This window comes from Streptomyces sp. NPDC001443, assembly GCF_053597355.1.
The window spans coordinates 97,206-153,868 of record NZ_JBSFIA010000013.1; the positions used below are offsets into that span (position 1 = coordinate 97,206).

The window sequence follows — 56,663 nt, forward strand, 5'->3', positions numbered from 1 at the left end:
CGTGCCCGGGCCGGGATGGTGGATGCCGCGGCGCGCGAGGGGCACGGCGTGCCCGGGCCGGGCGGCGGGTTCACCGGGTTCCGTACACCGCGCCCGGCGGCCGCGCCTCCTTCATCAGCCGTCGTACGGCCTCCCCCGCCTCCCCGGGCCGCCAGCGCTGCTCCCCGGCCGCCGTGGGGCCGGGCCGCCATCCCTCCATGAGGGTGATCCGGGCTCCTTCGGCCTCGAAGACCCGGCCGGTGACACCGGCGCTGGCGGCCGAGCCCAGCCATACGACCAGCGGTGAGACGTTCTCGGGGGCCATGGCGTCGAAGCCCGTTTCGGGTGCCGCCATGGCCCGCGCGAACGTGTCCTCGGTCATCCTCGTGCGGGCCGCGGGCGCGATCGCGTTGACCTGGACGCCGTAGCGGCTCAGTTCGGCCGCGGCGACCAGCGTCAGGGCGACGATGCCGGCTTTCGCCGCGCTGTAGTTGCCCTGTCCGACCGATCCCAGCAGCCCGGCCCCGCTGCCGGTGTTGACGATCCGGGCCTCGGGGGTGCGCCCGGCCCGGGTCTCCTGGCGCCAGTGCGCGGCCGCGTGCCGCAGCGGCAGGAAGTGTCCCTTGAGATGGACGCGGACGACCGCGTCCCAGTCGTCCTCGTCGAGGTTGACCAGCATCCGGTCCCGCAGGAACCCGGCGTTGTTGACGAGGGTGTCGAGCCTGCCGTACGTCTCCAGCGCGACCCGGACCAGTGACGCGGCGCCCTCGGTGGTGGCGATGTCGCCGGCGTGCGCGACGGCGTGTCCGCCGGCCGCCCGGATCTCGTCGACGACTCCGGCCGCGGGGCTGCCGGAGCCCGGTGTGCCGTCCAGGCCGACCCCCAGGTCGTTGACGACGACGCGGGCCCCTTCGGCGGCGAACGCGAGCGCGTGCGCCCGCCCGAGGCCTCGCCCGGCACCGGTGACGACGACGACCCGTCCCGCGCAGATTCCGCTCATCCCTCTCCCTTTCCTCGGCTGTCCCGGTCGGCTGTGGCGGCGTCCAGGAAGGCGGGCCGCTCCCCGCCCCCGTGCACGAGCAGGCTCGCCCCGCTGATGTACGCGGCGGCGTCGGAGGCGAGGAAGACGGCGGCCGCGCCGATGTCGTCGGGCACGGCCAGCCGTCCGAGCGGGACGGTGCGCGCGACCGCCTCGACGCCTTCCTCCCCGCCGTAGTGGAGGTGGGACAGCTCGGTGCGGACCATGCCGACGACGAGGGTGTTGACGCGCACGTGCGGCGCCCATTCCACCGCCATGGACCGGGCGAGGTGTTCCAGTCCCGCCTTGGCCGCCCCGTAGGCCGCCGTGCCCGGCGAGGGGCGGCTGCCGCTGACGCTGCCGACCATCACGACGGTGCCCCGGGCCCGTCTGAGGTGGTCGTGCGCGGCGAGCGACGTGGTCAGCGGGGCGAGGAGGTTCAGTTCGACGACCCGCGCGTGGCGCTCGGCGTCCGCGTCGGCGAGCAGCCGGTAGGGTGCCCCGCCCGCGTTGTTGACGAGGACGTCGAGCCGGGGCAGCGCGTCGAAGAAGGCCTGTACGGCGGGCGGGTCGCGCAGGTCGAGCGGGACGAACTCGACGCCCGCCGCGAGCTCTTCGGGTGGTGGTCTGCGGGCGCAGGCCACCACCCGTGCCCCGGCCGCCGCGAACGCCCGGACGATGCCCGCTCCCACGCCCCGGGTGCCGCCGGTCACCACGACCGTGCGGCCGTCCAGCCGCGCAGAGTGCCAGGAATGGGAGGGGTGCGCGGGGTGCGCGGGGTGCGGAGAGTGCGGAGAGTGCGAGGAGCGTGCAGGGTGCGAGTTGTCCACAGGGCCTCCCGCCGCGATCCGTCGGCTGCTAGCTTCGAAGCCTCACACCTAACAAATGTTTGGTGGAATAGCGGCTGGGTGGAAAGGTAGCTGATGCGCCGATGGGTGTCTCCACCTCGTCCCCGGAAAAGGGGATTTCCGTGGTCACGGTCGACTTCCCGCCGGTGAACGCCATACCGGTGGCCGGCTGGTTCGCGCTGGCCGACGCGGTGCGCGCGGCCGGTCACGACCCGGAGGTCCGGTGCGTGGTGCTGGGCGCGCGGGGGCGCGGCTTCAACGCGGGCGTGGACATCAAGGAGATACAGGCGCAGGGGCGCACCGCACTCGTCGGCGCCAATCGCGGCTGTTTCGAGGCCTTCGCCGCGGTGTACGAGTGCGAGGTCCCGGTGGTGGCGGCGGTGCAGGGCTTCTGTCTGGGCGGCGGCATAGGCCTGGCGGGGAACGCGGACGTGATCGTGGCCGGTGACGACGCCGTCTTCGGGCTGCCCGAACTCGACCGGGGGGCCCTCGGCGCGGCCACGCACCTGTCCCGGCTGGTCCCCCCGCATCTGATGCGCGCGCTGTACTACACCTCGCGCACGGCGACCGCGGCCGAGCTGCACGCCCACGGCTCGGTGTGGCGGGTGGTGCCGAGACGGGGGCTGGACGCCGCGGCCCTGGAACTGGCCCGGGAGATCGCCGCCAAGGACGGTGAGCTGCTGCGGCTGGCCAAGGCCGCCATCAACGGCATCGATCCGGTCGACGTGCGCCGCAGCTACCGCTTCGAGCAGGGTTTCACCTTCGAGGCGGACGTCAGCGGGGTGGCGGACCGGATCCGGGACACCTTCGGGAGGGAGGGGACGTCGGGTGGGTGACAAGACGATGACCGCCGACGAGGCGGTCTCGGGGCTGGCGAGCGGCATGACCGTCGGCATCGGCGGCTGGGGCTCCCGGCGCAAGCCGATGGCGCTGGTGAGAGCGGTGCTCCGGGCCGGCATCGGCGATCTCACGGTGGTCTCGTACGGCGGCCCGGACGTGGGGATGCTGGCCGCCGCCGGGCGGATCCGGAAGCTGGTCGCCGCGTTCACCACCCTGGACTCGATCCCGCTCGAACCGCACTACCGCGCGGCCCGTGAGCGGGGGGACTTCGAGCTGGTGGAGGTCGACGAGGCGATGTTCATGTGGGGGCTGCGGGCGGCCGCGAACCGGCTGCCGTTCCTGCCGGTCAGGTCGGGGATCGGCTCGGACGTGATGCGGGTCAACCCGGGCCTGCGGACCGTGGTCTCCCCCTACGAGGACGGGGAGACGTTCGTGGCGATGCCCGCCCTGCGGCTGGACGCGGCGCTGGTCCACGTCAACCGCGCGGACCGGCGGGGCAACGGCACCTGCCTGGGCCCGGACCCGTACTTCGACGACCTGTTCTGCGCGGCGGCGGACCGGGCCTATGTCTCGTGCGAGCGGATCGTGGAGACCGCGGAACTGACGAAGGGGGCCGACGCCGGTCCGCAGTCGCTGCTGATCAAGCGGCACACGGTGACGGGTGTGGTCGAGGCCCCGAACGGCGCGCACTTCACGTCCTGCGCCCCCGACCACGGCCGCGACGAGGCCTTTCAGCGGCTGTACGCGGGCACGCCCTGGCCGGAGTTCGCGGACCGGTTCCTGGGCGGGGACGAGCACGCCTACCGGTCCGCCGTGCGGGCCTGGCAGAAGGAACAGGAACCGGGGCGGGGCGAGGAGGGGAAGCCGTGAGCGCCCCGGGCGGTCCGGGCGCCGCGCCCACCCGTGCCGAGTACTGCGTGATCGCCTGCGCCGAGGCCTGGCGGGACGCGGGCGAGGTGCTGGCGAGCCCGATGGGCGGGGTGATCCCGTCCGTGGGCGCACGGCTCGCCCGGCTCACCTTCGCGCCGGATCTGCTGCTGACCGACGGCGAGGCGCTCCTCGTGGACGCCGACGGCACGGTCGAGGGCCGGCTGCCCTACCGTCAGCATCTGGAGCTGGTCAGCGGCGGACGACGGCACGTGATGATGGGCGCGAGCCAGATCGACCGGTTCGGCAACCAGAACATCTCCTGCATCGGCGACTGGGCCGCACCCCGGCGGCAGTTGCTCGGCGTCCGGGGCGCTCCGGTCAACACATTGAACAACCCGACGAGTTACTGGATCCCCAGGCACTCCCGGCGGGTGTTCGTGGAGCGGGTCGACATGGTGTGCGGGGTGGGGTACGACCGGGCGGCCCGGCACCCCGGCACGGCGCGCTTCCACCGGATCCCGCGGGTCGTCTCCGATCTCGGTGTCTTCGACTTCGCCACGCCCGACCACGCCATGCGGCTGGCGTCACTGCATCCGGGGGTGAGTGTCGAGCAGGTGCGGGAGGCGACCGGGTTCGCGCTCGTGGTCCCGCCGGAGGTGCCCCGGACCCGTGAGCCGACCGGCGGGGAACTGCGGCTGATCCGGGAGGTGATCGACCCGGCGGACACCCGCGCCCGGGAGGTCCCGGACCGGACGGGGGTCTGATGGAGACGGCGTTCACCCGGCTGGTCGGGGTCCGGCACCCGGTCATGCAGACGGGGATGGGGTGGGTGGCGGGTCCGCGGCTGGTGTCGGCGGCGGCGAACGCGGGCGCGCTGGGCGTCCTGGCCTCGGCGACGATGACCCTCGACCAGTTGCGGACGGCGATACGGGAGGTCGCCTCGCGTACGGACGCGCCGTTCGGGGTGAACCTGCGCGCGGACGCGGCCGACGCGGGCGACCGGGTGCGGATCATCGTCGAGGAGGGGGTGCGGGTCGCGTCGTTCGCCCTGGCCCCGTCCCGTGAGCTGATCGCCGAGCTGAAGGAGGCGGGCGTGGTGGTCATCCCCTCGGTGGGCGCGCGCCGCCATGCCGAGAAGGTGGCGGCGTGGGGCGCGGACGCGGTGGTGGTGCAGGGCGGGGAGGGCGGCGGGCACACCGGCGAGGTGGCGACGTCGGTGCTGCTGCCGCAGGTCGTGGACGCGGTGGACCTGCCGGTGGTGGCGGCGGGCGGGTTCTTCGACGGGCGGGGGCTGGTCGCGGCGCTGGCGTACGGGGCGGCGGGCATCGCCATGGGCACCCGGTTCCTGCTGACCTCGGACTCGCCGGTGCCGGACGCGGTGAAGGCGCGGTATCTGGCGGCGACGGTGCGGGACGTGACGGTGACGCGCGCGGTGGACGGGCTGCCGCACCGCATGCTGCGTACGGAGCTGGTCGGGTCGCTGGAGGACGCGGGCCGGGGCCGGGCGCTGTTCGAGGCCCTGCGCCGGGCGGCGGCGTTCCGGAGGCTGTCCGGGCTGACCTGGCGGCGCATGGTCCGCGACGGTCTCGCGCTCAGACGTGGTCATGATCTGGCCTGGAGTCAGGTCCTGCTCGCGGCGAACACGCCGATGCTGCTGAGGGCCGCGATGGTGGACGGCAGGACCGATCTGGGGGTGATGGCGTCCGGGCAGGTCGCCGGGGTGATCGACGACCTGCCGTCGTGCGCGGAGCTGGTGGGGCGGATCATGCGGGAGGCGGAGGAGGCGCGGGAGCGGCTCGCCGGCACCCGCTGACCGGCACGGCCGGGGTGCGGGAGCGGCTCGGAGCCTCTCGTCGAGCCGCACGGCCTGCCCGCGCGGGCGGCTCAGAGCCTCTCGATGATCGTCACGTTGGCCTGGCCCCCGCCCTCGCACATGGTCTGCAGGCCGTAGCGGGTGCCGGTGCGTTCCAGTTCGTGCAGCAGCGTGGTCATCAGTTTGGCGCCGGTGGCGCCCAGCGGGTGTCCCAGGGCTATCGCGCCGCCGTTGACGTTGACCTTCGCCGGGTCGGCGCCGGTCTCCTTCAGCCAGGCCAGGACGACCGGGGCGAAGGCCTCGTTGATCTCGACGAGGTCGATGTCGTGGATGGACAGGCCGGTTTTCTTCAGGGCGTGGTCGGTGGCCGGGATGGGCGCGGTCAGCATGCGGATCGGGTCCTCGCCGCGCACGGAGAGGTGGTGCACCCGCGCCCGGGGCCGCAGTCCGTGTTCGCGCACCGCCCGCTCCGAGGCCAGCAGCAGGGCCGCGGCGCCGTCGGAGACCTGGGAGGAGCAGGCCGCGGTGACGGTGCCGCCGTCGATGACCGGCTTCAGCGCGGCCATCTTCTCCGCCGAGGTGTCCCGGCGCGGTCCCTCGTCGACGGCGACGTGACCGTGGGGGGCGATCTCCCGTTCGAAGCGGCCCTCGTCGATGGCACGCAGGGCGCGCCGGTGGGAGCGCAGCGCGAACTCCTCCTGTTCCTCCCGGTCGATCCCCCACTTCGCGGCGATCATCTCGGCGCCGGCGAACTGGTTCACGGGCCGGTCGCCGTAGCGGGCCCGCCAGCCCTCGCTGCCGGCGAAGGGGCCCTGGGTGAAGCCGAGCGGTTCGGCGGCCTGCCGGATGGCGAAGGCGATGGGGATCTGGGACATGTTCTGCACGCCGCCGGCCACCACCAGGTCCTGGGTGCCGGAGAGCACGGCCTGGGCCGCGAAGTGCACGGCCTGCTGCGAGGAGCCGCACTGCCGGTCCACGGTCACGCCGGGCACTTCCTGGGGCAGTCCGGCCGCGAGCCAGGCGGTGCGGGCGATGTCCCCGGCCTGCGGGCCCACCGCGTCCAGGCAGCCGAAGACGACGTCGTCGACGGCGGCCGGGTCGAGCGCGGCGCGGGCGACGAGCTCCTTCAGCACATGGGCGCCCAGATCGGCCGGGTGCACGCCGCTGAGCCCTCCCCCACGCCGTCCTACGGGTGTACGGACCGCTTCGACGATGTAGGCCTCGGCCATGGCGACTCCCCAGTGGTTCGCGTTGAGTGACGACGGATCACTTGCTGAGGTGCGTGCTGGGTCAGGGTGCTGCGGCTCCGCGCCGGGCGCCCGGCTTCCGGCTTCCGGCTTCCGGCTTCCGGCTATGCCCGTACGGCGATCCCGTCGAGCACCATCGACAGGTACTGCCGGGCGATCTCCTCCGGGCTGTGCTGTCCGCCCGGCCGGTACCAGGACGCGGCGACCCAGACCGTGTCGCGGACGAACCGGTAGGTGAGGCGGACGTCCAGGTCGGCGCGGAAGGCCCGGTCGGCGACCCCGCGCTCCAGCGTGGACAGCCACGCCTTCTCGAACTTGCGCTGCGACTCGGCGAGGAACGCGAACCGTTCCTGCGCCACGAGCTGCCGGGACTCCTTCTGGTAGATCGCGACGGCGGCGCGGTGCCGGTCGATCTCCCGGAACGACTCGGTGACCAGGGCCTCCAGGGTCTCGCGGGGGCCCAGTCCGGCGGCCAGGACCGTGTCGTAGCCGCCCCAGAGCTCGTCGAGGAAGGTGCGCAGGATCTCCTCCAGCATCGACTCCTTGGAGTCGAAGTGGTAGTAGAGGCTGCCCGCGAGCATGCCCGCGTGGTCGGCGATCTTGCGCACGGTGGTGGCGTTGTAGCCCTGTTCGGCGAAGACCTCGGCGGCGGTGCTGAGGAGTTCGCCGCGGCGGGCGGGGGCTGCGGTCACCTGGGGCTTCTTCTTGGTCGGCACGGGTCCATTGTGATCGCTGCTCCTAGGGGTGCTGACTGCTGACGGAGACGACCTCTCCGGTGAGGTACGAGGAGTAGCCGGAGGCCAGGAACACGATCACGTTGGCCACTTCCCAGGGCTCGGCGTACCGGCCGAAGGCCTCGCGGGCGGTGAGCTGCGCGAGCAGTTCGGGGGTCGTCACCTTGGCCAGGTGCGGGTGCATGGCGAGGCTCGGTGCGACGGCGTTGACCCTGACGCCGTACTCCGCCGCCTCGACGGCCGCGCACCGGGTGAGGGCCATGACGCCGGCCTTCGCGGCGGCGTAGTGCGCCTGTCCGGCCTGGGCGCGCCAGCCGACGACGGAGGCGTTGTTGACGATCACCCCGCCGCGGCCGGTGTCCCGCATCGCGCGCAGGGCCGCCCGGGTGCAGCGGAACGTGCCGTTCAGTGTCACGTCCAGGACGCGGGACCACTGGGTGTCGGTCATGTCGACGAGGGTGGCGGTGCCGCCGAGTCCGGCGTTGTTGACGACGATGTCCAGGTGTCCGTGCCGGGCCGCGGCGGTGTCGAACAGGGCACGCACCTGGGCCTCGTCGGTGACGTCGCAGGGCAGTGCGGTGACCGCTTGGGGGCCGAACTCCGCGGCGAGCGCGGCCTCGTGCTCCTTCAGCCGCCGGGCGTGGGCGTCGGAGATGACGACGTGCGCGCCCTCCTCCAGGAAGCGGCGTGCGGTCGCGCCGCCGATGCCGGTGCCGGCCGCCGCGGTGATGACGGCGCCGCGTCCGCGCAGCAGTCCGTGTCCGGGTTCGTATGCCGGACGGTCACCTGCCGGACGATCGACTGCCGGACCCTCGACGTCTGTCATGGGCCCACGCTAACCTACCAAACACTTGTTAGGGAAGAACGACGGGAGGGACGGCGACCCGTGGACCTCACCCACTCTCCGGCCGACGAGGCCTTCCGCGCCGAGGTCCGCGCCTGGCTCGGCGCGCATGTGCCGCGCACCCCGCTGCCGTCCCTGGAGACCGCGGAGGGCTTCGCGGCGCATCGCGCCTGGGAGGCCGAACTGGCCGCGGACCGCTGGTCGGTGGTCGACTGGCCCGCCCGGTACGGCGGCCGGGACGCGGGGCTGATCCGCTGGCTGGTGTTCGAGGAGGAGTACTACGCGGCGGGCGCGCCGGGCCGCGTCGGCCAGAACGGCATCGGGCTGCTCGCCCCGACCCTCTTCGAGCACGGCACCGAGGAGCAGCGCGCCCGGGTGCTGCCGCCCATGGCCCGCGGCGAGGTGGTCTGGGCGCAGGCGTGGTCGGAGCCGGAGGCCGGCTCGGACCTGGCGTCGCTGCGCTCGAAGGCCGTACGGGCGGACGGCGGCTGGCTGTTGAGCGGGCAGAAGACGTGGTCGTCGCGGGCGGCGTTCGCGGACCGGGCGTTCGGCCTGTTCCGCAGCGAGCCGGATCTGCCGAGACCTCATCAGGGCCTGACGTGCCTGATGTTCGATCTGCGCGCGCCCGGTGTCACGGTGCGCCCCATCGGGCGGCTGGACGGCAGACCGGCGTTCGCGGAGGTGTTCCTGGACGAGGTGTTCGTCCCGGACGAGGACGTCGTCGGGGAGGCGGGGCAGGGCTGGCGGGTCGCGATGTCGACGGCCGCCGACGAGCGCGGCCTCACCCTGCGCTCCCCGGGCCGTTTCCTCGCCTCCGCCGACCGGCTGCTGCGGCTGTGGCGGGAGCGGGGCTGCCCGGCGCACGCGCGGGCCCGGGTCGCCGACGCGCTGATCGGCGCCCGCGCCCACCAGTTGTACACCTACGCGGCCGCGGCCCGGTTCCTGGACGGCGACCGGATCGGCCCGGAGGCCAGCGCGAACAAGGTCTTCTGGTCGGAGTACGACATCGCGCTGCACGAGACGGCCCTGGATCTGCTGGGTCCCGAGGGCGAGGCGGCGGACTCCGACTGGTGCGAGCGCTATGTCTTCTCCCTCGCGGGTCCGATCTACGCGGGCACCAACGAGATCCAGCGCGACATCGTCGCCGAGCGGCTGCTCGGCCTGCCGAAGGGACGCCGTTGATGCGTTTCCTCCTCGACGCCGAGCAGCGGGAGTTCACGCGCTCGCTCGACGCGATGCTGACGGCCGCCGGGCCGCCCGAGGTCGCCCGGGCCTGGGGGCGCGGCGAGAGCGCGCGCGGCCGGGCGCTGTGGTCCCGGATCGCGCAGGCGGGGGTGTTCGCGCTGGCGGTGCCCGAGGAGTACGCGGGGCTGGGCCCGCGACCGGTGGAACTCGCGCTCGCCTTCGTGGAGTTGGGCAGGCACGCGGCGCCGGGCCCGCTGGTGGAGACGGTCGCGGCCGCGGTGCTGCTGGGCGGGTCGGAGCGGCCGGGCCCGGCGAAGCGCTTCCTGCCGTCGCTGGCCGACGGCACCCTGACGGCGACGCTGTCGGCCGGGCCGGACGGCTGTGCGCTGGACGGCGACACGGCGGACCTGCTGCTCGCGCTCGGCCCCGACGGCCTGCGTCTGGCCCCCGGTCACGGTCCGGTGCGCCCGTCCCTGGACCCGGTCCGCCGGCTCACTCCCCTGCTGCCGGGCGGGGAACTGCTCGACCCGGAGCCGCCGTGGGCGCGGGCCCTGCTGTGGGCCAGGCTGGCCACCGCCGCGCAGGCCCTCGGCGTCGGCCTGGCGCTGCTGGAGCGGACGGTGGCCCATGTGGGGCGGCGCGTGCAGTTCGGTGTGCCGGTGGGCTCGTTCCAGGCGGTCAAGCACCGGCTGGCCGACGCCAGGATCGCCCTGGAGTTCGCGCGCCCCCTGGTGCTGGGCGCGGCGGTGACGATGGACCCGGCGGACGTGGCCGCGGCGAAGGTGAGCGCCTGCGAGGCGGCGTACGCCACGGCCCGTACGGCGTTGCAGCTGCACGGCGCGATCGGCTACACGGCGGAGTTCGACCTGTCCCTGTGGCTGGCCAGGGCCCGGGTCCTGCTCGCCGCCTGGGGCGGCCCGCAGGAGTGCCGGGACGTGGTGCTCAGTGGTGGTGGTCGCCCGCGGTGAGTTCCCGGTGCTCCTCGGGGGTGGGCTTCGGTATGTGTGTCCCGGGCCCGAACATCGCGCGGGCCAGCCGTTCCCGTACCCGTTGGGAGACCGTGACGGGCCGGCGCACCCCGCCCGCGTCGACGCGCGGCCCGATCTCGTACGGCGGGTTCTGCTCGTGCTGGGTGAGGGTGAACAGCCGTCCCTGCGGGAGGGGTTCGTGGACCTCGACGTACTCGCCGTGCGGCAGCATCTTGATCGTGCCGGTCTCCCTGCCGTGCAGCACGCTGTCCCGGTCGCGGCGCTGGAGGCCGAGGCAGATCCGCTTGGTGACGGTGAAGGTGAGCACCGGCAGGACGAAGACGCCGATCCGTACGGACCAGGTGATCGCGTTGATGGACAGGTGCAGATGGGTGGCGACGATGTCGTTGCCGCCGCCGATCAGCAGCACGCCGTACAGGCTGAGCCAGGCCGCGCCCAGGCCGGTGCGCACGGGCATGTTGCGCGGCCGGTCCAGGATGTGGTGCTCGCGCCGGTCGCCGGTGATCCACGCCTCGACGAAGGGGTAGACGCCGAGGGCGAGCAGGATCAGCGGGAAGAGCGAGAACGGGATGAGGACGCCCGGCACCAGGGTGTGTCCCCAGACGTTGATCTCCCAGCCCGGCATCACCCGGATCAGTCCCTCGGAGAAGCCGAGGTACCAGTCGGGCTGGGCGCCGGTGGTGACCAGGTCGGGCCGGTAGGGGCCGAAGGCCCAGACGGGGTTGATGCTGGCGATGCCGCCCATGACGACCAGCACGCCGAAGGTGAGGAAGAAGAAGCCGCCCGCCTTGGCCATGTAGACCGGCAGGAAGGGCATCCCGACGACCGACTTCTGGTCGCGGCCGGGGCCCGGGTACTGCGTGTGCTTGTGGTAGAAGACCAGGATCAGATGGGCCACCACCAGGCCGAGCATGATCCCGGGCAGCAGCAGGACATGGACCGGGAACAGCCGGGAGATGATGTCGTGCCCGGGGAACTCGCCGCCGAAGAGGAAGAACGAGATGTACGTCCCCACGACCGGGATGGACAGGATCGCGCCGTCGGCGAAGCGGATGCCGGTGCCGGAGAGCAGGTCGTCGGGGAGCGAGTAGCCGGTCAGGCCGGTGAGGATGCCGAGCATCAGCAGGGTCCAGCCGAACAGCCAGTTGATCTCGCGCGGCTTGCGGAAGGCGCCGGTGAAGAACACCCGCATCATGTGCACGAGCATGCCGGTGACGAAGACCAGCGCCGCCCAGTGGTGGATCTGGCGGATCAGCAGCCCGCCGCGCACCTCGAAGCTGATGTGGAGCGTGGACTCGTAGGCCTTGGTCATCAGGACGCCGTTGAGCGGGGCGTACGGACCGTGGTAGGCGACCTCGGCGCTGCTCGGTTCGAAGAACAGGGTGAGGTAGACGCCGGTGAGGATCAGGATCAGGAAGCTGTAGAGGCAGACCTCGCCCAGCATGAAGGACCAGTGGTCCGGGAACACCTTGCGCATGTTGGCCTTGGCCAGCGCGTAGAGGCCGAGCCGTCCGTCGGCCCAGTCGGCGAGCTTCTCGCCCTTGCCGGGGTCGCCCCGGCGGGCCGAACTCGCTTTCCCCGTCGCTTCGTTCACCGATCGTGCGCCGTCCATGCGCGGCCTCCCCCTCGGATCAACCTCAGGGTGGCACGGCGGTGCGCCCAAGCCAACAGGCGGGCCGTCGCCGTCGGCCGGTCACGGTGTGAGACCGAACACGGCCGCGGCCGTACGGGCGGCCGGCCGCCCGACGGTCAGGCGACGATCCCCGCGGCCCGGGCCGCCACGAGCCACTTGGGGAAGTCGCCCAGCAGCCGGTCGTACAGCTCCGCGTCCGAGACCTTCCGGGGGTCCGTGCCCGCGTGGAAGAAGCCGGCGTTGTCGACCACCCGCTTGTCCGGCACGGCGAGTTCGTCGAGCCTGCGCAGATAGTCGAACTGGCGGCTGTCCGGGTCGCCGAAGCCGACGAACTGCCAGAACAGCGGCAGCTTCGCCGCCTTGCACAGATAGCGTTCCGCGGCGAGCTTGTTGATCGGGCCGCCGTCGGTCTGGAAGACCACGAGGGCGGGTGCGGTGGAGCCGCTGTCGAGGTAGTGGTCGATCACGGCGTCCATCGCCAGGTGGTAACTGGTCCTGCCCATGTGGCCGAGTCCGGCCACGATCCGCTCGATACGCCCCTGGTGGTCGTCGAGCGCGATGTCGGTGACGGCGTCGATGTCGGTGGAGAAGAAGACCACCGGGACCCGGCCGTCGTCGTCGAGGTGCGCGGACAGTCCCAGCACCCGGTCGGCGAGCGCCTGCACGCTGCCGTCCTCGTAGTACGGCTTCATCGAGCCGGAGTAATCGACGACGAGGTAGACCGCGGCCCGCAGGCCGCCCAGTCCCTGCCGTTCGAGGGACGTCCCGGCCCGTTTGTACAGGTCGACCAGCGCGGGAGCGCTCTGCTCCACCTTGCCGAGACTGATCGCCGACATACGGACTCCCCCTCCGTTCGAACCGCTTCGTGCGAGGTTACGGCACCGCCGCCCCGGCTCCGTTTCGGCCCACAGTCGTTCGATAGTTTGTTCCCCGCCGTCCCCACCGGCTCGCCGACCTGCCCACCCTTTTCCCGAGGAGCCGACGTGGAGTCCGAGTCCACCGTCACCACCTGCTACCGCCATCCCAAGGTGGAGTCCCACGTCCGCTGCACCCGCTGCGACCGCTACATCTGCCCGAACTGCATGCGGGAGGCCGCCGTCGGCCATCAGTGCGTGGAGTGCGTGAAGGAGGGCGCGCGTTCGGTGCGCCAGGCCCGCACGGCCTTCGGCGGCCGGATCACGGCCGTGCCGCTGGTGACGTACGTCCTGATCGGGCTCAACGTGCTGGCCTACCTGGCCGAGTTGATACGTCCCGAGATCGTGGACCGGTTCGGGATGCTGGGCTCGGGGCTGGTGGACGCGGACGGCGGGCACTGGCTGTGGGAGTACCCGTACTCCTCGGACCTCACCGCGGAGGGTCTCGCGAACGGGGAGTGGTACCGGCTGCTGACCGGAGCCTTCCTCCATATGCCGGTCGGCGAAGGCTCGTTCGGCATCCTGCACATCGTGATGAACATGGCGTGCCTGTGGAACCTGGGCCGGATGGTGGAGGGTCAGCTCGGCCGCGTCCGCTATCTCGCCCTGTACCTGCTGTCGGCGCTGGGCGGTTCGGTCCTGGTGCTGCTGATCGCGCCGGACGAGCTCACCGTCGGCGCGTCGGGTGCGATCTTCGGCCTGGGCGCCGCCTACTACGTCATGGCCCGCCGGCTGGGCGCCGACATGGAGTCCGTCAACCGGTTCATGATCGGCCTGGTGCTGTGGATGGTCCTCTCCGCCTCACTCACCTCCTGGCAGGGTCACCTCGGCGGTCTGCTGACGGGCGCGGTGGTGACCCTGGCCTACGCGTACGCGCCCCGCGACGGGCGGCGCGCGCTGGTGCAGGCCGTGGCGTGCGGGGCGCTGCTGCTCCTGCTGGTGGTGTGCGCCGCCGCGAAGGTCGCGCAGTTCACCGCGATCTGAGCGCGGACATGCGACGGCGCCTGCCCAGTTCCGGTCGGGGAGGCGGGCAGGCGCCGTCTGTGTTCCGTACGCCTTTGTACGGGACGTCTTTTACGGGTTTTACGGGTTTTACGGGATCCGTCGGATCCGTCAGACCATGAGCGAGCGGTCCGTCGGACGGATCGGGGCCGGCAGGTCGCTGGCGCCCGTCAGGAAGCGGTCGACGCCCCTGGCCGCCGAACGGCCCTCGGCGATCGCCCACACGATGAGGGACTGGCCGCGGCCGGCGTCACCGGCGACGAACACGCCCGGCACGTTGGTCTGGAAGTCGGCGTCGCGGGCGACGTTGCCGCGCTCGTCGAGCTCCAGGCCGAACTGCTCCACCAGGCCGTTCTCCCGGTCGGTGCCCGTGAAGCCCATCGCCAGCGTCACCAGCTGGGCGGGGATCTTGCGCTCCGTGCCCGGCTTGGCGGTCAGCTTGCCGTCGACGAACTCCACCTCGGTCAGGTGCAGCCACTGGACGTTGCCGTCCTCGTCGCCCTCGAAGTGAGTGGTCGAGACGGAGTAGACGCGCTCGCCGCCCTCCTCGTGCGCGGAGGTGACCTTGTACAGCATGGGGAAGGTCGGCCACGGCTGGGCGAGCGGGTGCCGCTCGTCGTTCGGCCGGGGCATGATCTCCAGCTGGGTGACGGAGGCCGCGCCCTGGCGGTGGGCGGTGCCCACGCAGTCGGCGCCGGTGTCGCCACCGCCGATGACCACGACGTGCTTGCCCTCGGCCGAGATCGGCGGCGCCACGAAGTCGCCCTCCTGGACCTTGTTGGCCAGGGGCAGGTACTCCATCGCCTGGTGGACGCCCTTGAGCTCCCGGCCCGGGACGGGCAGGTCGCGGGCGGTGGTGGCGCCGGCGGCGATGACGACCGCGTCGTACCGCTTCTTCAGGTCGGTCGCCTTGAGGTCGACGCCGATCTCGACACCGGTACGGAAGCGGGTGCCCTCCGCGCGCATCTGCTCGATACGGCGGTTGATGTGCCGCTTCTCCATCTTGAACTCGGGGATGCCGTAGCGCAGCAGGCCGCCGACGCGGTCGGCGCGCTCGTACACCGCGACGGTGTGGCCGGCCCGGGTGAGCTGCTGGGCGGCGGCCAGGCCCGCCGGGCCCGAGCCGATGACCGCGACGGTCTTGCCGGACAGGCGCTCAGGGGCCCGCGCGGCGACGTCACCGGTCTCCCACGCCTTGTCGATGATCGAGACCTCGACGTTCTTGATGGTGACGGCCGGCTGGTTGATGCCGAGCACACACGCCGACTCGCACGGAGCGGGGCACAGACGGCCCGTGAACTCCGGGAAGTTGTTGGTGGCGTGCAGGCGCTCGGAGGCGGCGGCCCAGTCCTCGCGGTAGGCGTAGTCGTTCCACTCGGGGATCAGGTTCCCCAGCGGACAGCCGTTGTGACAGAACGGGATGCCGCAGTCCATGCAGCGGCCGGCCTGCTTGCTGATGATCGGCAGCAGGGAGCCGGGGACGTAGACCTCGTTCCAGTCCTTCAGGCGCACCTCGACGGGACGGGACTTGGCGACCTCGCGGCCGTGGTTGAGAAAGCCCTTCGGATCAGCCATTGATCGCCGCCTCCATCATCTTCTCGGTGATCTCGGTCTCGGACAGACCGTCTCGCTCGGCGGCGTCCTTGGCGGCGAGCACTGCCTTGTAGGTGCTGGGGATGATCTTGCTGAAGCGGTTCACCGCGGTGTCCCACTCGGCGAGCAGCTTCTCGGCGACCGTGGAGCCGGTCTCCTCCTGGTGGCGGCGCACGACGTCGTGCAGCCACTGCCGGTCGGTGTCGTCGAGCGCCTCGACGGCGCTCACGCTGGCGACGTTGACGTTGTCGCGGTCGAGGTCGATCACGTAGGCGATGCCGCCGGACATGCCGGCCGCGAAGTTGCGGCCCGTCTCGCCGAGGACCACCGCGTGACCACCGGTCATGTACTCGCAGCCGTGGTCGCCCACGCCCTCGGAGACCACCAGCGCGCCGGAGTTGCGGACACAGAACCGCTCGCCCGTGCGACCGCGCAGGAACAGTTCGCCGCCGGTGGCGCCGTAGGCGATGGTGTTGCCCGCGATCGTCGAGTACTCGGCGAGGTGGTCGGCGCCCCGGTCCGGGCGGACGACCACGCGGCCGCCGGACAGGCCCTTGCCGACGTAGTCGTTGGCGTCGCCCTCCAGGCGCAGCGTGACGCCGCGCGGCAGGAAGGCGCCGAAGGACTGGCCCGCCGAGCCGGTGAAGGTGATGTCGATGGTGTCGTCGGGCAGGCCCGCGCCACCGAACTTCTTCGTCACCTCGTGGCCGAGCATGGTGCCGACCGTGCGGTTGATGTTGCGGATCGCGACCTGGGCGCGGACCGGCTGGGCGTCGGTCGCGGAGTTCGCGGCCAGCGCGTCGGCGGCCAGCTTGACCAGCTCGTTGTCGAGCGCCTTCGCCAGACCGTGGTCCTGCTCGACGACCTGGTGGCGCACCGCGCCCTCGGGCAGCTCGGGCACGTGGAAGAGCGGGGCCAGGTCCAGGCCCTGGGCCTTCCAGTGGTCGACGGCACGGGTGACGTCGAGCGCCTCGGCGTGGCCGACGGCCTCCTGGATGGAGCGGAAGCCCAGCTCGGCGAGGATCTCGCGGACCTCCTCGGCGATGAACTTGAAGAAGTTCACGACGTACTCGGCCTTGCCGGCGAACCGCTCGCGCAGCAGCGGGTTCTGGGTGGCGATGCCGACCGGGCAGGTGTCCAGGTGGCAGACGCGCATCATGACGCAGCCGGAGACGACGAGCGGCGCGGTCGCGAAACCGAACTCCTCGGCGCCCAGCAGCGCGGCGATGACGACGTCGCGGCCGGTCTTGAGCTGGCCGTCGGTCTGCACGACGATCCGGTCGCGCAGGCCGTTGAGCAGCAGGGTCTGCTGGGTCTCGGCGAGGCCGAGCTCCCAGGGGCCGCCCGCGTGCTTGAGCGAGGTCAGCGGGGAGGCACCGGTGCCGCCGTCGTGACCGGAGATGAGGACCACGTCCGCGTGCGCCTTGGAGACACCCGCGGCAACCGTGCCGACGCCGACCTCGGAGACCAGCTTCACGTGGATGCGGGCCTGCGGGTTGGCGTTCTTGAGGTCGTGGATCAGCTGAGCCAGGTCCTCGATGGAGTAGATGTCGTGGTGCGGCGGCGGGGAGATCAAGCCGACACCGGGGGTGCTGTGCCGGGTCTTGGCCACCCACGGGTAGACCTTGTGGCCGGGCAGCTGGCCGCCCTCGCCGGGCTTGGCGCCCTGGGCCATCTTGATCTGGATGTCGTCGGCGTTGACGAGGTACTCGGAGGTGACGCCGAAGCGGCCGGAGGCGACCTGCTTGATCGACGAGCGGCGCGCCGGGTCGTACAGGCGCTCCGGGTCCTCGCCGCCCTCACCGGTGTTGGACTTGCCGCCCAACTGGTTCATGGCGATGGCGAGGGTCTCGTGCGCCTCCTTGGAGATGGAGCCGTACGACATGGCGCCGGTGGAGAAGCGCTTGACGATCTCGCTGACCGGCTCGACCTCGTCGACGGGGATCGACGGGCGGTCGGAGGTGAAGCCGAACAGGCCGCGCAGCGTCATCAGCCGCTCGGACTGCTCGTTCACGCGGTCCGTGTACTTCTTGAAGATGTCGTAGCGCGCGCTGCGCGTGGAGTGCTGGAGGCGGAAGACCGTCTCCGGGTCGAACAGGTGCGGTTCGCCCTCGCGCCGCCACTGGTACTCGCCGCCGATCTCCAGGGCGCGGTGGGCGGGCGCGATGCCGCTGGCCGGGTAGGCCTTGGCGTGGCGGGCGGCGACCTCCTTGGCGACGACGTCGATGCCGACGCCGCCGATCTTGGTGGCGGTGCCGTTGAAGTACTTCTCCACGAAGGCGCTGTCGAGACCGACGGCCTCGAAGACCTGGGCGCCGCGGTAGGAGGCGACGGTGGAGATGCCCATCTTGGACATGACCTTCAGGACGCCCTTGCCGAGCGCGTAGATCAGGTTGCGGATGGCCTGCTCGGGCTCGATGTCCGACAGGAAGGTGCCCGCGCGGACGAGGTCCTCGACGGACTCCATCGCCAGGTAGGGGTTGACCGCGGCGGCGCCGAAGCCGATGAGCAGGGCGACGTGGTGGACCTCGCGGACGTCGCCGGCCTCGACCAGCAGGCCCACGCGGGTGCGCTGCTTGGTGCGGATGAGGTGGTGGTGGACGGCCGCGGTGAGCAGCAGCGACGGGATCGGCGCGTGCTCGGCGTCGGAGTGACGGTCCGACAGGACGATCAGGCCGGCGCCGTTCTCGATGGCGGCGTCGGTCTCGGCACAGATGTCGTCGATGCGCGCGGCGAGGGCGTCGCCGCCGCCGGAGACCCGGTACAGACCGGACAGCGTCGCGGCCTTGAAGCCGGGCAGGTCGCCGTCGGCGTTGATGTGGATGAGCTTGGCCAGCTCGTCGTTGTCGATGACCGGGAAGGGCAGCAGGACGCTGCGACAGGACGCGGCGACCGGGTCGAGCAGGTTGCCGGAGGGGCCGAGGGAGGAGCGCAGCGAGGTGACGAGCTCCTCGCGGATGGCGTCCAGCGGCGGGTTGGTGACCTGCGCGAACAGCTGGGTGAAGTAGTCGAAGAGCAGGCGCGGGCGCTCGCTCAGCGCGGCGATCGGCGAGTCGGTGCCCATCGAACCGATCGGCTCGGCGCCGGACTTGGCCATCGGGGCGAGGATGACGCGCAGTTCTTCCTCGGTGTAGCCGAAGGTCTGCTGGCGGCGGGTGACCGAGGCGTGGGTGTGCACGATGTGCTCGCGCTCGGGCAGGTCGCCCAGCTCGATCTCACCGGCCTCCAGCCACTCGGCGTACGGCTGCTCGGCGGCGAGACCGGCCTTGATCTCGTCGTCCTCGATGATGCGGTGCTCGACGGTGTCGACGAGGAACATCTTGCCGGGCTGGAGGCGTCCCTTGCGGACGACCTTCGCGGGGTCGATGTCGAGGACGCCGACCTCGGAGCCGAGGACGACGAGGCCCTCGTCGGTGACCCAGTAGCGGCCGGGGCGCAGACCGTTGCGGTCGAGCACGGCGCCGACCTGGGTGCCGTCGGTGAAGGTGACACAGGCCGGGCCGTCCCAGGGCTCCATCATCGTGGAGTGGAACTGGTAGAAGGCGCGCCGGGCCGGGTCCATGGAGTCGTGGTTCTCCCACGCCTCCGGGATCATCATCAGCACGGAGTGCGGCAGCGAACGGCCGCCGAGGTGCAGCAGTTCGAGCACCTCGTCGAAGGACGCGGAGTCGGAGGCGTCCGGGGTGCACACCGGGAAGATCCGGTCGAGCTCGCGGTCGCCGAACAGGTCGGAGACGAGCTGCGACTCGCGGGCCTGCATCCAGTTGCGGTTGCCCTTGACGGTGTTGATCTCACCGTTGTGCGCGACGAAGCGGTACGGGTGCGCGAGCGGCCACGAGGGGAAGGTGTTCGTGGAGAAGCGCGAGTGGACGAGCGCGATCGCGGAGGCGAAGCGGCGGTCGGACAGGTCCGGGAAGAAGGGCTCCAGCTGACCGGTGGTCAGCATGCCCTTGTAGACGATCGTGCGGGCGGAGAGGGAGGGGAAGTAGACCCCCGCCTCGCGCTCGGCGCGCTTGCGCAGCACGAAGGCCGTGCGGTCGAGCTCGATGCCCTTCCGGTCGTCCCCGCCGGAGACGAAGATCTGCCGGAAGGCGGGCATCGTCGAGCGGGCGGTGGCGCCCAGCAGCGCGGGGGCGACGGGGACCTCGCGCCAGCCGAGGACCGTGAGGCCCTCCTCGGCGGCGATCGTCTCGATCCGCGCGACGACGTCGTCGGTGCCGTCCTCGGGGAGGAAGGCGATGCCGACGGCGTATCCGCCGGCCTCGGGGAGCTCGAAGCCGGCCACCTCGCGGAAGAAGGCGTCCGGGACCTGCGAGAGGATGCCCGCGCCGTCACCGGAGTCGGGCTCGGAGCCGGTGGCGCCTCGGTGTTCGAGGTTGCGCAGCACCGTGAGTGCCTGCTCGACCAGCGCATGGCTCGCCTCGCCGGTGAGGGTGGCCACGAAACCGACGCCACAGGCGTCCTTCTCGTTGCGGGGGTCGTACATACCCTGCGCAGCAGGGCGAGCATCCATGAAAGACCAGTTCTGGCCATTCATGGAGTGCTGGGACGGCTGGCGCGGCGTACGCATCGGCTCTCCCGTCGTCGTCAAGTGGCATGTGAGGGTGCCGAGGGACGACGTTGGCCCTCTGCTGAGTGTGCTCAAAATTTCGTGCAGGTTACATGATGGAGCGATTCCCGGGAACCGGATACTCCGTTCCAACATGCGGACGCCACGGTGTCGCGGCGGGGGTACGCGCACGGTGGCGAGAAGTATGTGGTGACCGAGCGGAGCAGATCGATGTCCGTCGGCCCAAAAGGGGGTGGAGGGAGCGTCTTCGCCCACTCCACCGGCGCGCCGCGAGCCTCGTTGCTCGAGCGCTTACGGCTCATGCCCAGTGGTTAAGCATTCGAAACCAGCGAGTAACGGTTACTTATGCGTCCCACCGCATAAGTTCCGTCCTGACTATCCTACGGCCGTTCCGAACAGACTGCCGAGGGCGTACGTCACACCGGCCGCCGCGCCACCCAGCGCGAGCTGCCGCAGACCGCTGTACCACCAGGACCGCGCCGTCACCCTGGCCACCACGGCACCGCAGCCGAAGAGGCCGAGCAGAGCGAGCAGCACCGCCGGCCACAGCACGGTGGCACCGAGCAGATACGGCAGTACCGGCAGCAGGGCGCCCAGGGCGAAGGAGCCGAAGCTCGACACGGCGGCGACCAGCGGCGAGGGCAGATCGCCCGGGTCGATGCCGAGCTCCTCGCGGGCGTGGATCTCCAGCGCCTGCTCGGGGTCGCGCGAGAGCTGCCGCGCCACCTCCCGGGCCAGTGCGGGCTCGACGCCACGCGCCTCGTACAGCGCCGCGAGCTCGGCCTCCTCGTCCTGCGGGTGCTTTCTCAACTCCCGCCGCTCCACGTCCAGTTCGGCTTCGACGAGTTCGCGCTGCGAGGCGACGGAGGTGTACTCGCCCGCCGCCATGGAGAAGGCGCCGGCGGCCAGGCCCGCGAGCCCGGTCAGCACGATGGCGTTCTGGCCGACGGCCCCGCCCGCGACACCGGTCATCAGCGCCAGGTTGGAGACCAGGCCGTCCATCGCACCGAACACGGCGGGGCGCAGCCAGCCGCCGTTCACATCGCGGTGCGTGTGGTTGTCGCGGTGCGCCTCGTGCAGCGTCGCCTCGGTGTCGATGATCGCCATGAAGGTCCCCCAGGAAGCTTAGGCAAAGCTAACTTTAGATTGAATCCACTTTTCGACAACACCGACACTACGCCGTGAAATTCCCCGCCACCAGCAAGGGAAGGCTGGGCTAACCTGCGGTTTTACCATCGCCCGCTCATCCGTGTTGACCTCTGCACAGATGTCGACCGGGTGATGCTGGGTTCTCCGAGGCTCTGCCGGGCCGCTCCGGTGGGACACATCCGCAAAGGGTTCCGCGCCCTGGTCGGAGCCCCCGGAGGAGAGGCCTCGTATGCCATCCACCGCCTGCATTCCCCCGGTCCCGGCGCCCGGCGGCGCCGCAGAACTCCGCGACCGGGCCCGCGGCGCCCTGCTGGGCCTGGCCGTCGGCGACGCGCTCGGCGCACCGGCCGAGAACATGAAACCGTCCGAGATCCGCGCCCGCTGGGGCCGCATCACGGGGTACGTCGCCGAGAGGCCGGCCGGTACCGACGACACCGAGTACGCGATCTTCTCCGGCCTGCTGCTGGCCCGGCACGGCTGTGCGCTCACCCCGGCCCATGTGGGGGCGGCCTGGCACGAGTGGATCGCGGACCGGGCGGAGGGCCCCTTCCGGGGCGCCGGGTTCAGCGAGCGCGGCACGCTGGAGAACCTGCGCCGCGGCCTCGCCGCCCCCATCTCCGCCCAGCACCGCCACGCCTGGAGCGACGGCCTCGCCATGCGCGCGGCCCCCTTCGGGGTGTTCGCCGCGGGCCGCCCCGCCGAGGCGGCCCGGCTGGTGGCGATCGACGGCTCGGTCAGCCACGAGGGCGAGGGCATCTACGGCGGCCAGGCCGTGGCCGCCGGGGTCGCCGCGGCCATGGCGGGCGCCCCGCCGATCACCGTGGTCGCCGCCGCCCTCGCGGTCGTCCCCGACGACTCCTGGACGGCCCGCTCCCTGCGCCGCGCCGTGGCCGTGGCCCACCGCGGCGAACGCGCCGTCCGCTCCGCCGTCGTCATCGGCGGCTACCCCTGGACCGACCTGGCCCCCGAGGCGGTCGCCCTCGCCTTCGGCGCGTACGCGGCGGCCGACGGCGACTTCCGGGACGCGGTGCTGACCGCGGTCAACATGGGGCGCGACGCCGACACCACGGCAGCGGTGGCGGGCGCGCTGGCGGGCGCGACCCAGGGGGAGCACAGCATCCCGGCGGAGTGGGCGGCCGCGATCGGCCCGGCCCGCGGAAGCTGCCTGCCGTCCATGGCCGGCCACCACGTCCTCGACGTGGCGGAACTGCTGACCCCGGGCGAGGGCGGCAAGTGGGCCCCGACCGGCCCGGCCCCCGCACGGCGGACGGCCCCCGCACCGACGCCGGAACCCGCACGGCGCACGGCCCCCGCACCGACGCCGGAACCCGCACGGCGCACGGCCCCCGCACCGACGCCGGAACCCGCACGGCGCACGAACCCCCTACCCGAGCCGGACCCCGTGCGGCGGCCGGAACGGGTGCGGCCGCGGCTGCGGCGGGCGGCGCAAGGCGATCGGCTGCTGCCCGCCGCCGCGCCGGGCACCGCCGCGCCGGGCGCCCCCGCGGCGGCCGGCACCCGCACCTCCGCGCCGGGCGCCGACACCCCGCAGGTGCGCTCATGACGCCGCCCGGACCCTGGGACGACGGCGCCGACGCGGGCACCGCCGCGCACACCGTCGGCGCGGGCCTCGCCCCCGCCCCGGCCCCCGCCTGCGCACCCCTTCCGGACCCCCGCCCCCGGCGCGTCGAGGGCCTGCTGCTCGGTCTCGCCGCCGGGGACGCGGCCGGCTGGCCCGCCGCCCGGCACCGCGCGGCCCGGATGCCGGAGTGGACCCGTCGCCTCACCCGCGAGCTGGACACCTTCGCCGAGCAGAACGCGACGACCACGCTCCCCGTCCCCATCGCCCTCAACCAGCCCCCCGAGCCGCTGCGCCTCGGCCCCTCCGACGACGCCGAGTGGGCGGCGTTCGCGGCCGAGGCCCTCCTGCGGGCCGGCGACGACAGCGTCCTCGGCGACCTCAGCCGCGAGCGCCGCACCCGGGCCGCCATCGACCTGACCTGGAACGCCGTGGCCAGCGAGGTCGCGGCGGCGGCCGACCGGGCCCCGGAGATCGAGTCGGCGGTCCTCCCCCTGCGCGCCCGCATCTCGGTACGGGCCGGACTCGGCAACCTGGCCGCCGGGCTGCGCCCGCCCGCCACCGGCCACGACAATCCGCACTACTTCGACGACGCGGCCTGCGTACGGGCCTGCGTGCTCGCCGTGGCCCATCCCGGCGACGCCCGGCTCGCCGCCGGACTGGCCGAGTTCGACGCCCGCTACACCCAGGACGGCGACGGCGTGCACGGCGCCCGTGCGATGGCGGCGGCCCTCTCCCTGGCCCTCGTCGGCGCGGGGGTGGAGACCTGTGTGACCGCGGCGCTGGCCGAGCTGCCCGAGGAGACGGAGATCGGCCGCAACGCCCGGCACGCGCTCCGGCTCGCGCGCGACGCCGACAGCGCCTTCGCCGCGGTCCCCCTCCTCGAACACCAGATCGTCGACCACGTCTACAGCTACGGCATCGCCGCCGCGGAGACCGTCCCGGTCGCCCTGGCCCTGGCCGCCGCGGCGCACGGCCGGATCGCGGAGGCCGTCCCCGCCGCGGCCTGTCTGTCCCGGGTCGCGGACTCGGCCCCGGCCCTGGCCGGTGCCCTGACCGGGGCCCTGAGCGGCGGCGCCGCGATCCCCGCGTCCTGGCGCGCCACCTGCCGCACCCTGTCCGGCTGCGCACTGCCCCGGCTCACCGACACGGACCTGGTGGAACTCGCCGAACTCCTGGAAGCCACGCAACCGGCGCCACCAGGAGGATGATTCGGGGCATGACGCCCAAAGGAGAAGAAAGTCACGCGGCGCCCCTCGACGAGCGGATCACCGGAGCCCTCGTCGGGGCGGCCGTCGGCGACGCCCTCGGCGGCCCCGTCGAGGGCTACTCCCCCGACCAGATCCTCGAACGCCACGGCGGCCGCGTGCACGGCATCGTCGGCCCCTGGAACGGCGACGCCTGGCGCACCGCCCGCCCCATCGCCCCGTACCACAAGGGCGACGGGCACGTCACCGACGACACCCTGATGACCCATGCGCTGGTCCGGGTCTACGCCGCGGTCCGCGACCACCTGGACGCGTACGCGATCACGGACCGGCTGGTGCCGGACCTGATGACCCAGCCCCGGTGGATCCCGGAGCTGGAGGCGGAGGCCCTGCCCTTGCAACGGGTGTTCCTGGCGGAGAAGTGGCTGGTGGCCCGACTGCACTACGGCCATGTCGACCCGCGCGAGGCGGGCGTCGGCAACATCGTCAACTGCGGCGCGGCGATGTACATGGCCCCGGTCGGCCTGGTCAACGCGGCCAACCCGGCGGCCGCGTACCAGGAGGCACTGGACATCGCCGGCGCGCACCAGTCGTCGTACGGCCGCGAGGCGGCGGGTGTCTTCGCGGCGGCCGTCGCCGCGGCGGCCGCCCCCGGCGCGACACCCGACTCGGTCGTGGCCGCCTGTCTGTCCCTGGCGAAGGACGGCACGCGCACGGCTATCGAGGCGGTCTGCGAGACGGCCGCCCGGTACACGGAGTTCGAGTCGGCGCTCGGCCCGCTGCGCGAGGCGGTTGCCCCGTTCGACACCGTGGGCCCCGACTACCGCGCCCCGTCGCTGGCCGCCCGCCGCCCGTCCCGGCTGCACGCGATCGAGGAACTCCCCGTCGCCCTGGGCATGGTGGTGCTGTCGGCCGGCGACTACCGCACGGCGGTGCTCGGTTCGGTGAACTACGGACGCGACTGCGACTCGATCGCGACGATGGCGGGCGCGGTGGCGGGCGCGCTGGGCTCACCGGTACCGGAGGACTGGGCGAAGACGGTCGCGGAGGCCAGCCGGCTGGACCTGTGGGAGCCGGGCCGTACGCTCACCGAGGTGACCCGGGAGATCTTCGAGCGGGACGTCCGCCGGCGCCGCGCCCACGAGGCGGCCTTCTGCGAGATCGGGGGCCCGAGGTGCTCCGGCTGACCTGGGTGCAGCCGGAGGACCTGGTGGGGCACGAACTCCGGCAGGCGGCCCAGGACGGACGGGAGGCCTCGGCGATCGCGGCCCGGTGGCGGGCGGCGGGCGGCCGGTCCGCGCCGCTGCGGGCGGGGGCGTCGGCGGATCCCGCCTCGCGCTGGCTGCGCCAGCTCGCGGAGGACCTGCTGGACGAACTCGCCGACCTGCCCGGCAGGTTGACGGACGAGGAGCCGACGGACCTGGCCGCGATCAGGGCGAGCTGCCCCGACTGGCCCGCGCCGCCCCCGCCCGGCCGCCGACCGGCCCCGGACGGCCCGCTCCCGCTGGAGGCCGCCTGGCTGGGCCGGGCGGCCGGCTGTCTGCTGGGCAAGCCCGTCGAGAAGCTCCCCCTGACCGCCATCCGCGCCCTCGCCCGGTCCACCGGCAACTGGCCGCTGACCGGCTGGTTCACGGCCAGGGGCGTCCCCGGCGAACTGCTGCGCGCCCACCCCTGGAACCGCCGCTCGGCGCCCACCTCGCTGGCCGAGAACATCGACGGCATGCCCGAGGACGACGACCTCAACTACCCGCTGCTCAACCTCCTGTTGCTGCAACGCCACGGCAGGTCCTTCACCACCGTCGACGTCGCCACCGTCTGGCTGGACGAACTCCCCGCCGGCCGCACCTTCACGGCCGAGCGCCTGGCCTACCGCAACCTCCTGGCCGGTCTCGTCCCGCCGCACACCGCCCGGCACCGCAACCCCTTCCGCGAATGGATCGGCGCCCTGATCCGCGCGGACGTCCACGGCTGGACCAACCCCGGCGACCCCGGGGCGGCCGCCGAACAGGCCCACCGCGACGCCACCCTCACCCACACCGCCAACGGCGTCTACGCGGCGATGTTCACGGCGGCCGTCATCGCGGCCGCCTTCGGCGACGCCTGCGTGGGTGGCGGTACGGGCAGGGGGGACATCCATGCCTGCCTGCGCAAGGGGCTGGCGGTCGTCCCGCCCCGCTCCCGGCTGGCCCGCGCCGTCACCCACGCCATCGAACTGGCCCGGGAACAGCCGGACTTCGACACGGTCGTCGACGAACTCCACGCCCGTTACTCGGCCACCCACCACTGGGTCCACGCGATCCCCAACACCGCGCTCGTCGCCGCCGCCCTCACCCACGCGGACGGCGACTTCGCCGGCTCCATCTGCCGTGCCGTCTCGGGCGGTTGGGACACCGACTCCAACGGGGCGACCGCCGGCAGCATCGCCGGCCTGCTCGCCGGCACGCCCGCCGCGCTGCCCGACCGCTGGACCACCCCCCTGAAGAACCGCCTCTCCACCTCCGTCGGCGACTTCGACGGCACCGGCTTCGACACCCTGGCCCACCTCACCCTCGTGGAGGCATCTCGCCCATGACCCGAATCGTCGTGCTCGGCAGCACGAACATGGACCTCGTCGCCTATGTCGAGAAGGCCCCGCAGCGCGGGGAGACCGTGACGGGACGGGAGTTCCGTACGATCCCCGGCGGCAAGGGCGCCAACCAGGCGATCGCCGCCGCCCGCGCCGGGGCCGGCGTGGCGATGATCGGCGCGGTCGGCAACGACTCCTTCGGCACCCGGCTGCGCGCCACCCTGGAGGACTCCGGCGTCGACACCGGCCTGCTGCGCACCGCCGAGGGCCCCTCCGGCACCGCGCACATCGTCGTGGACGACGAGGGCGGCAACGCGATCGTCGTGGTACCCGGCGCGAACGGCACCGTGGACCACCTCACCCCCGCCGACGACAACCTCGTCGCCTCCGCCGACGCCCTGCTGCTCCAGCTGGAGATCCCGCTGCGGGCGGTCGTCGCGGGAGCACGCGCCGCCCGCGCCCACGGCGTCCGTACGATCCTCACCCCCGCCCCCGCCCAGCCGCTCCCGCCCGACCTGCTCGCCGCCGTCGACCTGCTGGTCCCCAACGAGCACGAGGCCGCCGCCCTCACCGGCCGCACCGACCCGCGCGAAGCGGCGCTCGCCCTGCTCGACCAGGTGCCGGAGGTGGTCGTCACCCTCGGCGCCGCGGGCAGCCTGTACGCGGCCCGGGGCGCCGCACCGCTCACCGTCCCGGCGCCCCGGGTGAGCGCCGTGGACTCCACCGGAGCGGGCGACACCTTCGTCGGCGCGCTGGCGGTCGCCCTCGGCGAGGACCGGTCCGTGCGGGAGGCCCTGGCCTGGGCCGCCGCGGCGGCCGCGCTGTCCGTGCAGCGGGAAGGGGCGTCGGCGTCGATGCCTTACCGCTCCGAGATCGAGGCACGGTACACCGCATGACCGACGCCCCGGCCCCTGACGGCCCGCACCCTGGCACCCCGCTCCCCGGTACCCCGCGTACGGACGCCCCCTCCCCCGGCACCGCACGCGACGACGTCCCGCCCACCGGTACCCCGCGTCCGGAGGTGCCGCACACCGGCCCCCCGCTGACCGGTCTGCGCGTCCTCGACCTCGCGACCCTCTTCGCCGGGCCGCTGGCCGCCACCATGCTCGGCGACTTCGGCGCCGAGGTCGTCAAGGTCGAGCACCCGACCAGGCCCGACCCGTCCCGCGGCCACGGCCCGTCGAAGGACGGCGTGGGGCTGTGGTGGAAACTGCTCGCCCGCAACAAGCGCGCGATCACCCTCGACCTGTCCAAGCCCGGCGGCCGGGCGACCCTGCTCCGGCTCGCCGCCACGGCCGACGTGATCATCGAGAACTTCCGCCCCGGCACCCTGGAGAAGTGGGATCTGGGCTGGGAGGAGCTGTCCGCGGCCAACCCCCGTCTGGTCCTCACCCGGGTCACCGGCTTCGGCCAGTTCGGTCCGTACGCGCACCGGCCCGGCTTCGGCACCCTCGCCGAGGCGATGAGCGGCTTCGCCGCGATCACGGGCGAGCCGGACGCGCCCCCGACCCTGCCCCCGTTCGGCCTGGCCGACTCCATCGCCGGCCTGGCCACCGCGTACGCCGTGATGACGGCGCTGGCCGCCCGGGACCGTACGGGCCGGGGGCAGGTCGTCGACATGGCGATCATCGAGCCGATCCTGACCGTCCTCGGCCCGCAGCCCCTCTGGTACGACCAGCTCGGTCACGTACAGCCGCGCACCGGGAACCGCTCCCAGAACAACGCCCCGCGCGGCACCTACCGCACGGCCGACGGCGGCTGGGTCGCCGTCTCCACCTCCGCCCAGTCGGTCGCGGAACGGCTGATGCACCTGGTCGGCCGCCCCGAGCTGATCGACGAGCCGTGGTTCGCCACCGGCGCCGAGCGGGCCCGGCACACCGACGTCCTCGACGCGGCGGTCGGCTCCTGGATCGCCGAGCGTTCCCGGGACGAGGTGCTCTTGGCCTTCGACAAGGCGGAGGCGGCGGTCGCCCCGGTCCAGGACGTGCGCGAGGTGATGACCGACCCCCAGTACGCGGCCCTCGGCACCATCACCACCGTCGACGACCCGGAACTGGGCCCGCTGCGCATGCAGAACGTCCTCTTCCGGCTCTCCGCCACCCCGGGCGCGATCCGCTGGGCGGGCCGGCCGCACGGCGCGGACACCGACGCGGTGCTGACCGAGCTGGGCCTGTCCCCGGCCCGGCTGGCCGATCTGCGGGCGGAGGGCGCCGTATGACGAAGACCCCGTTGACCTGGCTGTACGTCCCCGGTGACCGCCCCGCGGTGGTCGCCAAGGCGCTCGTCTGCGGCGCCGACGTCGTGGTGGTCGACCTGGAGGACGCGGTCGCCCCGGACCGCAAGGAGTACGCCCGCGCGGCCACCGCCGAGCTGCTCTCGCAGACGCAGCCGGTCCCCGTCCACGTCCGGGTCAACGCCCTGGACGGGCCGCTGGTCGCGGCCGACCTGCACGCCGTGGCCGCCCTGCCGGGGGTGTCCGGGCTGCGCCTGCCGAAGGTGACCTCGCCGGAGCAGATCGCCGGTATCGCCGGACGCACGGCCGGAGCGGGCACCGGCACCCCGCCCCTGCACGCCCTCCTGGAGACGGCTCTGGGCATCGAGCACGCCCACGCCATCGCCCGCGCCCACCCGGCGCTGCGGGGCATCTCCCTGGGCGAGTCGGATCTACGGGCCGACCTGGGCGTGCCCGGTGACACCGGCCTCGACTGGTCCCGCTGCCGGGTGGTCGTCGCCGCGCGGGCGGCGGGCCTGCCGCCCCCGGCCCAGTCGGTGTACCCGGACATCCGGGACCTGGACGGCCTGGCCGCGACCTGCGCCCACGGCCGGGCGCTCGGCTTCCTGGGGCGCGCGGCCATCCACCCCCGCCAGCTCCCGGTCATCGAGCGCGCCTACCTGCCCACCGCCGAGGAGATCGAGCAGGCGGAGGCGGTGGTGAAGGCGGCGGCCCGGGAGCAGGGCGCCCAGGCGCTGCCGGACGGGACGTTCGTCGACACGGCGGTGGTGGCGCAGGCCCAGCGGACGCTGTCGCTGGCCCTGCGCCGCTGAGCCCCGACGCGGGAACCACGGGAACACGACAGGGCGCCCCGGGCCGTGCGGCCCGGGGCGCCCTGTCGTCGTACGGTCCGACGTCAGCCCTTCTTGCCCGCCGACTCGGTCCGGTCGTCCTTCGCCTTCGCGTCCGAGGCGTCGTCGGCGGCGTCGGCTTCGGTGTCGGCCTCGGCCGCCGTCCCGCCCTCGGGCCGGTCGGCCGGCGTGCCCTCGGCCGCGTCCCCGGCCCCGCGGTCCGCCTCGGCGTCCGCCGTGTCCTCGGTCCTGTCCTCGGCCTCGGCCTCGGTCTTGTCGGTCTTGTCGTCGGCCTGCGCCTCGGTCCCGTCGCCGCCCTCGGGGCCGGCGCCGGGCTCGACCTCGGCCTCCCGGCCGGGCCGCTTCTTCGCCGACACCACGATGTACAGCACCGCGAGCAGGAAGACGACGAGCGCGGTCCAGTCGTTCAGGCGGAGCCCCAGGATGTGGTGGGCGTCGTCGACCCGCATGTACTCGATCCAGCCGCGGCCCACGCAGTACGCCGCGACGTACAGCGCGAACGCCCGGCCGTGTCCGAGCTCGAAGCGGCGGTCGGCCCAGATGACCAGGAACGCGACGCCGACGCACCACAGGGACTCGTACAGGAACGTCGGGTGGTAGGTGCCCGGGATCCGGCCGTCCGTCGAGGACGTGATCTTCAGCGCCCACGGCAGGTCGGTGGGCCGTCCGTAGAGCTCCTGGTTGAACCAGTTGCCCCAGCGTCCGATCGCCTGGGCGAGGGCGATGCCGGGGGCGATGGCGTCGGCGTAGGCGGGCAGCGGGATGCCGCGACGGCGGCAGCCGATCCACGCGCCCACGGCGCCGAGCGCGATGGCGCCCCAGATGCCGAGGCCGCCCTCCCAGACCTTGAAGGCGTCCACCCAGTCACGGCCCTCGCTGAAGTACAGCTCGTAGTCCGTGATCACGTGGTAGAGCCGGCCGCCGACCAGGCCGAAGGGCACGGCCCAGACCGCGATGTCGGCCACCGTGCCGGCCCGCCCGCCGCGGGCGATCCAGCGTTTGTTGCCGAGCCAGACGGCTACGAAGACGCCGATGATGATGCAGAACGCGTAGCCGCGCAGCGGAATGGGACCGAGGTGCAGCACCCCGCGCGACGGGCTGGGAATGTAGGCAAGTTCCATGGCAAGGTCGACGCTACCGTGCCGGACCGGGCCCACGGCAGGCAGCCCGGCTACGGCTCCATAACAGGCGGGCGGGGATCAGTCACCGTTCCTCAGGACTGAGCAGAAGTGAGCCCACTCAGCCGCACGCTCCGAACGGTCTTGAGCGCTCCCCCACTGCCTCAAGGGCGTGGGAGGTGCCCCCAGGTCCCCGGCGTACTCAACCCCGGGGCGGCGACACGCATCATGTGCGTGGTCCGGTCCCGGGAGGCCGGTTCCCCGCACGACCTGGCCGGACGGGTACGGCCAGAGGCGACGGGCAGGCCCCGAACCATCTCTCCGGTGGAGCGGGGGCCCCGCACGCCGACGCCACACCTGACGTCCCAGATCATGCAGTCACGCCAACCCAATCGGCCCAGGAGACCGCAAGCCCACGAGCCGACCATCACACGATCGAGCTAATCCGGCCTCGTGCGCACTCTCTGATTAAGTAGTTGCCTACCCCTTGGCCGCCTGCTGCACCATCTCCTTCAGCTTCTGCGGGGTCATCGTCGGGTCCTGGTAGATGTTCTTGCCGTCGAGCAGCACGGTCGGGGTACCGCCGAATTTCCCGGCCTTGAAGGCCTCGTTCGACTTCACGACCCAGCTGTCGTGCGTGCCCTCCTCGACGCACTTGCGGAACTCCGGTGTGTCGAGACCGTCGACCTTGCCCGCGAGCTCGATGAGCTTGGCGTTGTCCGCGTAGGCGTCCTGGGTCTCCGGCGGCTGGTTCTCGTAGAGCACGTCGTGGTACGCGGTGAACTTGCCGGCGTCCTGGGCGCAGGCCGCGGCGTTGGCGGCCTTGCGGGAGCCGCTGCCGCCCATGTTGCCGTCGATGAGGGTGGCCAGGTGGTACTCCACCTTCAGCTGCCCGGCGTCCGTCAGCTCGTGGACGGTCGGGCGGTACGCCGCCTCGAAGGCCTTGCAGGCCGGGCAGCGGAAGTCCTCCCAGACGGTGAGCGTCGACTTCGCGCTCTCCTGGCCGACCGGGATGGCGAGGCCGTCCTTGCCCTGCGCTCCCGAGGGCGCGGCGACCGGGCCCGCGTTGCCGCTCTTGTCCTTGCCGGCGTTCGCGGCGACGATGCCGATCACCGCCGCCAGTCCCAGTACGCAGACGACGCTCGCGCCCACGATCAGCGTCCGTCGACGCCTCTCCCCGGCCTTCTGCTTCTCACGTTCGACCGCCAGCCGCTCGCGTGCGGCGCGCTTTCCGTCATGGTGGTTCTTCTCGCTCACACACGCAGGAACGAACCGGGGAGGCGCAGCGCGCCTCCCCGGCCCCAGGTCCACCCGTTCGAGTGACTCGTACGGAATGTCCCTTACGTCACACCTGTCGGCGCACGCCCTTCGCGAGGTCGCCCGCGAGCGCGCGGACCGCCTCGAGGCCGGCCGCCTCGTCCGGGGCGTCCAGCATCCGCTTGACGAAGGCCGAGCCGACGATCACGCCGTCGGCGAAGTCGGCCACCTCGGCGGCCTGCTCGGCGTTCGACACGCCGAGGCCGACACAGACGGGCAGGCCGGTGCCGGTGGCCCGGGTGCGCCGGACCAGGTCCTCGGCCTGCGCGCCCACCGAGGCCCGGGTGCCGGTGACCCCCATCAGCGAGGCGGCGTAGACGAAACCGCTGCCCGCCGCGGTGATCTCGGCGAGCCGCTCGTCCTTGCTGCTGGGTGCCACCACGAAGACCGTCGCGAGGTCGTGCTTCGCGGCGTGCTCCCGCCACAGCGCGGACTCCTGCACCGGCAGGTCGGGCAGGATCGCCCCGGCCCCGCCGGCCCGGGCGAGCTCGGCGGTGAAGCGCTCGACGCCGTAGCGGTCGATCGGGTTCCAGTACGTCATCACCAGGACGGGCTTGCCGGTCGCCTCGTGCGCCTCGCGCACCGTGCGCATCACGTCGGCGATCCGGACGCCGCCGCGCAGGGCGATGTCGTCGGCGGTCTGGATGACGGGGCCGTCGAGGACCGGGTCGCTGTGCGGCAGGCCCACCTCGACGACGTCGGCACCGCCGTCGAAGGCGGCCTTGATCGCCTCGATGCCGCCGTCCACGGTCGGGAAACCGGCCGGGAGGTAGGCGATGAGGGCGGAGCGGCCCTCGGCCTTCGCGGCGGCGAGGGTGTCCGACAGCAGCCGGCCGTTCCCGCCGTTCGATGCAGTCCCGCTCACTTGGCGTCCCCCTCGATCTCGGCGATGTCGGCCGCGTCGGCGGCGACCTCGGCGTCGGTGTCGTACAGGCCGAAGTAGCGCGCGGCGGTGTCCATGTCCTTGTCGCCGCGGCCCGACAGGTTGATGACGATCAGCCCGTCCGGGCCGAGCTCACGGCCGACCTCCAGGGCACCGGCGAGGGCGTGGGCGCTCTCGATGGCCGGGATGACGCCCTCGGTGCGCGACAGCAGGCGCAGGGCCTGCATCGCGGCGTCGTCGGTCACGGCGCGGTACTCGGCGCGGCCGCTGTCCTTGAGATACGAGTGCTCGGGGCCGATGCCCGGGTAGTCCAGGCCGGCCGAGATCGAGTACGGCTCGGTGATCTGGCCCTCGTCGTCCTGGAGGACGTAGGAGCGCGAACCGTGCAGGATGCCGGGCTCGCCCGCGGTCAGGGTGGCCGCGTGCTCGCCGGTCTCCACGCCGTGCCCGGCGGGCTCGCAGCCGATCAGGCGGACGTCCGTGTCGGGGATGAAGGCGTGGAAGAGGCCGATGGCGTTGGAGCCGCCGCCGACGCAGGCGACGGCCGCGTCGGGCAGCCGGCCGGCGCGCTCCAGGATCTGGCGCCGGGCCTCGACGCCGATGACCCGGTGGAAGTCGCGGACCATGGCGGGGAAGGGGTGCGGTCCGGCGACGGTACCGAACAGGTAGTGGGTGCGGTCGACGTTGGCGACCCAGTCCCGGAAGGCCTCGTTGATGGCGTCCTTCAGGGTCCGGCTGCCGGACTTCACGGCGACGACCTCGGCGCCGAGCATGCGCATCCGGGCCACGTTGAGGGCCTGGCGCTGGGTGTCGATCTCGCCCATGTAGATGGTGCATTCGAGGCCGAACAGCGCGCAGGCGGTGGCCGTCGCGACGCCGTGCTGGCCGGCGCCGGTCTCGGCGATGACCCGGGTCTTGCCCATGCGCTTGGTGAGCAGGGCCTGGCCGAGCACGTTGTTGATCTTGTGGGAGCCGGTGTGGTTCAGGTCCTCGCGCTTGAGGAACACCCGGGCGCCGCCGGCGTGCTCGGCGAACCGGGGCACCTCGGTGAGGGCGCTGGGCCGGCCGGTGTAGTTGACCAGCAGGTCGTCGAGCTCGCGGGCGAACTCGGGGTCGGACTTCGCCTTGTCGTACTCGACGGCGACCTCGTCCACGGCGGCGACGAGCGCCTCCGGGATGAACTTGCCGCCGAACGCGCCGAAATAGCCCTCGGCGCTGGGCACCTGGCCGGTGGGGTCAGGGAAGAAGAAATCGCTGGGCATGCGAAAACCTCACGGTGAGTGTGCGGAAAAAGACACTGTTCGCCGTGGGGGCGGAGACACGTCCGATGGGCGCGAGCCGTCAGTGGTCGCTCGCGCCCGCGCGGCGGTAGCCGCACGTTCGGTACTGCCCCGCGCCCCTGCAGGGGCGCTGCCATCGCCTGCCGTTGACCTGGCCGGGCTCGTCACCGATGACGTAACGCACCCGACGGCCGTGCACCCGGCGCGCGGGGGCACGGCAGCCGCGGGGCCGGCAGCCGCGCGCGAGGCGGGCGTACCGGTCCACGGTCGTCGAGAGTGTCGTGGGCGCCATCGGGATCAACCCTAGCGGTGCGTCAGTCGCGTCCGTGCCGCAGCGCCGGGTGCTCGCCCGCCGCCACCAGGTCGGACACCGCGGCCTTGGGGTCGCGGCCGGTGACCAGGGACTCGCCGACCAGGACCGCGTCGGCGCCGGCGTTGGCGTAGGCGATGAGGTCGTGCGGCCCGCGGACGCCGGACTCGGCGATCTTGACGATGTGGGCCGGGATCTCGGGGGCGACCCGCTCGAACGTCGAGCGGTCGACCTCCAGGGTCTTCAGGTTGCGCGCGTTGACGCCGATGACCTTGGCGCCCGCGTCCACCGCGCGCTCGACCTCGTCCTCGTCGTGCACCTCGACCAGCGGCGTGAGCCCGATGGACTCGGCGCGCTCGATCAGGGACTCCAGGGCGGGCTGCTCCAGGGCCGCGACGATCAGCAGGGCGAGGTCGGCACCGTAGGCGCGCGCCTCCCACAGCTGGTAGGAGGTGACGATGAAGTCCTTGCGCAGCACGGGGATGTCCACGCGGGCGCGGACCGCTTCGAGGTCCGCCAGCGAGCCGCCGAAGCGGCGCTGTTCGGTCAGTACGGAGATGACGGCGGCGCCGCCCGCCTCGTAGTCGGCGGCCAGCCCCGCCGGGTCGGCGATCGCGGCCAGCGCGCCCTTGGACGGGCTGGAGCGCTTGACCTCGCAGATCACCTTGACGCCCTCGCCGCGCAGCGCGGCCACCCCGTCCTTGGCGGGACGAGCCTTGGCCGCGCGCTCCTTGAGCTCGTCGAGGCTGACGCGCGCCTGCCGTTCCGCGAGGTCGGCACGGACTCCGTCGATGATCTCGTCGAGCACACTCACGCGAGCGGCCCCCTTCCAGACGGTTGACTCTTCAAGCGATCGGGCCTGCGCCCCGGGGCTGCCGCTCGGGCACTGCCGGTGGGCGCGATTCACGGCCACTGCGATGGTATCCGGAGGAAGGCGTAGGCCCCGCATCCGGTTGACACCGGTCCCACTACCTGGACGTCCGTCCCCCGGTCAAGGGTGCAGCCAGCCGCCGAACGGCAGGTTCCGGACCACGCTGAAGACCAGCAGCGACACGCCCAGTGTCCACAGGTGCGCCGGGCCGAGGTCGATCCGCAGCGGCCGTCCGCGGGCCGCGCGGACCACCCAGACGGTCCACAGTACGGCGAAGCCCAGATAGCCGAGCACGGCGGCCGCGTTGTCCTGGAGGGCCGTCACGAGGTCGCCGTGGACGAAGGCGTGCGCACTGCGCAGACCACCGCAGCCGGGGCAGTAGATGCCGGTCAGGCGCAGCAGCGGGCAGACGGGATAGTGGCCCGGCTCGTTGGGGTCCACGGCGCCGACGTAGACGAAGGCGCCCGCGACGGCCGCGAGCAGTCCGGCGGGCACGGCCAGCCGCCCCACGACGGTCCCCGTGGACAGGTCCCGGGCCCCCTGGCTGTCGGCGTTCACGCCTCGCATTCTGCCCCGTGCGGGCCGTGAGCGCGCGACAGGGGGCGCACCCGCGCGCTCGACGGCGCGGGTCCGCCCCCTGCGGGGTACGCGGTGACGCGGGTGTTCAGCCCTCGACGCCGGCCGGCTCGCGGCCCGCGGGGGACTGGACGACGAGGGGGGCCTGCTTCGGCTGGCCCAGACCCGCGGCGCTCATCGCCCAGCCGACGACACCACCGAGGGCGACGATGACCATGCCGCCCCAGAAGCCCAGGGGCTGCGCCATCACCATGAAAGCGCCCGCGACGCAGAAACCGATGAAGGCGATGATGACACCGGTCCAGGCGGCCGGGGTGTGACCGTGGCTGCTGCCCGCCATGACTTGCTCCTCGTTGCTGTGTACGTGTGTACGTGTCTGAGCCGGACGCTCACCGTCCATTGTCCCGTACGCGGACGCGGCCCGTGATCGGGGGTGCTTCCCGCGCGTACGGCACGCCGCGGCGCGGCGGATCACGGCCGGGGCGGCGGCCGGACCCCGGTGTTCCGCGCTGTGGGGATGTCAGGCGGGGTCGGGGTCGGTGCCCGTCGGGTCCTCTCCCCGGTCCAGGGCCTTCCAGATGTCCTCCGGCCGGTCGGGGTCGACGGCCGGCGCCGCGCGGCGTGTCCTGGGCCTGCCGTTGCGCTCGTAGCGCCCCGACATCGCCGGCCACAGCGGGCCGTAGCGCAGGGCCAGCAGCCCGGCCAGCAGGATCAGGGCGCCGCCCACGGCGGCCACGTACGGCCACGCGGTGTGGGTGAAGGCGGCCACGACGGCCGAGGTGTCGCCGGAGGCCTGCGCGGCCTTCTCGTCGAGCGCGGAGGCGTCGGAGGCGCCGAGCAGCGCCGCGGCGACGATCCCGGCACCGGAGAGCGCGAGCAGCGCGGAGACCAGTTGGCGGCCGGTGCGACGGACCGCGAAGACGGCGACCAGCGCGGCGAGACTCACTATCGCCAGGGCCGCGGGGACGCCGGTGACGTCGCTGCCCTTGACGGTCAGCGGGAAGTCGCCGCCGGCGACCGTCGCGGTGCCCTGCGACCAGCGCTGGCGGGTGGCCAGCAGGGCCACGGCGGCGCCCAGCGCCCCGCTCGGCAGGGCGACGGCGAGGCTGCGGCGGCCGGACCGGACCGGAGCGGCTTGGGCACGAGGGTGAGGAACAGCAGTCACGTACCCCACTATCGCCTGAACCCCGGGCGAACCGGCACCCGGGGCGACGTGAGACGCGCCCTACTTGCCGGCCCCGTTCACCCGCCGAGCCGGTTCGCGGTGTGCACCGCGCGCAGCACCGCCGCCGCCTTGTTGCGGCACTCGGTGTCCTCGGCGACCGGGTCGGAGTCGGCGACGATGCCCGCCCCGGCCTGGACGTAGGCGGTGCCGTCGCGCAGCAGGGCCGTACGGATGGCGATGGCGGTGTCGGAGTCGCCGGCGAAGTCGAGATAGCCGACGCAGCCGCCGTACAGCCCGCGCCGGGACGGCTCCAGTTCGTCGATGATCTGCATCGCGCGCGGCTTCGGCGCGCCGGACAGGGTGCCCGCCGGGAAGCAGGCGGTCAGCACGTCGAAGGCGGTGCGGCCCGCCGCGACCCGCCCGGTGACCGTCGAGACGATGTGCATCACGTGCGAGTACCGCTCGACGGACATGAAGTCGACCACCTCGACCGAACCCGGCTCGCAGACCCGGCCGAGGTCGTTGCGCCCGAGGTCGACCAGCATGAGGTGCTCGGCGCGCTCCTTGGGGTCGGCGAGCAGTTCGTCGGCGAGGGCCTGGTCCTCCTGCGGGGTCGCCCCGCGGTGCCGGGTGCCGGCGATCGGGTGGACCATGGCCCGCCCGTCCTCGACCTTGACCAGCGCCTCCGGGGACGAGCCGACGACGTCGAAGCCCTCGAAGCGGAACAGGTACATGTACGGGGAGGGGTTGGTGGCCCGCAGCACCCGGTAGACGTCCAGCGCGCTCGCCGTGCACGGCGTCTCGAAGCGCTGCGAGGGGACGACCTGGAACGCCTCGCCGGCCCTGATGCGCTCCTTGACGTCCTCCACGGCCCGCTGGAAGTCCGCGCCGCCCCACAGGGCGCTGTACTCGGGGAGTTCGGAGGGCGGGAGCACGGCGGGCGGCTGGGCGACCGCGCGGGAGAGGTCGGCCTCCATGGCGTCCAGCCGGGCCACGGCGTCGGTGTAGGCGTCGTCGACGCCGGTGTCGAGGTCGTTGTGGTTGATCGCGTTGGCGATCAGCAGGACGGAGCCCTCCCAGTGGTCCATGACGGCCAGGTCGCTGGTGAGGAGCATGGTCAGCTCGGGCAGCCGGAGGTCGTCGCGCTCGCCGGGGCCGATCTTCTCCAGTCGGCGCACGATGTCGTAGCCGAGGTAGCCGACCATTCCGCCGGTGAAGGGCGGCAGGTCGTCCTGGCCGGGGGTGTGCAGGGTCTCGATGGTGGCGCGCAGCGCGGCGAGCGGGTCGCCGTCGACGGGGACGCCGACGGGCGGGGCGCCGAGCCAGTGGGCCTGGCCGTCACGCGCGGTGAGCGTGGCGGAGCTGCGGACCCCGACGAAGGAGTAGCGGGACCAGGACCGTCCGTTCTCCGCGGACTCCAGCAGGAAGGTGCCGGGGCGCTCGGCGGCGAGCTTGCGGTAGAGCGCGACCGGGGTGTCGCCGTCGGCGAGGAGCTTGCGGGTGACCGGGATGACCCGCCGGTCGGTGGCCAGTTTGCGGAACGTCTCGAGGTCCATGGCGGCTGACCTTACTGATCGTCGGCGGACACGCCGGAATCGGCGGCGTCCGCGAGCAGTACGTCCTCGTCGAAGCAGGTGCGCGCCCCGGTGTGGCAGGCGGCGCCGACCTGGTCGACCTTGACCAGCAGCGTGTCGGCGTCGCAGTCGAGGGCGACGGACCGGACCCACTGGAAGTGACCGGAGGTGTCGCCCTTGACCCAGTACTCCCGGCGGCTGCGGGACCAGTACGTGCAGCGGCCCGTGGTCAGCGTGCGGTGCAGCGCCTCGTCGTCCATCCAGCCGAGCATGAGCACCTCGCCGGTGTCGTACTGCTGGGCGATGGCGGGCACGAGGCCGTCGGCGCTGCGCTTGAGCCGGGCGGCGATCTCGGGGTTCAGGCTGCTGGGCGGGGGCGTGCTGGTCATGGCTGCCATTGTGCCGCGCGATCCGGGCGTTCCGGGCGCGGTGTCCACTGGGCGGACCCGGCGCGCGGCCGTAGGCTGACGGCATGTCGACCTTCGCCAAGCGTGAACGGCTCCTTCTCGCCGACCTCTTGGAGGTCAACGGTCCGCAGGCCCCCACTTTGTGCGAGGGCTGGCAGACCCGTGACCTCGCCGCGCACGTGGTGGTGCGCGAGCGCCGCCCGGACGCCGCCGGCGGCATCCTGGTCAAACAGCTCGCGTCCCGCCTGGAGAAGGTGATGGAGGAGTTCGCGGCCAAGCCGTACGAGGAGCTGATCCAGCTGATCCGCACCGGGCCGCCGCGCTTCTCGCCGTTCCAGCTCAAGCAGGTCGACGAGGCGTCGAACACGGTGGAGTTCTACGTCCACACGGAGGACGTCCGCCGGGCGCAGCCGGACTGGGCGCCGCGCGAGCTGGACTCGGTGTTCCAGGACTCGCTGTGGTCCCGGCTGGAGCGGTCGGCCCGGCTGGTGGGCCGCCGGGCGCCGACCGGTCTGGTGCTGCGTCGCCCGGACGGCCGGACGGTGGTGGCGCACAAGGGCACGCCGGTCGTGACGGTGACCGGCGAACCGTCGGAACTGCTGCTGTTCGCGTACGGGCGGCAGAGCGTGGCCGCGGTGGAGCTGGAGGGCGAGAAGGCCGCGATCGCCCAGCTGCACGAGTCCAAGGGGCTGGGCCTCTGAGGCGCCGGGCCTCCGATCCGGGCGGGGCCCGGGTCCGGGCGGATCCGGACCCGGGGCCCGCCGGGGCTCACTGCTTGCGTGAGTCCAGGTACTGCTGTTCCGCGGGCAGGGCGCGGGCGTCCTCGACCAGCACGGTGCCGCCGGTGGCCTTCGCGTCCGGCTTGGTCACGTAGACGGCCGTGCCCGCCGGGCGCGAGGCGTCGGAGAAGTCCTCCGGGGTGCCCAGGCCGTTGTCCACCGACTTCTGCGCGCGGTGGGCCTTCACCAGCCCCTCCCGGCTGAGGTCCTTGGCCGCGCAGGCGGCCTTGAGGTCCAGGCCCATCAGCTCGGCCGCGTTGTAGCCCGACAGGGTGCCCGCGTCGACCAGCTCCCCCGGGTACTTCTTCTGATACGACGCGACCATCTTGGTGACGGCCGGCAGGTCGGAGCTGACCGGCGGGGCGGCGGTGACGATGTGCAGCATGGCGAGCAGTGCGGGCGCCGCCGGTGTCTTGAGGAGCTGCGGGGCGTAACCGGGCGCGCTGGTGACGACCGGGACCTTCAGCCCGCTCGCGGCGGCCACGCCCACCAGCGAGGCGGTCTGGCCGGGTCCCGCGCTGATCAGGATCGCCTTGACGCCCGCCTTGCGCAACGCGGTGACCTGCGCCGAGAGGTCGGTGTCGGTGGCCTTGATCTTCTGTCCGACGACCGTGAGGCCCGCCTGGCGGGCCGCCCAGGTAGAGCCCTCCAGGGCGTTGCCGCCGTAGTCGCCCTCGAAGTACACATGGCCGATCCGGTCGCCCTTCTTCACTCCCTGGGTGCGGGTGAGGAAGTCGACGGCGCGCACCATGTCGAGGTCGTAGGTGGTGCCGAGCACCTGGACGGCGTCCTTGCCGAGCAGGGAGGCGGCCCAGGCCTGCGGGAAGGTCAGGACGCGGTCGCGTTCGATGTCGTCGAGCAGGGCGGCGACCACGGGCGAGCCGATGACCTGGGGCAGCGCCAGGACGTTCGGGGAGATCTCGGTGTAGGCGGCCACGGCCCTCTGGACGTCGTAGCCGTGGTCCCGGACGACTATCTTGATCTTGCGTCCGCAGATCCCGCCGCTCTTGTTGGTCTCGTCCGCCCACATCTGCTGGGCCTGGACGATGCTCTTGCCGAGGGTGGCGTAGGGGCCGCTCAGGTCGGTGAGGGCGCCGAGCGAGATCGTGTCGGCGGTGACGCCGGGGCCGGTCTTCACCCCGTCCGCGGCGGCCTCCCCGTCCGAGGTCCCGGCCTTGGTGCTGCATCCGACGCCGGCCAGCAGCAGGACGGCGAGGGTCGTGGCGAGTGCTGTGCGTCCCGTGGTGTTCACGAGGTGCGCTCCTTGGGTCGTTGATCGGGTGCGGACGCGTCCGCGGCCGCGGGTGAGGAGGCCGGAGAGGCGGCGGAGGGGTCGGTGGCGGACGAGGTGGCGGGGGCGGACGAGGTGGCGGGCGGCTCCGTCGTGGGCGGGGTACGGCGCCGCCGGACGAGGGCCGTGGCCCGCCGGGCCAGGCCGCTCAGCCCGTCGGGGGCGAAGAGCAGGACGAGGACGACGGCGGCGCCGTACAGATAGCGGGCGGCCTCGGTGGGGCCCACCACGTGGCCGGGCGCGCCGGGCGCCGCGACCAGGGGCAGCTGGTCGGCGTAGCGGGCCATCAGCAGGGGCAGCGCGGTGACGAAGACGGCTCCCGCGACGGCGCCCGCCACCGAGCCGAGTCCGCCGATGACGATCATCGCGAGGTAGTCGATGGACAGGGCCAGGCCGAAGTAGTCCGGCACGATCCGGCGGAAGACGAGCGCGAGCAGGACCCCGGCCAGGCCCGCGTACATGGACGAGACCACGAAGGCGGCCGAGCGCCGACGGGCCACCGGGACGCCCATGACGGCCGCTGCGGTCTCGCTGTCGCGCAGCGCGGTGAGCGCCTGGCCGGGGCGGCCGGCGAGCAGGTTGCGGGCGGCGAACCAGCCGGCGCCCAGCAGCGCCAGCGCGAGGTACCACAGGCGTTCCTCGGCGCCGAACGGCACGCCCAGCACGGTGAGTTGCGGGTCGGTGCCGGTGAAGGTGAAGCCGCCCAGGGACATCGGCGGCACGGACCGTCCGTTGAAGCCGCCGGTGAGGGAGTCGGCGTTGAGCATCACGTGCCGGCCGAGGAAGACCAGGGCGAGGGTCGCCACTCCCAGGTAGACCCCGCGCACCCGGCCGGCCACCGGGCTGAACAGCCCGCCCGCCACCCCGCTCAGGCAGACGGCGAGCACCAGGGCGAGCGGCGGCGGCAGGCCCGGCCCGGGTTCCCCGGCCAGCCACACGTAGCCGTAGGCGCCGACCGCGAGGAAGAAGGCGTGGCCCAGGGAGAGTTGGCCCGCGGTGCCGGTGAGCAGGGTGAGTCCGACGGCGCCGAGCGCGGCGGCCGTCGAGAACAGTCCGACCTGGAGCCAGAACGCGCCCAGGTAGAACGGCAGCGCGCACAGGACGAGCACGGCGCCCACCGCGGCGATACGCCTAGACACGGGCCGCCTCCTTGGTCCCGAAGAGACCGGCCGGCCGGACGAGGAGCACCAGCACCATCACGGCGTACGGCACCACGTCGCCGAAGCCCTCGCCGAGCGCGGAGAGTTCGGACTGGTAGCCGGCCGTCAGCGCCTCGGTGACGCCGATCAGCAGGCTTCCGGCGAGCGCGCCGGGCGGCGAGGCCATCCCGCCGAGGATCGCGGCGGGGAACGCCTTCAGCGCGATCTGTCCGGTCGTGCGCTCCAGACCGGGCGCCGGGAACGCGGCCAGGAACACGGCGGCGAGCGCGGCGAGCGCCCCGGCCAGGCACCAGGCGAGGGTACGGATCCGGGCCAGCCGGATGCCCATCAGGGCGGCGGCCTCCTGGTCCTCGGCGGCGGCGCGCAGCGACAGGCCCCAGGGGGTGAACCGGAACACGGCGAAGACCGCGGCGATGACGACCGTCGACACCAGGATCGAGGCGATCCGGCTGTCGGCGACGGTCACCGAACCGAACCGGGTCACGGCGGAGCCCCAGGGGTCGCCGAGGGTGAGCAGGTCCCCGCCGATGCGGCGGGTGAGGTCGGTCATCAGCAGGATGTCGACGCCGATGGTGACGATGGTCAGCACGTGCGCGGCGGCCGGGTCGACGCGCCGCAGCAGCAGTACGTCGATCAGCCCGGCGGCCGCCGCGGTGGCGAGCACCGCCAGGGCGAGGGCGCCCGCGAAGCCCAGCCGGTCGTGCAGCACGGCGGTCAGGTAGCCGCCGAGCAGCAGCAGCGAGCCGTGCGCGAAGTTCATCACCGCCGAGGCCTTGAAGATGATGACGAAGCCGAGGGCGACCAGGGCGTAGACCGAGCCGAGGGCGAGCCCGTTCAGCACGGTGTCCAGGGCGGTGTTCATACGATGTGCTCCCGGGGGGTGGTCGGGGTGCCGAGGTAGGCGCGGCGCACCTCGGGGTCCTGGCGGACCCGGTCCGGGGTGCCCGCGGCGATACGGCGGCCGAAGTCGAGGACGGTGACCTCGTCGGCCAGTCGCATGACGAGGCCCATGTCGTGCTCCACCAGCAGTACGGACAGGCCCAGTTCGGCGCGGACGGTGCGCAGCACCTCGACGGTGCGGGCGCGTTCGCCGGAGTTCATGCCGGCCACCGGTTCGTCCAGCAGCAGCACCCGGGGTTCCAGGCACAGGGCGCGGGCGAGTTCGACCCGTTTGCGGTCGCCGTAGGAGAGCAGGGCGACCGGGGTGTCGAACAGCGGGCCGAGGCCGGTGAGTTCGGCGATCTCCCGGGCCCGCGCGCGGTGCTCGCGCTGCTCGCGCACGGTGCCCGGCAGCCGCAGGGCGGTGGCGGTGAATCCCGCGCGGCCCAGGGCCTGCCGGCCGAGCATCAGGTTGTCGCCGACGGTGCCGGCCGTGGTGACGATGTTCTGGAAGGTGCGGGCGATGCCGAGCAGCGCGATCCGGTGCGGGGGCAGCCGGGTGAGTTCCCGCTCGCCGAGGCGGATCCCGCCCCGGGTGGGCCGGCACAGTCCGGACACGACGTTGAAGCAGGTCGACTTGCCCGCTCCGTTGGGTCCGATCAGCGCGTGCACGCTGCCGGGCGCCACGGTGAAGCCGACCGAGTCCAGCGCGGTGAGCCCGGCGAACCTGACCGTGACGTCCTCGACGTGCAGGGGCGGGGGCGGGCCGCTCATGGGGCACCCTGCCCTTCGGCAGCCGACGTGGCGGCGGAGGAGCCGTCGGCGGGCGGGGCGGAGCCCGCGGCGACCGAGGTCGATGCCGGGTCCTGGGCCGGGGCCGGAGTTGGGGCCGGAGTCGGGGCCGGGGCCGGGTCCTGGGCCGGGGCCGGGGCCGGGGCCGGAGTCGGGGCCGGGTCCTGGGCCGGGGCCGGAGTCGGGGCCGGAGTCGGGGCCGGAGTCGGGGCCGGGGCCTGGGCCGGAGTCGGGGCCGGGGTCGCCTCCTCGCCCAGGTAGAGGCGGCGTACCGCGTCGGTCCCGGCCAGTTCGGCGGCCGGGCCGGACAGCCGCACCTCGCCGACCTCCAGGACGTACGCCCGGTCGCACAGCGCCAGCGCCATCGCCGCGTTCTGCTCCACCAGCAGGACCGAGGTGCCCTGGGCGTTGATCTCCCGGATCACCTCGGCGATGCGCTCGACCATCAGCGGCGCCAGTCCGAGCGAGGGTTCGTCCAGGAGCAGCAGCCTGGGCGCGGCCATCAGCGCCCGCCCGATGGCGAGCATCTGCTGCTCGCCGCCGGACAGCAGTCCGGCGCGCTGCCTGCGGCGCTCCGCGAGCCGGGGGAAGAGGCCGAAGACCCGTTCCCTGGCGGCCTCGACGGCCGCCGGGGCCCGGCGGCCCAGGCCGAGTCCGCCGGAGCGCAGGTTCTCGTCCACCGTGAGTCCGGCGAACACCCGGCGACCTTCGGGGACTTGTACGACCCCGGCGCGCACCGCGGCCACCGGGTCCTGCCCGTCGAGGCGCAGACCGCCGTAGTGGGCGCTGCCCGCGGTGATCGCCCCGCGATGCAGGCGCAGGGTGCCGGACAGGGAACGCAACAGGGTGCTCTTTCCGGCGCCGTTGGCGCCGAGCAGGGCGACGGCGCCGCCCGCGGGCACCTCCAGGCTGACACCTCGCAACGCGGTCAGGGCACGCCCGTAGGCCACGTCGAGATCACGCACGCGCAGCACCGACGGCCCATCGGGGCGCGGGTCGCCGGGGGACGGTCCGCCCGGCGGGGACACGTCCCGCCGGGTACCGTCCGATGACAGAGAGGGCATCACAACTCCTCGGCTCCGCACGACGCGGACCTACGGGGGAAGTGGCCCTACGAGAGCACGCGCGCCGGACGGCGTACAGCGTGCGGCGGCGGCTCAGGACCCGCTCCCAGCGTCGGCGGCGGCGGGTTGTGCCGCTGCCCAGCGGGCCGCGCCGGCCGGGGTGTCCGGTCCGCCGCGGGCGCCGTCCGGGCCGTCGGTGCCGCGGCGTACCAGGGAGCCGAGCAGGCACAGCAGGAACCCGGCCGGGATGGTGACCGGACCCGGGGTCTGGAGCGGGAACCAGTGGAAGTCGTACTCCGGCAGCAGCGCCACGGGGGTGCCGGAGACCGCCGGCGAGAAGAACAGGAGCACGGCCGTCAGCGCGGGCGCCCCGTACAGGGCGCACAGCGCGCCGCGCGCGGTGCACCACGGCCCGAGGAACGCGCAGACCACCACGGGCAGCAGGGCGGACGCCGCGGTGGCGAAGGTGAAGGAGACGAGCACCTGCGGGTTGCGGTCGTGGGCGGGTATCGACAGCAGCACCGAGACGGCGCCGACCAGGGCCACCGCGCACCGGGCCCGCGTCACCTCGTGGGCGGCCGGGCCGCGTCCGCGCCGTGCGCCGCGGGCCGGGGACGGGAGGTCGTGGGCCAGCGAGGCGGCCGCGGCCAGGGTGATGCCGGCCACGGCGGCGAGCGCGGTGGCGAAGACGGCACAGGCCACGAGCGCGAACAGGACGCTGTCGCCGGCCAGGGCGGGCCCGGGGTCCAGCGCGGTGGTCACCATGAGCAGCGCGGTGCCGCCGGACGGGTCCGCCGCGCGCAGCGCCCCCGGTCCTACGAGGGCGCAGGCGCCGAGGCCGACGACGGCGAGGGCGGCGCAGATCAGGACGACGGACCCGACGGCCCAGCGCAGCGAGACGCGCAACTGCGTCGCGCTGCGCACCGGGTGGAAGCGCATCGTGACGTGCGGCAGACAGGCGGCGCCCAGCACCAGGGTGAGCGAGAAGCCCACGAGGTCGAGCCGGCCCGCGAGGGAGTCGCCGAACTGGAGTCCGGGGCGGGTGAAACCGGGTCCGCCGCGCCGCGCGGCCGCGTCCAGCAGCCCGCCCGGGTCACCGCCGAACCGGCGCAGGACGAGGACGGCGAGCAGGACCACCACGGGTACGACGACGAGGGTCTTCAGGATCTGGACGAACCCGGTGCCCCGCATCCCGCCGAACGCCGAGTAGCAGACCATGAGCGCTCCCGTGGCGACGGTGCAGCCGGTGAGCGCTCCCGCGGGCAGGCCCAGCATCACGGTGGTGATCCGCCCGGCGGCGGAGAGCTGGACCAGGAGCAGCGGGATCAGCACCACGAGGGTGACCACGCCCAGGGCCCGGCGCACGGCGGGCCGCCCGAGCCGCTCGGCCAGCACGTCGCCGAGGGTGTAGCGGCCTGGTCCGCGCAGGGGCTCGGCGAGGATCCGGCCGAACAGCAGCAGGGAGAGCACGGTGGCGCAGGCGAAGAGGACGCCGTCGGCGCCGGTGAGCGCGATGGACCCGGTGGTGCTCAGCAGGGTGGCCGCCGAGAGGTAGTCGCCGGCCACGGCGAGCCCGTTCTGCACCGGGCCGAGGGATGAACTGCCCGTGTAGAACTGCTCCGGCTCGTCCTGGTCGGCCGCCGCGAGACCGCACAGGAGCAGCGAGACGGTGACGAAGGCGAGGAAGAGCACGATCGCGAGCGAGCCGCCGTCGAGGGCGCCGCCGCGGCTCACCTGGTTCTCCCCGGTCCCGCCGCGACCCGACCGCCGGCACGGGCGCCGGGGTCGGTACGGGGATCGGCCGCCCGGCCGGTGGCACGGGCGCGGCGCGGGCAGGACACGGGCGCGGCAGGGCACGGGCCAGACACGGGCGCGGCAGGGCACGGGCCGGACACGGGCGCGGCAGGGCACGGGACGGACGCGAACACGGCAGAGACCGCGCGGCCGGACACGGACACGACGGGACCCGGGACGGACACGAACACGGCAGAGACCGCGCGGCCGGACACGGGCGCGGCGGAGCGGTGCGGGAGGGCGAGTGACATGCCGGTCACGCCACCACGGGGGCGGCCGGTACCCCACCCGCTCACCCCCGACGTGTGCGCGAGCCGTGGCCCGCCGGGCCCGGACTGTGCACCGCCACAGCCCGCTCGCCGCTCGCCCGGGGCGCGGGCAGCCCCGCAGGAACGCCGGACCGTAGGCCTACGCTTCCGCCGGGCCGTCAACCACCGGGTGGAGGACCGACGTTCAGTCTCCGAGGAGGCGGCGGGCGGTCAGCGCGAGCGAGGTGTCGACGACGTCCGCGGGCCGGGTGAGCGAGCGCCCGGTGAGCTGTTCGAAACGGCGCAGCCGGTTGAGGACCGTGTTGCGGTGGCAGTACAGCCGGGTCGCCGCGCGCTGCGCGGAGCCGTCGCTGTCGAGCCACACGCACACGGTGTCCAGCAGCAGGTCCCGGTCGCCCGGGTCGAGGCTCAGCAGCGGACCCAGGACCCGGTGGACCAGCGCCGCGCCCAGGGCGGGCGCGGACACCAGCAGGGCCGCCGGCAGGTGCTCGTCGAGCAGGACCGTGCCGCCGGTCTCCGGACAGGCGCGCAGCGCGGTCTCGGAGAGCCGGCGCGCGTCCCCGACCGCCGCGAGGCCCTCCACGGCACGACTGATGCCGACCCGTGCCCCGACGGGCGCGGTCACCCGGTCGACCAGGTCGGCCGGCTCGCTCTCACCGAGGTGCACGATGGCGTGTTCCGCCTCCGCCCCGGCGTGCCAGTGCGCCCGCATCCCGGGCGGCACCGACAGCAGCGGGGTGCCGGTGTGGGCGGCGGGGTGGGCCGCGGCCACGCTCACCACCGCGTACCTGCCGTGCTCGGGCAGGTCCAGCGCGGCGGCGACGTCCGGCAGGTCGGCGATGCGGGTGGTGCCGTCGAGGAGGGCGGTGGTCATCAGCCGCAGCCGGTTCTCCCGGCGCCAGGCGAGCTGCCGTTCCACCTGCCGGTAGGCGTCGGCGACCAGGGTGCAGTGCTCGTCGACGAAGTTCCACACGTCGGCGGCCACATGCACGAGCAGGCGTACGTCGTCGGGGTCGCGCCGCGCGGCCTCCTCGACGAGACCGCGCCACACCAGGGCGCCGCCGAGCCGGAAGGCGTGCAGCAACGCGTCCAGCGGCAGTCCCTGTTCCGCCCGTTCGGCGCCGATCCGCCACGAACAGCGCCGGGCGGCGTCCCGGGACTCCCTGGGGCGCAGCAGGGAGCCGACGTTGTGGCGCAGGGAGCGGTGCGCCTCCTGCCAGACGCCCGAGGGGTCGGCTTCGAGGGCCGCCCGGTAGGCGGGCTCCTGTTCCCGGAGCACGGTGAGCAGCCGGTCGGTGAGTTCGGGGAGGTCGTCCATCAGGACGGCGGCCGCGCGGTGCAGCACGGCGACGGCGTCCGCGTCGACGCTGGAACGCAGGGGCGGAGAGGGGGGCGGCGGCTCGGGCACCGCCCGGACACGGGCTCGTACGGCGTTCGGCATCGCAGTCCTCCACCGGGTCGGTTCGCACCGGTGCGCAGCTCGGCGTTCGTCCCCCGCCGGCGGCTCCGGAGCAGTCCTTGGTCCCGAAGGATGGCATACCGTCCGGTCGGTCCCCAGGGTGTCGGGCCAAATTCCCCGCCACCCCGGGAATCCCCGCCTCCGACCGCGGGCGGCAGGTGGCGGGTGGCGTACGGCTGCGGAGGCGGCCACCGAGCCGCCCCCGTCCGCCGGATCACCCGCCCCGGCAGGTCACTCGCGCGGCGGGAATCCGTACCGCGCCGGGGCGGGCTCCCCGGGGCGGCGATCGGACACGTCCTCCCGGTCGACGAACCTCGCCAGCTCGATCCGCGAGCGCACCCCGAGCAGCGCGAACACATTGCGCAGATGGTGGTCGACCGTGCGCGGGCTCACCGACAGCCGCATCGCCACCTCACGGTTGGTGGCCCCCTCCGCGACGAACCGGGCGATCCGCAGCTGCTGCGGTGTCAGCCGGACCAGCGGTCCCCGGGGTTCGGCCGCCGGGGCGTCACCGGTGGCGCGCAGTTCGGCCCGTGCCTGCTGGGCCCACGCACCGGCTCCGCAGCGTTCGAACGCGACCAGGGCGTCGCGCAGCCGTCCCCGTGCCTCGCCCGGCCGCCGTCTGCGCCGCAGCCAGTTGCCGAACAACAGCTGGGTACGGGCGCGTTCGAAGTCGCCGCCCACCAGGTCGTGGCGGGCCAGCGCCTCGGCGTAGTGGACCTCCGCCGGGTGGGGGCCGGTGCGGTCGTCGTCGTGGGGCGGGGTGCCGTCGCGGGCCGCGGGCTCCCTCTTGCCCTCGACGGTCTCCAGCAGGGCGCGGCAGCGGGCGAGCAGGGCCGGGGCGGCGGCGTCGATGCCCTGCTCCGCCCAGACGGCGAACTCCTCGACGACCGCGGGCGCGGCCTGCGGCGCGCCGGCCAGTACGGCGGCCTCGACGTAGCACGGCACGGCGAGCATCCGTACCGCGAAGTGGCCGCCGCAGGGGCCGGGGCGCACCAGGGGGCCGAGCCGGGCCGCCGCCTCGGGGGCCCGGCCCCGGCTCAGGTCGCTGCGCGCCAGCGCCCACTGGGCGAGCGACGCGGCCAGGGCGAGGCCGTGCGCGTCGGCGACGGCCGAGCAGGCGGCGGCGTGCTCGGCCACGGTGTCGGCGTCGCCCGCCAGGGAGGCGACCAGGGCCAGGACGGCGTGCTGGTGGGCGGCGATGTTGCGCTGCCCGGTGCGCAGGGCGGCGCGCAGTCCCTCCTCGGCGTGCACCCGGGCCCGCAGGTGCCGGCCGGCCCGCAGCTCGCCGTAGGCCAGCCGCTCCAGCACGAGGGGGACGAGGGTGGCGTGGCCGCGCGAGCGCGCGACCGCCAGCGCCCGCGCGTGCACCCGGCACGCGGCCGCGAGATCGCCCACGACCAGCGCCGCCGCACCGGCGCACACCAGCAGTTCGGGCTCCCCCGCGCGCTCGCCCCGCTCCACGAGCCGCCGCAGCGCCTGTCTGCCCCGCACGGTCCGCCCGCTCAACAGGTCCGTCATCCCGGCGCGGTACTCCGCCGCGAAGGTCTGGGCCGACCAGGCCGAGCCGGCCGCCCGCACGACCGGGAGGGTCTCGGCGGGGGCGGCGGGCAGAACTCTCGAAAGATCCTCGGGGAAGGCGTCGGGGAAAGCTCGGGGAAGGGCCCCGGGAAGGGCCTGGGAGGGGATGCCGGGCAGAGCCCCGGAAGGGGCGGGAAGGGCTCCGGAAGGGGCGGGCGATGCTCCGGAAAGGGCGGGCAGAGCCCCGGAAGGGGCGGGCGATGCTCCGGAAAGGGCGGGCAGAGCCCCGGTCGGGGTCAGGGCGGGCGTCGGCTGCGGCACGGACACCCCGTGGGGGACGGACGGGACGGAACCGCCGGTGATCCGCAGGTAGGACTCCGCGTCGCCCGCGGACCAGGCCGCCTCCATCCCGGCGAGCAGCGCCAGGTCGGTGCGCTGCGCGTCGTAGGGGGCCAGCAGCTCCGCCGCCAGCCGCAGCGCCTCGCAGGCGTCGGCCACGGGCCCGTCCTGGAGTTCGAGCAGCCCGCGGACGAGTTCCGCCCGGCCCCGGACCGCGTCGTGCGCCGGACAGGGCCGGGCCGCGGCCAGCAGTTCGCGGGCCCGCGCGGGACGGCCGGCCAGCCGGGCGTGGTCCGCGGCGGCGGCGAGCCGCGCGACCCTGGCCCCGTCGTGCTCCGTCAGGACGGCCGCGCGCTCCAGGGCCACGGACCGTTCGGCGTGGGGCCGGCCCACGTCGTCCTCCGCGACGGCCGCCAGTTCGGCGGCGAGCCGGGGGTCGGGGCCCGGGGCGGCCAGGGCCCGGTGCACCAGGCGCGGCAGCCGCCGTCGTTCACCGGCCAGCGCCAGCGCCAGCAGCGTGTGGGCCTGTCGGCGGCGGGCGGGTGACACCTCGTCACGGACCGCGCGACGCAGCGGCTCGTCGGCGAACACCACGCGTTCCCCGGCGACACGCAGCACACCGGCGTCCTCGGCCTCGGCCAGTTCCCCGTGCCCGGCCCCGGCGGCGCCCGCCGCGCGCAGGACGAGGAGGAGGTCCGCTCCGTGCCCGTACGGGTCCTGCTCCTGCGCGGCCGCGGCCAGCAGCAGGAGCAGCCGGGTCCCGGACGGCAGGTCGCCGGGGCCCGCTCCGCAGGCCCGTACCAGCACGTCGGGGGCGACGATCGGTCTCGGCAGCGGCAGTTCGCCGCCGAGCTGCCGTGGGCCGAGCCCGGCCAGGACGTCGGTCAGCAGTCGCGGGTTGCCGACCGTCTCGCGGACCAGTTCGCGGCGTACCGCGGGGTCCAGGGGGCACGCGGCGAGGTCGTCCGCCAGGGCCTCGGCCGCCGCCGGGTCGAGCGGGCCGAGGCGGACCAGGGGCAGACCGGCGAGTTCGCCGTCCGGGCGGCCGCGGGCCGCCGCGGACAGCAGCAGGCCGACGGGGCGCGTGGTGTCCAGCCGCCGGGCGACGAACCCGAGGGCCGCGCGGGACGGCCCGTCCCACAGATGTACGTCGTCCACGCACAGCAGCAGCGGCCGCCCCGAGGTCCGCTCGCCCAGCAGTTCCAGCAGCGCGGCCGGCTCCAGCCCGGCCCCGAGGATCCGCAGCGCCCGCAGCGGGGTGGCCACGGCCGCGGAGCTGAGCAGGGCGTGCAGGCCGCCGTACGGGATGCGGCTCTCGGCCCGGGTCGCCCCGGCGTGCCACACGGTGCCCTCGTCGAAGGTGCGGCGGACCTGCGCGAGCAGTGCGGTGCGTCCGAGTCCCGGGGTCCCGGTGAGGACGAGGGCGCCGCCGCGGTCGGCGCGCAGCCGGGCCAACAGCGCTTCTACGGCTTCCAGTTCCGCGCTCCGGCCGTGGAGCCTGGGCGGGCGGAGCGGACGTGGGGGGATCGTCTGTCCGGTCACGGCCGTCACGTTACGACCTCGCGACCGGCGGTGGAACCGGGTGCCCGAGGCCTTCGGCGAGGCCCTCAAGGGCCCTGCGACCTCGGAAAACGCGCCTGCCGGACGCCGCCGCACGCTGGGCGCGCTCCTACCGGACCGGAACCATCCTTGTGCGCCCGCACACCCGCACGCCCGGGATCGGAGCAGGATCAGAGCGGCAGTTGGGCGCGGCGCAGCGGGCCGCTGCACAGGACGACCACTCCGCCGAGGCCGCAGACCGCGGCGCTGGCGACGAAGACGGGGCCGGTGCCCCACCAGCCGATCGCGGCCGCGCTCAGCGGCATGCCGAGCGGGGCGAAGCCGAGGCTGACGATGCCCGCGACGGAGCTGACGCGGCCCAGGTAGGCGGGTTCGGACTGGGTCTGGATCAGGGCGCCGCACAACGCGCCGCTGAGTCCGGTGAGCAGGCCGACGAGGACGGCCACGCCGATGGCCGCGGTCAGGTCGGGTACGAAGGCGAGCGCGCCGACCGCGACCGAGCCGGTGATGATCGCGCCCGCCGCGACCCGGGCCGCGTGCGGCAGCCGCCCGCGTACGGCCAGCAGCAGCGCGGCGATTCCCGCGCCGCCCCCGAACCCGGCGAGCACCCCGCCCATGCCGGCGGCGCCCCAGCCGCGCCGGTCGGCCAGCAGGGTCAGCCCCACGTTGAGCGGTCCGACGAAGCCGAGGTCACCGAGGGCGATGGCGACCAGGAGCGGCGCGAGGACCCGGTGCCCGCGGATGTAGCGCAGGCCCTCGCGTAGATCCCGCCACGGGCTGCCCGCGGCGGCCTCCGCCACGCCGACGGGAGCCCCGGACGTCTCGGTCGCCCCGGCCGTGGCGGACGTCTCGGTCGCCCCGGCCGTGGCCACCGCCGACGCCTCCGGTATCGCAGCCACCGCCGGCACCGGCGTCACCGCGGCAGGCGCCGGGAGGTCCCGGGTCCGTACGGACACCAGCAGCGGGACGGAGAGCGCGATCAGCGCTCCGGCCAGGCCGAACGCGCCGGCGGCTCCGCCCAGGGCCACCCCCAGACCGCCGAGCGGCCCGCCCACGACACCGGCGAAGCGGATGGCGAGACCGCGCAGGCCCTGGACCCGGGCGAGCTGGTCCGGGCCGGTCAGCCGGGCGGGCAGCGCGCCCACCGCGGGCATGAAGACGGCGTCCACGACGCCGAAGACCACGGCGAGCACGACCAGCGGCCACAGCCCGGGACCGGAGACGAGGAGCAGCGCGGCGACCGCGAGCACCGCCGCGCAGCGCACGGCGTCGCTGCCGATGACGACCCGGCGCGGCCCGAACCGGTCGGCGACCACGCCCCCGCCGAGCATCAGCAGGGCGCGCGGCACCGCGCTGACGGCCATCACGAGACCGGCCTGTGAGGGCGTCCCTGCCTGGACGGCGGCCCAGGACAGCGCGAGGTAGTAGACGTTGTCCCCGACCATCGACGCGGTGTAGGCGCCGAGCCAGCGCAGGACGTTGCCGTCGCGGTGGGCCGGCCGGGCGGTGGCGTCGACCGGGGGTGCCAGGGTGGCGGTCAAGGGGGTTGTCCTCTCAGACACGGAACGGGAATCCGTACACATGGACGGCCACGTTCTCGCGGCCCTCGGTGTCGCCGGCCGCCGCAGCCACCCGGCTCCTCTCGTCATACCTGGTCAGCAGGGCGACCAACTCCTGGCGCAGGGCGTCCAGTTCCGTCGGCTTCAGCCGGAGCAGGGACTCGCTGTCGGGGGCGGCGGAGTTCCACTCGGGACCCCAGGTCGAGCGCTCGTCGAGGTAGCGGCGGTACATCTCGGCGCGCTGGTCATGGAAGAGCCGGGTGGCCGCCAAGTGCGCCGCGGCCCGTTCGGGCGCGTCCCGGAAGTCCTGGTCGCGGATGCTCACCCCCTCCGAGGCGGGCTGCCACCACCGCTCCCGGCCGTCCGCGCTCTGCGGCACGGCCTCTTCGATCAGGCCGTGCTCGGCGAGTTTTCGCAGGTGGTAGCTGACCAACGAGACGGCCTCGTCGACCTGCTCGGCCAGCTGCGACGCGGTCGCCCTGTCGGCCACACACAGGCCCCGGTACAGCTTCATGCGCAGCGGATGCGCCAGCGCCTTGAGTGTGCCCACGTCCGTGATGGCACGGTTCTCCTGCCCTGTCATGTACGCCACCGTAGACAGGAAGGAAAAGTTGCGCAATGTTTGTTGCGCAACTTTTCCTTCCTGTCTTGGCGAAGCGAAGCCCCGGCCGCCTCGGCGACCGGGGCCCGAGCCGGACGCTCACGCCGGACGCGGTGTCACCGCACCGGGCGGCCCGCCTCCCGCAGTGCCTGCTTGACCTCGGCGATCCGCAGATCGCCGAAGTGGAAGACGGAGGCGGCCAGCACGGCGTCCGCGCCCGCCTCGACGGCCGGCGGGAAGTCGCCGAGGCGGCCCGCGCCGCCGGAGGCGATCACCGGGACCGTCACGTGCTTGCGGACGGCGGCGATCATCTCCAGGTCGTAGCCGTCCTTGGTGCCGTCCGCGTCCATGGAGTTCAGCAGGATCTCGCCGGCGCCCAGCTCGGCGGCCCGGTGCGCCCACTCGACCGCGTCGATGCCGGTGCCCCTGCGGCCCCCGTGCGTGGTCACCTCGAAACCCCCGGACGGCGTCCGCCGGGCGTCGACCGAGAGCACCAGGACCTGGCGGCCGAAGCGCTCGGCGATCTCCCGGATCAGGTCGGGCCGGGCGATGGCGGCCGTGTTCACGCCCACCTTGTCGGCGCCCGCCCGCAGCAGCTTGTCCACGTCCTCCGCGGCACGCACCCCGCCGCCGACGGTCAGCGGGATGAACACCTGCTCGGCGGTGCGGCGCACCACGTCGTACGTGGTCTCGCGGTTGCCCGACGAGGCGGTGATGTCCAGGAACGTCAGCTCGTCGGCGCCCTCGGCGTCGTACACCTTCGCCATCTCGACGGGGTCGCCCGCGTCGCGCAGGTTCTGGAAGTTGACGCCCTTGACGACCCGCCCGTCGTCCACGTCCAGGCAGGGGATGACTCGGACCGCCAGGGTCATGAATCCACGGCTCCTCTGAATGCTTCTATTTCCACTTCGACCAGGATGCGCGGGTCGACGAAGCCCTCCACGACCAGCAGGGTCGAGACCGGGCGCACCGAGTCGAACAGCTCCTTGTGGGCGCGCCCCACGGCCTCCACGTCCCGCACATGGCTCAGGTACATCCGCGTGCGGATCACCGCGTCGATACCGAGCCCGAACTCGCCGATCGCCTCGACCGCGCCGGTGAAGGCGACCTTGGCCTGCTCGTACGGGTCGCCCTCCCCGTACAGCACGCGGCCTTTGAAGGACGTCGTGCCCGCCACCAGGACGCGGTCGCCCGCCGCGACGGCGCGCGCGAAGCCGAGGGACTCCTCCCAGGGGCTCCCGCTCTGCACCCGCCGCACGGCCTCGGACGTCATGACACGGTGTCCAGATTCACGATGTGGCCTCCAGGGCCTCTTCCAGGGTGAACGCCTTGGCGTACAGGGCCTTGCCGACGATGGCGCCCTCGACTCCGAGGGGTACCAGCTCGGCGATGGCCCGCAGGTCGTCCAGCGACGACACGCCGCCGGACGCCACGACCGGGCGATCCGTGGCGGCGCAGACGTTGCGCAGCAGTTCCAGGTTGGGGCCCTGGAGGGTGCCGTCCTTGGCGATGTCGGTGACGACGTACCGCGCGCAGCCCTCCTTGTCGAGCCGGGCCAGCGTCTCGTACAGGTCGCCGCCGTCGCGGGTCCAGCCGCGGCCGCGCAGGGTCGTGCCGCGGACGTCGAGGCCCACCGCGATCTTGTCGCCGTGCCGGGCGATGACCTCGGCGACCCACTCGGGGGTCTCCAGCGCGGCCGTGCCGAGGTTGACCCGGGTGCAGCCGGTGGCGAGCGCGGCGGCGAGGGTGTCGTCGTCGCGGATGCCGCCGGACAGCTCCACCTTGATGTCCATCGCGCGCGCGACCTCGCCGATCAGGGCACGGTTGTCGCCGGTGCCGAACGCGGCGTCCAGGTCGACCAGGTGCAGCCACTCGGCACCCGAGCGCTGCCAGGCGAGGGCGGCCTCCAGGGGAGAGCCGTACGAGGTCTCCGACCCGGACTCGCCGTGCACGAGGCGGACGGCCTGGCCGTCACGGACGTCGACGGCGGGGAGGAGTTCGAGCTTCGAGGCCATCAGAGGGTTCCGATCCAGTTGTTCAGCAGCTGGGCTCCGGCGTCGCCGGACTTCTCGGGGTGGAACTGCGTGGCCCACAGGGCCCCGTTCTCCACGGCGGCCACGAACGGCTCGCCGTGCGTCGACCAGGTCACCTTGGGCGCGTTCATGGCCGGGTTGTGCGTCTCCAGGGCCCAGTCGTGGACCGCGTAGGAGTGCACGAAGTAGAAGCGCGCCTCCGGGTCCAGGCCGGCGAACAGCTCGGAGCCGGCCGGCGCCTCGACGGTGTTCCAGCCCATGTGGGGCACGATCTCGGCCTGGAGCGGCTCGACCGAGCCGGGCCACTCGTCGAGGCCCTCGGTCTCCACCCCGTGCTCGATGCCCCGCGCGAACAGGATCTGCATGCCGACGCAGATGCCCATCACCGGGCGGCCGC

Annotated in this window: 49 protein-coding genes and 1 pseudogene (1 of these 50 only partly in view); 15 read left to right on the forward strand and 35 right to left on the reverse strand. The window is 73.7% G+C overall.

From position 1 onward, the window contains the following. Positions 1–70 precede the first annotated feature (70 nt). Both ACWC24_RS16410 and ACWC24_RS16415 read right to left on the reverse strand, forming a co-directional pair. Positions 71–979 carry an SDR family oxidoreductase gene (locus tag ACWC24_RS16410; RefSeq protein ID WP_450663501.1) on the reverse strand — a complete coding sequence of 303 codons (909 nt, stop codon included), beginning with the start codon at positions 977–979 and terminating at the stop codon, positions 71–73. Continuing rightward, the gene (locus tag ACWC24_RS16415) at positions 976–1,731 is read right to left on the reverse strand and encodes an SDR family oxidoreductase (RefSeq protein ID WP_450663577.1); all 756 of its coding nucleotides are present in this window, start codon (positions 1,729–1,731) and stop codon (positions 976–978) included. The genes ACWC24_RS16410 and ACWC24_RS16415 overlap by 4 nt, the downstream gene beginning before the upstream one ends. A gap of 197 nt (positions 1,732–1,928) precedes the next feature. Between ACWC24_RS16415 and ACWC24_RS16420 the strand changes: the two genes are divergently transcribed. The 4 genes from ACWC24_RS16420 to ACWC24_RS16435 are packed head-to-tail and all read left to right on the forward strand — an operon-like array spanning position 1,929 to position 5,368. After that, a complete protein-coding gene (locus tag ACWC24_RS16420; protein WP_450663502.1) occupies positions 1,929–2,681 on the forward strand; it encodes an enoyl-CoA hydratase family protein in 753 nt (250 codons plus the stop codon). Next, positions 2,674–3,555, forward strand: a complete 882-nt coding sequence (locus ACWC24_RS16425) for a CoA transferase subunit A (protein ID WP_450663503.1) — start codon at positions 2,674–2,676, stop codon at positions 3,553–3,555. Before ACWC24_RS16420 ends, ACWC24_RS16425 begins: the two co-directional genes overlap by 8 nt. Beyond that, positions 3,552–4,319 (forward strand): CoA-transferase subunit beta, encoded by a 768-nt coding sequence (locus ACWC24_RS16430; protein ID WP_450663504.1) that lies wholly within the window; start codon positions 3,552–3,554, stop codon positions 4,317–4,319. Before ACWC24_RS16425 ends, ACWC24_RS16430 begins: the two co-directional genes overlap by 4 nt. Further along, a complete protein-coding gene (locus tag ACWC24_RS16435) occupies positions 4,319–5,368 on the forward strand; it encodes an NAD(P)H-dependent flavin oxidoreductase (protein ID WP_450663505.1) in 1,050 nt (349 codons plus the stop codon). The genes ACWC24_RS16430 and ACWC24_RS16435 overlap by 1 nt, the downstream gene beginning before the upstream one ends. Before the next feature lie 71 nt (positions 5,369–5,439). Here the strand turns inward: ACWC24_RS16435 and ACWC24_RS16440 are convergent, their stop codons facing one another. The 3 genes from ACWC24_RS16440 to ACWC24_RS16450 all read right to left on the reverse strand — a co-directional run bounded on the left by ACWC24_RS16440 (position 5,440) and on the right by ACWC24_RS16450 (position 8,175). Beyond that, positions 5,440–6,597, reverse strand: a complete 1,158-nt coding sequence (locus tag ACWC24_RS16440; protein WP_450663506.1) for an acetyl-CoA C-acetyltransferase — start codon at positions 6,595–6,597, stop codon at positions 5,440–5,442. Between the two features lie 122 nt (positions 6,598–6,719). After that, positions 6,720–7,331 (reverse strand): TetR/AcrR family transcriptional regulator, encoded by a 612-nt coding sequence (locus ACWC24_RS16445; RefSeq protein WP_450663507.1) that lies wholly within the window; start codon positions 7,329–7,331, stop codon positions 6,720–6,722. A 22-nt stretch (positions 7,332–7,353) separates the two neighbouring features. After that, positions 7,354–8,175, reverse strand: a complete 822-nt coding sequence (locus tag ACWC24_RS16450) for an SDR family oxidoreductase (protein ID WP_450663508.1) — start codon at positions 8,173–8,175, stop codon at positions 7,354–7,356. Between the two features lie 60 nt (positions 8,176–8,235). Between ACWC24_RS16450 and ACWC24_RS16455 the strand changes: the two genes are divergently transcribed. After that, positions 8,236–9,375: an acyl-CoA dehydrogenase family protein gene (locus tag ACWC24_RS16455; protein WP_450663509.1), complete on the forward strand. Its 1,140-nt coding sequence runs from the start codon at positions 8,236–8,238 to the stop codon at positions 9,373–9,375. Then, positions 9,375–10,346 (forward strand): acyl-CoA dehydrogenase family protein, encoded by a 972-nt coding sequence (locus tag ACWC24_RS16460; protein WP_450663510.1) that lies wholly within the window; start codon positions 9,375–9,377, stop codon positions 10,344–10,346. Before ACWC24_RS16455 ends, ACWC24_RS16460 begins: the two co-directional genes overlap by 1 nt. Here ACWC24_RS16460 and qcrB read toward each other — a convergent pair. Both qcrB and ACWC24_RS16470 read right to left on the reverse strand, forming a co-directional pair. Next, positions 10,321–11,979, reverse strand: a complete 1,659-nt coding sequence (gene qcrB / locus ACWC24_RS16465) for a cytochrome bc1 complex cytochrome b subunit (RefSeq protein WP_450663511.1) — start codon at positions 11,977–11,979, stop codon at positions 10,321–10,323. The genes ACWC24_RS16460 and qcrB overlap by 26 nt on opposite strands. 137 nt (positions 11,980–12,116) lie before the next feature. Beyond that, positions 12,117–12,836, reverse strand: a complete 720-nt coding sequence (locus tag ACWC24_RS16470; protein ID WP_450663512.1) for a vWA domain-containing protein — start codon at positions 12,834–12,836, stop codon at positions 12,117–12,119. A gap of 147 nt (positions 12,837–12,983) precedes the next feature. On the opposite strand from ACWC24_RS16470, the gene ACWC24_RS16475 reads away from it, so the two are divergent. Beyond that, positions 12,984–13,898 carry a rhomboid family intramembrane serine protease gene (locus tag ACWC24_RS16475; protein WP_450663513.1) on the forward strand — a complete coding sequence of 305 codons (915 nt, stop codon included), beginning with the start codon at positions 12,984–12,986 and terminating at the stop codon, positions 13,896–13,898. Positions 13,899–14,027: 129 nt separating this feature from the next. Here the strand turns inward: ACWC24_RS16475 and ACWC24_RS16480 are convergent, their stop codons facing one another. From ACWC24_RS16480 to ACWC24_RS16490, 3 genes are all read right to left on the reverse strand, one after another. After that, a complete protein-coding gene (locus ACWC24_RS16480; RefSeq protein WP_450663514.1) occupies positions 14,028–15,491 on the reverse strand; it encodes a glutamate synthase subunit beta in 1,464 nt (487 codons plus the stop codon). Beyond that, complete coding sequence (gene gltB, locus ACWC24_RS16485) at positions 15,484–20,079, reverse strand: glutamate synthase large subunit (RefSeq protein ID WP_450663515.1); 4,596 nt, start codon at positions 20,077–20,079, stop codon at positions 15,484–15,486. The genes ACWC24_RS16480 and gltB overlap by 8 nt, the downstream gene beginning before the upstream one ends. 375 nt (positions 20,080–20,454) lie before the next feature. Then, entirely contained in the window at positions 20,455–21,186 is a 732-nt protein-coding gene (locus tag ACWC24_RS16490) for a VIT1/CCC1 transporter family protein (protein ID WP_392619372.1), read from the reverse strand. A gap of 271 nt (positions 21,187–21,457) precedes the next feature. On the opposite strand from ACWC24_RS16490, the gene ACWC24_RS16495 reads away from it, so the two are divergent. From ACWC24_RS16495 to ACWC24_RS16525, 7 genes are read left to right on the forward strand one after another with little or no spacing between them, the layout of a single operon-like run. After that, positions 21,458–22,792: an ADP-ribosylglycohydrolase family protein gene (locus ACWC24_RS16495; protein WP_450663516.1), complete on the forward strand. Its 1,335-nt coding sequence runs from the start codon at positions 21,458–21,460 to the stop codon at positions 22,790–22,792. Beyond that, positions 22,789–24,018, forward strand: coding sequence for an ADP-ribosylglycohydrolase family protein (locus ACWC24_RS16500; RefSeq protein ID WP_450663517.1), 1,230 nt, complete (start codon positions 22,789–22,791; stop codon positions 24,016–24,018). The genes ACWC24_RS16495 and ACWC24_RS16500 overlap by 4 nt, the downstream gene beginning before the upstream one ends. An 8-nt stretch (positions 24,019–24,026) precedes the next feature. After that, positions 24,027–25,202: an ADP-ribosylglycohydrolase family protein gene (locus tag ACWC24_RS16505; RefSeq protein WP_450663518.1), complete on the forward strand. Its 1,176-nt coding sequence runs from the start codon at positions 24,027–24,029 to the stop codon at positions 25,200–25,202. Further along, on the forward strand, positions 25,190–26,587 hold the full coding sequence (locus ACWC24_RS16510; protein ID WP_450663519.1) for an ADP-ribosylglycohydrolase family protein: 1,398 nt from the start codon (positions 25,190–25,192) through the stop codon (positions 26,585–26,587). Before ACWC24_RS16505 ends, ACWC24_RS16510 begins: the two co-directional genes overlap by 13 nt. Next, positions 26,584–27,477, forward strand: a complete 894-nt coding sequence (gene rbsK / locus ACWC24_RS16515; protein WP_450663520.1) for a ribokinase — start codon at positions 26,584–26,586, stop codon at positions 27,475–27,477. The genes ACWC24_RS16510 and rbsK overlap by 4 nt, the downstream gene beginning before the upstream one ends. Beyond that, the gene (locus ACWC24_RS16520) at positions 27,474–28,799 is read left to right on the forward strand and encodes a CaiB/BaiF CoA transferase family protein (protein WP_450663521.1); all 1,326 of its coding nucleotides are present in this window, start codon (positions 27,474–27,476) and stop codon (positions 28,797–28,799) included. Before rbsK ends, ACWC24_RS16520 begins: the two co-directional genes overlap by 4 nt. Next, entirely contained in the window at positions 28,796–29,626 is an 831-nt protein-coding gene (locus ACWC24_RS16525; RefSeq protein WP_450663522.1) for an HpcH/HpaI aldolase/citrate lyase family protein, read from the forward strand. Before ACWC24_RS16520 ends, ACWC24_RS16525 begins: the two co-directional genes overlap by 4 nt. A gap of 83 nt (positions 29,627–29,709) precedes the next feature. Here ACWC24_RS16525 and lgt read toward each other — a convergent pair whose 3' ends face one another. The 11 genes from lgt to hisI form a co-directional block, all read right to left on the reverse strand. Then, positions 29,710–30,786, reverse strand: a complete 1,077-nt coding sequence (gene lgt, locus ACWC24_RS16530; RefSeq protein WP_450663523.1) for a prolipoprotein diacylglyceryl transferase — start codon at positions 30,784–30,786, stop codon at positions 29,710–29,712. 477 nt (positions 30,787–31,263) lie between these two features. Further along, positions 31,264–32,040 (reverse strand): DsbA family protein, encoded by a 777-nt coding sequence (locus ACWC24_RS16535; RefSeq protein ID WP_450663524.1) that lies wholly within the window; start codon positions 32,038–32,040, stop codon positions 31,264–31,266. A gap of 88 nt (positions 32,041–32,128) precedes the next feature. Further along, positions 32,129–32,965 carry a tryptophan synthase subunit alpha gene (trpA, locus tag ACWC24_RS16540; RefSeq protein WP_450663525.1) on the reverse strand — a complete coding sequence of 279 codons (837 nt, stop codon included), beginning with the start codon at positions 32,963–32,965 and terminating at the stop codon, positions 32,129–32,131. Beyond that, positions 32,962–34,245, reverse strand: a complete 1,284-nt coding sequence (gene trpB, locus ACWC24_RS16545; RefSeq protein ID WP_450663526.1) for a tryptophan synthase subunit beta — start codon at positions 34,243–34,245, stop codon at positions 32,962–32,964. The genes trpA and trpB overlap by 4 nt, the downstream gene beginning before the upstream one ends. Before the next feature lie 79 nt (positions 34,246–34,324). Further along, positions 34,325–34,555: a tryptophan biosynthesis modulator TrpM gene (gene trpM / locus ACWC24_RS16550; protein ID WP_450663527.1), complete on the reverse strand. Its 231-nt coding sequence runs from the start codon at positions 34,553–34,555 to the stop codon at positions 34,325–34,327. Positions 34,556–34,577: 22 nt separating this feature from the next. Then, complete coding sequence (trpC, locus tag ACWC24_RS16555) at positions 34,578–35,387, reverse strand: indole-3-glycerol phosphate synthase TrpC (protein WP_450663528.1); 810 nt, start codon at positions 35,385–35,387, stop codon at positions 34,578–34,580. A 177-nt stretch (positions 35,388–35,564) separates the two neighbouring features. Then, positions 35,565–36,011, reverse strand: a complete 447-nt coding sequence (locus tag ACWC24_RS16560; RefSeq protein ID WP_450663529.1) for a DUF2752 domain-containing protein — start codon at positions 36,009–36,011, stop codon at positions 35,565–35,567. Between the two features lie 97 nt (positions 36,012–36,108). Beyond that, complete coding sequence (locus tag ACWC24_RS16565; protein WP_450663530.1) at positions 36,109–36,360, reverse strand: HGxxPAAW family protein; 252 nt, start codon at positions 36,358–36,360, stop codon at positions 36,109–36,111. 180 nt (positions 36,361–36,540) lie between these two features. Continuing rightward, positions 36,541–37,194, reverse strand: coding sequence for a TIGR02234 family membrane protein (locus ACWC24_RS16570; protein WP_450663531.1), 654 nt, complete (start codon positions 37,192–37,194; stop codon positions 36,541–36,543). Between the two features lie 68 nt (positions 37,195–37,262). Further along, on the reverse strand, positions 37,263–38,741 hold the full coding sequence (locus tag ACWC24_RS16575; RefSeq protein WP_450663532.1) for an anthranilate synthase component I: 1,479 nt from the start codon (positions 38,739–38,741) through the stop codon (positions 37,263–37,265). Positions 38,742–38,752: 11 nt separating this feature from the next. After that, the gene (gene hisI / locus ACWC24_RS16580; RefSeq protein WP_450663533.1) at positions 38,753–39,148 is read right to left on the reverse strand and encodes a phosphoribosyl-AMP cyclohydrolase; all 396 of its coding nucleotides are present in this window, start codon (positions 39,146–39,148) and stop codon (positions 38,753–38,755) included. Positions 39,149–39,231: 83 nt separating this feature from the next. On the opposite strand from hisI, the gene ACWC24_RS16585 reads away from it, so the two are divergent. Next, positions 39,232–39,867, forward strand: a complete 636-nt coding sequence (locus ACWC24_RS16585) for a TIGR03085 family metal-binding protein (protein WP_450663534.1) — start codon at positions 39,232–39,234, stop codon at positions 39,865–39,867. 67 nt (positions 39,868–39,934) lie between these two features. Here the strand turns inward: ACWC24_RS16585 and ACWC24_RS16590 are convergent, their stop codons facing one another. The 14 genes and pseudogenes from ACWC24_RS16590 to hisH all read right to left on the reverse strand — a co-directional run. Then, positions 39,935–41,197, reverse strand: a complete 1,263-nt coding sequence (locus ACWC24_RS16590) for an ABC transporter substrate-binding protein (RefSeq protein WP_450663535.1) — start codon at positions 41,195–41,197, stop codon at positions 39,935–39,937. After that, positions 41,194–42,375 carry a branched-chain amino acid ABC transporter permease gene (locus tag ACWC24_RS16595; RefSeq protein ID WP_450663536.1) on the reverse strand — a complete coding sequence of 394 codons (1,182 nt, stop codon included), beginning with the start codon at positions 42,373–42,375 and terminating at the stop codon, positions 41,194–41,196. The genes ACWC24_RS16590 and ACWC24_RS16595 overlap by 4 nt, the downstream gene beginning before the upstream one ends. Then, positions 42,368–43,258 carry a branched-chain amino acid ABC transporter permease gene (locus ACWC24_RS16600; RefSeq protein ID WP_450663537.1) on the reverse strand — a complete coding sequence of 297 codons (891 nt, stop codon included), beginning with the start codon at positions 43,256–43,258 and terminating at the stop codon, positions 42,368–42,370. The genes ACWC24_RS16595 and ACWC24_RS16600 overlap by 8 nt, the downstream gene beginning before the upstream one ends. Further along, a complete protein-coding gene (locus ACWC24_RS16605) occupies positions 43,255–44,049 on the reverse strand; it encodes an ABC transporter ATP-binding protein (protein ID WP_450663538.1) in 795 nt (264 codons plus the stop codon). Before ACWC24_RS16605 ends, ACWC24_RS16600 begins: the two co-directional genes overlap by 4 nt. A 260-nt stretch (positions 44,050–44,309) precedes the next feature. After that, positions 44,310–45,131: pseudogene (locus ACWC24_RS16610) on the reverse strand (ABC transporter ATP-binding protein); the annotation flags it as partial. A 93-nt stretch (positions 45,132–45,224) separates the two neighbouring features. Then, positions 45,225–46,865, reverse strand: a complete 1,641-nt coding sequence (locus tag ACWC24_RS16615; protein ID WP_450663539.1) for a sodium/solute symporter — start codon at positions 46,863–46,865, stop codon at positions 45,225–45,227. A 513-nt stretch (positions 46,866–47,378) separates the two neighbouring features. Further along, entirely contained in the window at positions 47,379–48,635 is a 1,257-nt protein-coding gene (locus tag ACWC24_RS16620) for a PucR family transcriptional regulator (protein ID WP_450663540.1), read from the reverse strand. A gap of 249 nt (positions 48,636–48,884) precedes the next feature. Beyond that, complete coding sequence (locus ACWC24_RS16625; protein ID WP_450663541.1) at positions 48,885–52,055, reverse strand: LuxR C-terminal-related transcriptional regulator; 3,171 nt, start codon at positions 52,053–52,055, stop codon at positions 48,885–48,887. A gap of 188 nt (positions 52,056–52,243) precedes the next feature. Continuing rightward, on the reverse strand, positions 52,244–53,614 hold the full coding sequence (locus tag ACWC24_RS16630) for an MFS transporter (protein WP_450663542.1): 1,371 nt from the start codon (positions 53,612–53,614) through the stop codon (positions 52,244–52,246). Between the two features lie 13 nt (positions 53,615–53,627). Continuing rightward, a complete protein-coding gene (locus tag ACWC24_RS16635) occupies positions 53,628–54,215 on the reverse strand; it encodes an ArsR/SmtB family transcription factor (protein ID WP_450663543.1) in 588 nt (195 codons plus the stop codon). Between the two features lie 134 nt (positions 54,216–54,349). Further along, a complete protein-coding gene (hisF, locus tag ACWC24_RS16640; RefSeq protein ID WP_450663544.1) occupies positions 54,350–55,105 on the reverse strand; it encodes an imidazole glycerol phosphate synthase subunit HisF in 756 nt (251 codons plus the stop codon). Then, positions 55,102–55,506: a RidA family protein gene (locus ACWC24_RS16645; protein WP_450663545.1), complete on the reverse strand. Its 405-nt coding sequence runs from the start codon at positions 55,504–55,506 to the stop codon at positions 55,102–55,104. The genes hisF and ACWC24_RS16645 overlap by 4 nt, the downstream gene beginning before the upstream one ends. Positions 55,507–55,522: 16 nt before the next feature. Next, complete coding sequence (priA, locus tag ACWC24_RS16650; protein WP_450663546.1) at positions 55,523–56,248, reverse strand: bifunctional 1-(5-phosphoribosyl)-5-((5-phosphoribosylamino)methylideneamino)imidazole-4-carboxamide isomerase/phosphoribosylanthranilate isomerase PriA; 726 nt, start codon at positions 56,246–56,248, stop codon at positions 55,523–55,525. Beyond that, a protein-coding gene (gene hisH / locus ACWC24_RS16655; RefSeq protein ID WP_450663547.1) for an imidazole glycerol phosphate synthase subunit HisH crosses the window boundary here: on the reverse strand, positions 56,248–56,663 show its 3' portion. It continues 232 nt past the right edge of the window; 416 of the gene's 648 nt are visible here — the last part of the coding sequence; the start codon falls outside the window, past its right edge; its stop codon occupies positions 56,248–56,250. The genes priA and hisH overlap by 1 nt, the downstream gene beginning before the upstream one ends.

Excerpts from the sequence above, each read along its gene's own strand:
- hisI (WP_450663533.1), bottom strand. The coding sequence starts at position 39,148 with ATGACCAGCACGCCCCCGCCCAGCAGCCTGAACCCCGAGATCGCCGCC.
- ACWC24_RS16440 (WP_450663506.1), bottom strand. The coding sequence starts at position 6,597 with ATGGCCGAGGCCTACATCGTCGAAGCGGTCCGTACACCCGTAGGACGG.
- ACWC24_RS16505 (WP_450663518.1), top strand. The coding sequence starts at position 24,027 with ATGACGCCCAAAGGAGAAGAAAGTCACGCGGCGCCCCTCGACGAGCGG.
- ACWC24_RS16480 (WP_450663514.1), bottom strand. The coding sequence starts at position 15,491 with ATGGCTGATCCGAAGGGCTTTCTCAACCACGGCCGCGAGGTCGCCAAG.
- ACWC24_RS16450 (WP_450663508.1), bottom strand. The coding sequence starts at position 8,175 with ATGACAGACGTCGAGGGTCCGGCAGTCGATCGTCCGGCAGGTGACCGT.
- ACWC24_RS16495 (WP_450663516.1), top strand. The coding sequence starts at position 21,458 with ATGCCATCCACCGCCTGCATTCCCCCGGTCCCGGCGCCCGGCGGCGCC.
- ACWC24_RS16435 (WP_450663505.1), top strand. The coding sequence starts at position 4,319 with ATGGAGACGGCGTTCACCCGGCTGGTCGGGGTCCGGCACCCGGTCATG.
- ACWC24_RS16490 (WP_392619372.1), bottom strand. The coding sequence starts at position 21,186 with ATGGCGATCATCGACACCGAGGCGACGCTGCACGAGGCGCACCGCGAC.
- ACWC24_RS16600 (WP_450663537.1), bottom strand. The coding sequence starts at position 43,258 with ATGAACACCGCCCTGGACACCGTGCTGAACGGGCTCGCCCTCGGCTCG.
- ACWC24_RS16565 (WP_450663530.1), bottom strand. The coding sequence starts at position 36,360 with ATGGCGGGCAGCAGCCACGGTCACACCCCGGCCGCCTGGACCGGTGTC.
- trpB (WP_450663526.1), bottom strand. The coding sequence starts at position 34,245 with ATGCCCAGCGATTTCTTCTTCCCTGACCCCACCGGCCAGGTGCCCAGC.
- ACWC24_RS16635 (WP_450663543.1), bottom strand. The coding sequence starts at position 54,215 with ATGACAGGGCAGGAGAACCGTGCCATCACGGACGTGGGCACACTCAAG.
- ACWC24_RS16575 (WP_450663532.1), bottom strand. The coding sequence starts at position 38,741 with ATGGACCTCGAGACGTTCCGCAAACTGGCCACCGACCGGCGGGTCATC.
- lgt (WP_450663523.1), bottom strand. The coding sequence starts at position 30,786 with ATGGAACTTGCCTACATTCCCAGCCCGTCGCGCGGGGTGCTGCACCTC.
- ACWC24_RS16410 (WP_450663501.1), bottom strand. The coding sequence starts at position 979 with ATGAGCGGAATCTGCGCGGGACGGGTCGTCGTCGTCACCGGTGCCGGG.
- ACWC24_RS16525 (WP_450663522.1), top strand. The coding sequence starts at position 28,796 with ATGACGAAGACCCCGTTGACCTGGCTGTACGTCCCCGGTGACCGCCCC.
- trpM (WP_450663527.1), bottom strand. The coding sequence starts at position 34,555 with ATGGCGCCCACGACACTCTCGACGACCGTGGACCGGTACGCCCGCCTC.
- ACWC24_RS16420 (WP_450663502.1), top strand. The coding sequence starts at position 1,929 with ATGGGTGTCTCCACCTCGTCCCCGGAAAAGGGGATTTCCGTGGTCACG.
- rbsK (WP_450663520.1), top strand. The coding sequence starts at position 26,584 with ATGACCCGAATCGTCGTGCTCGGCAGCACGAACATGGACCTCGTCGCC.
- gltB (WP_450663515.1), bottom strand. The coding sequence starts at position 20,079 with ATGCGTACGCCGCGCCAGCCGTCCCAGCACTCCATGAATGGCCAGAAC.
- priA (WP_450663546.1), bottom strand. The coding sequence starts at position 56,248 with ATGGCCTCGAAGCTCGAACTCCTCCCCGCCGTCGACGTCCGTGACGGC.
- ACWC24_RS16520 (WP_450663521.1), top strand. The coding sequence starts at position 27,474 with ATGACCGACGCCCCGGCCCCTGACGGCCCGCACCCTGGCACCCCGCTC.
- ACWC24_RS16605 (WP_450663538.1), bottom strand. The coding sequence starts at position 44,049 with ATGAGCGGCCCGCCCCCGCCCCTGCACGTCGAGGACGTCACGGTCAGG.
- hisF (WP_450663544.1), bottom strand. The coding sequence starts at position 55,105 with ATGACCCTGGCGGTCCGAGTCATCCCCTGCCTGGACGTGGACGACGGG.
- qcrB (WP_450663511.1), bottom strand. The coding sequence starts at position 11,979 with ATGGACGGCGCACGATCGGTGAACGAAGCGACGGGGAAAGCGAGTTCG.
- ACWC24_RS16460 (WP_450663510.1), top strand. The coding sequence starts at position 9,375 with ATGCGTTTCCTCCTCGACGCCGAGCAGCGGGAGTTCACGCGCTCGCTC.
- ACWC24_RS16500 (WP_450663517.1), top strand. The coding sequence starts at position 22,789 with ATGACGCCGCCCGGACCCTGGGACGACGGCGCCGACGCGGGCACCGCC.
- ACWC24_RS16470 (WP_450663512.1), bottom strand. The coding sequence starts at position 12,836 with ATGTCGGCGATCAGTCTCGGCAAGGTGGAGCAGAGCGCTCCCGCGCTG.
- ACWC24_RS16585 (WP_450663534.1), top strand. The coding sequence starts at position 39,232 with ATGTCGACCTTCGCCAAGCGTGAACGGCTCCTTCTCGCCGACCTCTTG.
- ACWC24_RS16620 (WP_450663540.1), bottom strand. The coding sequence starts at position 48,635 with ATGCCGAACGCCGTACGAGCCCGTGTCCGGGCGGTGCCCGAGCCGCCG.
- ACWC24_RS16645 (WP_450663545.1), bottom strand. The coding sequence starts at position 55,506 with ATGACGTCCGAGGCCGTGCGGCGGGTGCAGAGCGGGAGCCCCTGGGAG.
- ACWC24_RS16560 (WP_450663529.1), bottom strand. The coding sequence starts at position 36,011 with ATGCGAGGCGTGAACGCCGACAGCCAGGGGGCCCGGGACCTGTCCACG.